This window comes from Hydrogenimonas thermophila (assembly GCF_900115615.1).
GTDB classification, from domain to species: domain Bacteria; phylum Campylobacterota; class Campylobacteria; order Campylobacterales; family Hydrogenimonadaceae; genus Hydrogenimonas; species Hydrogenimonas thermophila.
This window is the reverse complement of the sequence record NZ_FOXB01000002.1, coordinates 1-57,671: the sequence shown is the minus strand read 5'-3', so window position 1 is coordinate 57,671 and position 57,671 is coordinate 1. Positions and strand designations below refer to the sequence as shown.

The 57,671-nt window shown below is 32.1% G+C and carries 52 protein-coding genes and 1 rRNA gene (1 of these 53 running past the window's edge); 29 read left to right on the top strand and 24 right to left on the bottom strand.

Annotated features, from left to right (window positions below):
* Positions 1 to 411: the 3' portion of an AMIN domain-containing protein gene (locus tag BM227_RS00930; protein ID WP_092910089.1), read on the top strand. 213 nt of this gene lie to the left of the window's left edge; only the last 411 of its 624 coding nucleotides appear in the window; its start codon lies beyond the left edge, outside the window; the stop codon is at positions 409 to 411.
* Entirely contained in the window at positions 401 to 904 is a 504-nt protein-coding gene (locus tag BM227_RS00925; RefSeq protein WP_092910086.1) for a shikimate kinase, read from the top strand. The genes BM227_RS00930 and BM227_RS00925 overlap by 11 nt, the downstream gene beginning before the upstream one ends.
* A gap of 5 nt (positions 905 to 909) precedes the next feature.
* Here BM227_RS00925 and BM227_RS00920 read toward each other — a convergent pair whose 3' ends face one another.
* The 15 genes from BM227_RS00920 to napA all read right to left on the bottom strand — a co-directional run bounded on the left by BM227_RS00920 (position 910) and on the right by napA (position 16,684).
* On the bottom strand, positions 910 to 2,085 hold the full coding sequence (locus BM227_RS00920) for a cation:proton antiporter (protein ID WP_092910084.1): 1,176 nt from the start codon (positions 2,083 to 2,085) through the stop codon (positions 910 to 912).
* Complete coding sequence (locus tag BM227_RS00915; protein WP_092910081.1) at positions 2,078 to 2,926, bottom strand: biotin synthase; 849 nt, start codon at positions 2,924 to 2,926, stop codon at positions 2,078 to 2,080. Before BM227_RS00915 ends, BM227_RS00920 begins: the two co-directional genes overlap by 8 nt.
* On the bottom strand, positions 2,919 to 3,449 hold the full coding sequence (locus BM227_RS00910; RefSeq protein WP_092910080.1) for a metallophosphoesterase family protein: 531 nt from the start codon (positions 3,447 to 3,449) through the stop codon (positions 2,919 to 2,921). The genes BM227_RS00915 and BM227_RS00910 overlap by 8 nt, the downstream gene beginning before the upstream one ends.
* A gap of 24 nt (positions 3,450 to 3,473) precedes the next feature.
* Positions 3,474 to 5,669, bottom strand: a complete 2,196-nt coding sequence (gene topA, locus BM227_RS00905) for a type I DNA topoisomerase (protein WP_092910077.1) — start codon at positions 5,667 to 5,669, stop codon at positions 3,474 to 3,476.
* Positions 5,670 to 5,762: 93 nt separating this feature from the next.
* Positions 5,763 to 6,425: a Crp/Fnr family transcriptional regulator gene (locus BM227_RS00900; RefSeq protein WP_218147896.1), complete on the bottom strand. Its 663-nt coding sequence runs from the start codon at positions 6,423 to 6,425 to the stop codon at positions 5,763 to 5,765.
* Positions 6,426 to 6,450: 25 nt separating this feature from the next.
* Positions 6,451 to 7,332: a foldase protein PrsA gene (locus tag BM227_RS00895; RefSeq protein ID WP_177201934.1), complete on the bottom strand. Its 882-nt coding sequence runs from the start codon at positions 7,330 to 7,332 to the stop codon at positions 6,451 to 6,453.
* Positions 7,333 to 7,464: 132 nt separating this feature from the next.
* The gene (locus BM227_RS00890) at positions 7,465 to 8,841 is read right to left on the bottom strand and encodes a multiheme c-type cytochrome (RefSeq protein WP_092910303.1); all 1,377 of its coding nucleotides are present in this window, start codon (positions 8,839 to 8,841) and stop codon (positions 7,465 to 7,467) included.
* A gap of 26 nt (positions 8,842 to 8,867) precedes the next feature.
* Positions 8,868 to 9,395, bottom strand: coding sequence for a cytochrome c3 family protein (locus tag BM227_RS00885; RefSeq protein ID WP_245756992.1), 528 nt, complete (start codon positions 9,393 to 9,395; stop codon positions 8,868 to 8,870).
* Between the two features lie 308 nt (positions 9,396 to 9,703).
* Positions 9,704 to 10,057 carry a chaperone NapD gene (locus BM227_RS00880; protein ID WP_092910069.1) on the bottom strand — a complete coding sequence of 118 codons (354 nt, stop codon included), beginning with the start codon at positions 10,055 to 10,057 and terminating at the stop codon, positions 9,704 to 9,706.
* Entirely contained in the window at positions 10,054 to 11,016 is a 963-nt protein-coding gene (locus tag BM227_RS00875; protein WP_092910066.1) for a WD40 repeat domain-containing protein, read from the bottom strand. The genes BM227_RS00880 and BM227_RS00875 overlap by 4 nt, the downstream gene beginning before the upstream one ends.
* Before the next feature lie 13 nt (positions 11,017 to 11,029).
* Entirely contained in the window at positions 11,030 to 11,533 is a 504-nt protein-coding gene (locus BM227_RS00870) for a ferredoxin-type protein NapF (RefSeq protein ID WP_245756991.1), read from the bottom strand.
* 1 nt (position 11,534) lies between these two features.
* Positions 11,535 to 12,143, bottom strand: a complete 609-nt coding sequence (locus BM227_RS00865) for a nitrate reductase cytochrome c-type subunit (protein ID WP_092910063.1) — start codon at positions 12,141 to 12,143, stop codon at positions 11,535 to 11,537.
* Positions 12,140 to 12,943, bottom strand: coding sequence for a quinol dehydrogenase ferredoxin subunit NapH (napH, locus tag BM227_RS00860; protein ID WP_425431704.1), 804 nt, complete (start codon positions 12,941 to 12,943; stop codon positions 12,140 to 12,142). The genes BM227_RS00865 and napH overlap by 4 nt, the downstream gene beginning before the upstream one ends.
* Positions 12,944 to 12,953: 10 nt before the next feature.
* Positions 12,954 to 13,790 carry a ferredoxin-type protein NapG gene (napG, locus tag BM227_RS00855; protein WP_092910057.1) on the bottom strand — a complete coding sequence of 279 codons (837 nt, stop codon included), beginning with the start codon at positions 13,788 to 13,790 and terminating at the stop codon, positions 12,954 to 12,956.
* A gap of 89 nt (positions 13,791 to 13,879) precedes the next feature.
* On the bottom strand, positions 13,880 to 16,684 hold the full coding sequence (gene napA / locus BM227_RS00850; protein ID WP_092910054.1) for a nitrate reductase catalytic subunit NapA: 2,805 nt from the start codon (positions 16,682 to 16,684) through the stop codon (positions 13,880 to 13,882).
* 382 nt (positions 16,685 to 17,066) lie between these two features.
* On the opposite strand from napA, the gene BM227_RS00845 reads away from it, so the two are divergent.
* The 24 genes from BM227_RS00845 (at position 17,067) to BM227_RS00730 (ending at position 44,636) form a co-directional block, all read left to right on the top strand.
* Complete coding sequence (locus BM227_RS00845) at positions 17,067 to 18,179, top strand: response regulator (protein WP_092910051.1); 1,113 nt, start codon at positions 17,067 to 17,069, stop codon at positions 18,177 to 18,179.
* The gene (locus tag BM227_RS00840) at positions 18,176 to 18,553 is read left to right on the top strand and encodes a response regulator (protein WP_092910048.1); all 378 of its coding nucleotides are present in this window, start codon (positions 18,176 to 18,178) and stop codon (positions 18,551 to 18,553) included. Before BM227_RS00845 ends, BM227_RS00840 begins: the two co-directional genes overlap by 4 nt.
* Positions 18,546 to 19,631, top strand: a complete 1,086-nt coding sequence (locus BM227_RS00835) for an FIST signal transduction protein (protein WP_092910045.1) — start codon at positions 18,546 to 18,548, stop codon at positions 19,629 to 19,631. Before BM227_RS00840 ends, BM227_RS00835 begins: the two co-directional genes overlap by 8 nt.
* A complete protein-coding gene (locus tag BM227_RS00830; protein WP_092910042.1) occupies positions 19,621 to 21,927 on the top strand; it encodes an ATP-binding response regulator in 2,307 nt (768 codons plus the stop codon). Before BM227_RS00835 ends, BM227_RS00830 begins: the two co-directional genes overlap by 11 nt.
* 8 nt (positions 21,928 to 21,935) lie before the next feature.
* Complete coding sequence (locus BM227_RS00825) at positions 21,936 to 22,694, top strand: HDOD domain-containing protein (RefSeq protein ID WP_092910039.1); 759 nt, start codon at positions 21,936 to 21,938, stop codon at positions 22,692 to 22,694.
* Complete coding sequence (locus BM227_RS00820; protein ID WP_092910036.1) at positions 22,691 to 23,773, top strand: PAS domain-containing sensor histidine kinase; 1,083 nt, start codon at positions 22,691 to 22,693, stop codon at positions 23,771 to 23,773. Before BM227_RS00825 ends, BM227_RS00820 begins: the two co-directional genes overlap by 4 nt.
* Positions 23,774 to 23,814: 41 nt before the next feature.
* Positions 23,815 to 25,176, top strand: coding sequence for a flagellar filament capping protein FliD (gene fliD, locus BM227_RS00815; protein ID WP_092910034.1), 1,362 nt, complete (start codon positions 23,815 to 23,817; stop codon positions 25,174 to 25,176).
* Between the two features lie 173 nt (positions 25,177 to 25,349).
* Entirely contained in the window at positions 25,350 to 26,831 is a 1,482-nt protein-coding gene (locus BM227_RS00810) for a flagellin A (protein WP_092910031.1), read from the top strand.
* Between the two features lie 161 nt (positions 26,832 to 26,992).
* Positions 26,993 to 28,885 carry a motility associated factor glycosyltransferase family protein gene (locus tag BM227_RS00805; RefSeq protein WP_092910028.1) on the top strand — a complete coding sequence of 631 codons (1,893 nt, stop codon included), beginning with the start codon at positions 26,993 to 26,995 and terminating at the stop codon, positions 28,883 to 28,885.
* Between the two features lie 21 nt (positions 28,886 to 28,906).
* The gene (locus tag BM227_RS00800; RefSeq protein WP_092910025.1) at positions 28,907 to 30,775 is read left to right on the top strand and encodes a hypothetical protein; all 1,869 of its coding nucleotides are present in this window, start codon (positions 28,907 to 28,909) and stop codon (positions 30,773 to 30,775) included.
* 9 nt (positions 30,776 to 30,784) lie between these two features.
* Complete coding sequence (locus BM227_RS00795; RefSeq protein WP_425431703.1) at positions 30,785 to 31,021, top strand: glycosyltransferase family protein; 237 nt, start codon at positions 30,785 to 30,787, stop codon at positions 31,019 to 31,021.
* Between the two features lie 17 nt (positions 31,022 to 31,038).
* Positions 31,039 to 32,136 (top strand): CDP-glucose 4,6-dehydratase, encoded by a 1,098-nt coding sequence (gene rfbG / locus BM227_RS00790; protein WP_092910298.1) that lies wholly within the window; start codon positions 31,039 to 31,041, stop codon positions 32,134 to 32,136.
* The gene (locus BM227_RS00785) at positions 32,133 to 32,687 is read left to right on the top strand and encodes a dTDP-4-dehydrorhamnose 3,5-epimerase family protein (protein ID WP_092910022.1); all 555 of its coding nucleotides are present in this window, start codon (positions 32,133 to 32,135) and stop codon (positions 32,685 to 32,687) included. The genes rfbG and BM227_RS00785 overlap by 4 nt, the downstream gene beginning before the upstream one ends.
* On the top strand, positions 32,684 to 33,571 hold the full coding sequence (locus tag BM227_RS00780) for an NAD-dependent epimerase/dehydratase family protein (RefSeq protein WP_092910020.1): 888 nt from the start codon (positions 32,684 to 32,686) through the stop codon (positions 33,569 to 33,571). Before BM227_RS00785 ends, BM227_RS00780 begins: the two co-directional genes overlap by 4 nt.
* A complete protein-coding gene (rfbH, locus tag BM227_RS00775; RefSeq protein ID WP_092910017.1) occupies positions 33,571 to 34,905 on the top strand; it encodes a lipopolysaccharide biosynthesis protein RfbH in 1,335 nt (444 codons plus the stop codon). Before BM227_RS00780 ends, rfbH begins: the two co-directional genes overlap by 1 nt.
* Positions 34,892 to 35,923, top strand: a complete 1,032-nt coding sequence (locus BM227_RS00770) for a glycosyltransferase family 2 protein (protein ID WP_092910014.1) — start codon at positions 34,892 to 34,894, stop codon at positions 35,921 to 35,923. The genes rfbH and BM227_RS00770 overlap by 14 nt, the downstream gene beginning before the upstream one ends.
* Complete coding sequence (locus BM227_RS00765) at positions 35,907 to 36,662, top strand: class I SAM-dependent methyltransferase (RefSeq protein ID WP_092910011.1); 756 nt, start codon at positions 35,907 to 35,909, stop codon at positions 36,660 to 36,662. Before BM227_RS00770 ends, BM227_RS00765 begins: the two co-directional genes overlap by 17 nt.
* Positions 36,659 to 37,651, top strand: coding sequence for a radical SAM protein (locus BM227_RS00760; RefSeq protein WP_092910008.1), 993 nt, complete (start codon positions 36,659 to 36,661; stop codon positions 37,649 to 37,651). The genes BM227_RS00765 and BM227_RS00760 overlap by 4 nt, the downstream gene beginning before the upstream one ends.
* Positions 37,652 to 37,660: 9 nt before the next feature.
* On the top strand, positions 37,661 to 38,641 hold the full coding sequence (locus BM227_RS00755; protein WP_092910005.1) for a radical SAM protein: 981 nt from the start codon (positions 37,661 to 37,663) through the stop codon (positions 38,639 to 38,641).
* A gap of 6 nt (positions 38,642 to 38,647) precedes the next feature.
* Positions 38,648 to 39,781 (top strand): glycosyltransferase, encoded by a 1,134-nt coding sequence (locus BM227_RS00750; RefSeq protein WP_092910002.1) that lies wholly within the window; start codon positions 38,648 to 38,650, stop codon positions 39,779 to 39,781.
* Positions 39,775 to 40,860 (top strand): methyltransferase domain-containing protein, encoded by a 1,086-nt coding sequence (locus BM227_RS00745; protein ID WP_092909999.1) that lies wholly within the window; start codon positions 39,775 to 39,777, stop codon positions 40,858 to 40,860. Before BM227_RS00750 ends, BM227_RS00745 begins: the two co-directional genes overlap by 7 nt.
* Positions 40,853 to 41,827 carry a radical SAM/SPASM domain-containing protein gene (locus BM227_RS00740; protein ID WP_092909997.1) on the top strand — a complete coding sequence of 325 codons (975 nt, stop codon included), beginning with the start codon at positions 40,853 to 40,855 and terminating at the stop codon, positions 41,825 to 41,827. Before BM227_RS00745 ends, BM227_RS00740 begins: the two co-directional genes overlap by 8 nt.
* A complete protein-coding gene (gene asnB, locus BM227_RS00735) occupies positions 41,827 to 43,572 on the top strand; it encodes an asparagine synthase (glutamine-hydrolyzing) (protein ID WP_092909995.1) in 1,746 nt (581 codons plus the stop codon). Before BM227_RS00740 ends, asnB begins: the two co-directional genes overlap by 1 nt.
* Positions 43,569 to 44,636 (top strand): DUF354 domain-containing protein, encoded by a 1,068-nt coding sequence (locus BM227_RS00730; protein WP_092909992.1) that lies wholly within the window; start codon positions 43,569 to 43,571, stop codon positions 44,634 to 44,636. Before asnB ends, BM227_RS00730 begins: the two co-directional genes overlap by 4 nt.
* An 11-nt stretch (positions 44,637 to 44,647) precedes the next feature.
* On the opposite strand, the gene BM227_RS00725 is transcribed toward BM227_RS00730, so the two are convergent.
* From BM227_RS00725 to BM227_RS00695, 7 genes are all read right to left on the bottom strand, one after another.
* On the bottom strand, positions 44,648 to 45,727 hold the full coding sequence (locus tag BM227_RS00725) for a 4Fe-4S binding protein (RefSeq protein ID WP_092909990.1): 1,080 nt from the start codon (positions 45,725 to 45,727) through the stop codon (positions 44,648 to 44,650).
* Positions 45,720 to 46,295: a TorD/DmsD family molecular chaperone gene (locus BM227_RS00720; RefSeq protein WP_092909985.1), complete on the bottom strand. Its 576-nt coding sequence runs from the start codon at positions 46,293 to 46,295 to the stop codon at positions 45,720 to 45,722. Before BM227_RS00720 ends, BM227_RS00725 begins: the two co-directional genes overlap by 8 nt.
* A 120-nt stretch (positions 46,296 to 46,415) precedes the next feature.
* Complete coding sequence (locus tag BM227_RS00715; RefSeq protein ID WP_092909983.1) at positions 46,416 to 46,823, bottom strand: hypothetical protein; 408 nt, start codon at positions 46,821 to 46,823, stop codon at positions 46,416 to 46,418.
* Positions 46,823 to 48,019 (bottom strand): ethylbenzene dehydrogenase-related protein, encoded by a 1,197-nt coding sequence (locus BM227_RS00710; protein WP_092909980.1) that lies wholly within the window; start codon positions 48,017 to 48,019, stop codon positions 46,823 to 46,825. Before BM227_RS00710 ends, BM227_RS00715 begins: the two co-directional genes overlap by 1 nt.
* A complete protein-coding gene (locus BM227_RS00705) occupies positions 48,012 to 49,112 on the bottom strand; it encodes a 4Fe-4S dicluster domain-containing protein (RefSeq protein WP_092909978.1) in 1,101 nt (366 codons plus the stop codon). Before BM227_RS00705 ends, BM227_RS00710 begins: the two co-directional genes overlap by 8 nt.
* 14 nt (positions 49,113 to 49,126) lie before the next feature.
* Positions 49,127 to 52,030 (bottom strand): molybdopterin-dependent oxidoreductase, encoded by a 2,904-nt coding sequence (locus BM227_RS00700; protein WP_245756989.1) that lies wholly within the window; start codon positions 52,028 to 52,030, stop codon positions 49,127 to 49,129.
* A gap of 13 nt (positions 52,031 to 52,043) precedes the next feature.
* Positions 52,044 to 53,123 (bottom strand): sulfurtransferase, encoded by a 1,080-nt coding sequence (locus tag BM227_RS00695; RefSeq protein WP_092909976.1) that lies wholly within the window; start codon positions 53,121 to 53,123, stop codon positions 52,044 to 52,046.
* A 333-nt stretch (positions 53,124 to 53,456) separates the two neighbouring features.
* On the opposite strand from BM227_RS00695, the gene BM227_RS00690 reads away from it, so the two are divergent.
* The 3 genes from BM227_RS00690 to BM227_RS00680 are packed head-to-tail and all read left to right on the top strand — an operon-like array spanning position 53,457 to position 55,421.
* Positions 53,457 to 54,029 (top strand): hypothetical protein, encoded by a 573-nt coding sequence (locus BM227_RS00690; RefSeq protein ID WP_092909973.1) that lies wholly within the window; start codon positions 53,457 to 53,459, stop codon positions 54,027 to 54,029.
* Positions 54,026 to 54,403, top strand: coding sequence for a hypothetical protein (locus BM227_RS00685; protein WP_092909970.1), 378 nt, complete (start codon positions 54,026 to 54,028; stop codon positions 54,401 to 54,403). Before BM227_RS00690 ends, BM227_RS00685 begins: the two co-directional genes overlap by 4 nt.
* On the top strand, positions 54,396 to 55,421 hold the full coding sequence (locus BM227_RS00680; RefSeq protein WP_092909967.1) for an Mrp/NBP35 family ATP-binding protein: 1,026 nt from the start codon (positions 54,396 to 54,398) through the stop codon (positions 55,419 to 55,421). Before BM227_RS00685 ends, BM227_RS00680 begins: the two co-directional genes overlap by 8 nt.
* A 53-nt stretch (positions 55,422 to 55,474) precedes the next feature.
* Here BM227_RS00680 and BM227_RS00675 read toward each other — a convergent pair whose 3' ends face one another.
* Positions 55,475 to 57,049 (bottom strand): DUF3373 family protein, encoded by a 1,575-nt coding sequence (locus BM227_RS00675; protein ID WP_092909965.1) that lies wholly within the window; start codon positions 57,047 to 57,049, stop codon positions 55,475 to 55,477.
* A 485-nt stretch (positions 57,050 to 57,534) separates the two neighbouring features.
* A 5S ribosomal RNA gene (gene rrf, locus BM227_RS00670) occupies positions 57,535 to 57,650 on the bottom strand.
* Between the last annotated feature and the right edge of the window lie 21 nt (positions 57,651 to 57,671).

Genomic DNA, 57,671 nt, shown 5'->3' with positions numbered 1-57,671 from the left:
AAAAAAGAGAGTTTAAAAGTCGATAAATCAATCGATTGGCATAAGCCCATTATTGTAACGCAAGGCAAATTAAAACCAACATATAAAAGCTCAAAAAAGAGAATTTCTAAGTCAATATACAAACCATTGCCTTTTATATCATTTCAGCTTATTCAGAAAAATAGAATAAAAATTATTACAAAAGATAAAAAAATACGCTCATTTCATCTAGCTGCACCATTTAAAGTTGTATTTGACTTCAAAAGAGATGCAAGTTTTTTGACTAAAAAAGTACCTTTGAACAAACCACCTTTTTTACGTTTAGATATAGGTAATCACGACGGTTATTATAGAGTAGTTATAACATTAGATTCATCTTACAAATATAAAATTTTAAGAGTAGATGACGGTTATATTGTAGATGTGCTCTGAAAATATTGTTCTTATAGGTTTTATGGGTTCTGGAAAGAGCAGTGTAGGACGACTGCTTTCTAAAAAGAGTGGACGGTACTTTCTTGATGCTGACACATTAATAGAGTCTGCCCAAGGAAAAGCGATCTCTTCTATTTTTGAAAAATATGGAGAAGAGTATTTTAGAGAGTTAGAAAAAGAGTCTGCACGCTGGATGGCTGAGTGTGTTAAAGGAAGTATCATCTCTACTGGTGGAGGAATGCCACTGGTAGTTGAAAGATTGCACGACATAGGCAAAGTAGTATATTTGAAGCTACCATTTGAAAAGATACTAGAGAGAATCTCTCCAGAAGAAAGAGCTAAAAGACCACTTTTTCAAGATATAGAAAAGGCAAAAAATCTTTTTAATTTACGTGAAAAGATTTATGAAGAGCAAGCACAAATTACTGTAAATGCCAACCACCCGCTTGAAACTGTTGTAGATGAGATACTTTTAAAATGCGATGATATTTAATTTTATCACTTTTGATATTTAGACTTTTGAAAAGATGACTCTTTTGCTAACAGTTTTATGCTTACCATTGCAATGATAACTTCCATTAAACTTGCCAAAATAAATGCTTCATAATTGAACCTATCTATACTTTTTGCATGATAGGCAAGTGTTGCTACTGCAATGAGCAGAGTTAATGGCATAGCATGAGAAAGACCTACAAGAGCAGAATTTTTGACTCCAAAATAATTAATAAAAGCAAATGATGCCATTAGACGAACAAAAAGCATAATACCGGCTATAATAAATGCCAAAAGAACAAGTCCCTCTTTTTCAAATGCCTCTATTGGCAAAGAGCTTCCTACATGTATAAAAAATATAGGAACAAGAAATCCAAAACCGAAACTTGAAAGTTTTGTTTCCAAATCCTCTTTATGCGCAAAGAAAGTGGCAATAAATACACCTGCTATAAAAGCTCCAAATGCCGTTTCTAACCCAAGAAAGATCATAATAGCCAGCATTATAAAAAGAGTTGCCATACTAAGTCTGATATCCTGCTCTTTTGTATCAAAGTACGGCATCATAACATTTCTAATTTCAGGGTACCACCAAAAAATAAGATGTAAAAGATAGTATAAAAGTGCCAATGAGCCAATGAAAATTGCCAATGTAGTAATTTTTGTGAAAAACTCTATGCCTATACCATATTGGATTCCTGCACTAGCAAGTGTTAATACAATAATACTAATTAGTTCACCAAGTATGCCTATTGTCAGTGAGATTTTGATCCAAGGAGTCTCTTTTCCATACTCTTTTGAGAGTGCGGCAATAAGACCTACTGAGATTAGTGGGAAGATTACCATAAAGACAAAACTCATTCCAAGTTGGTATGCAACAAGAATAGATAGAGCATAAAGAATAGTTAAATAGGCAAATCCAGCTCTTAGAATTTTGGTATCAGTTTTAAGAAGCTTTTTTACATTTACTTCAAGTCCAGCCACAAACATTAGATATAAAAAACCAAACTCTGCTACCAAATCAAACAGTTCATTGTCGCCATGACCTAAAAAACCAAAAGCTGAGGCAACTGAACCTAAGATGATCTCAACCGGTGTTGTTGGAAGTTTTACTATTTTTGCAATAAAAGGAGCTACCCAGATGAGTAGCGAAAGAGTAACTATGATTAAAACATCATTAGTCATTGCAGTTTTTTGCTATTTCATAGCCGTAAGTTTCTAACATTTTGTGATCTCGTAAAGGATCATTACCATGTGTAGTAAGGTAGTTTCCAATTACAATAGCATTTGCTCCAGCTTCAAAGATTTTATAGTCTTCATCTCCAAAGGTGATCTCTCTTCCTCCTGCTATCATAATACGTCTACTATTTCCAAGTATCTCTCTTGCAATGCGTATCATCTCTAAAGCCTCTTCTTTTGGTAATATCTTTCCTTCAAGAGGAAGTGCATCATTAGGATGAAAGAAGTTGATAGGTACAGATTCAGGCTCTAAGCTTTTTACAGACTCCAGCATACTGATACGATCATCCATTGTTTCACCAAGTCCAAATATTCCGCCTGTACAAAGCTTTAGACCTGCTTTTTTTACATTTTCGCAAGTTTCATAACGCTCTTTCCACTCATGTGTAGTACAAATAGTGGGATAGAAATCTTTGGAGGTTTCCAAGTTATGGTTATAACTACTAACACCGTGATCTTTTAAAATACGAAGCTGTTCTTCACTTGCTGTACCGTTACAAGCAATAATATTAAGCTCTTCAACCTCTTTTTTTACAGCTTCTGCTGCTTCACAGACAAACCGCAGTGTTTTATCATTAATCCCTTTACCTGCAGTAACAAGACAAAAACCTACTGCTTGTCGTTCTCTTGCCTGTTTTGCCTCTTTTACAATCTCTTCAATAGGTTTATGATAAAAACGTTCTATTTTTGCACCATACTTGACACTCTGTGTACAAAACTTACAATCTTCCAAGCAGTGACCGCTTGATATATTGCTTATAGCACACAAAAATACTTTTTTAGACATGTTCCAAAACTCTTTTGCAGATTTTTTTGTTATATTGCCATTTATTCTCTTTAATGCGCCTTTGGCAATGAGTTATCTCAAAGCTTTCATCATTTATATCAAGAATTACAGCTTCACTTATTGGCTTATTTCTGGCACATACTTCACCAGGGTTTAAGTAAAGCTCACCAGATAGCCGACATTCAAGAGAAAATTTATGCGTATGCCCAAATATTATGAGATCTGCATCTGGACTTAAAAACCATGGATGATGCATAAGTTTTATGCGTATATCATTTACACTAAAGTAATGTGGCTCTTTAAAGAGGTTGTATTTTTCTATAAGGGGTACCAGTTTGCGATCATTGTTGCCAAGTACAGCTACATACGGAACTGAAACCTCTTCAAGATACTCTAAAATCTCCTCTTTACAAATATCACCTGCATGAATCAAAAACTCTGCACCATTCTCTAAAAGCATATTTATAGCTTTTTTGGCACGCCCTACTTTTTTATGTGTATCTGAAAGAATACCTATCTTCATCCACTATCCGTAAATCATCAATCTTTATGCATCTATCCTATGTTTGCATTTAATACACTCATAGACCTCTTTGCCTCTAAATGTTCGTTTTGCCATTGCATAATCACACTCTGGACATTTTTTTTCAGTAGGCTCAAATTTTGAAACAAATTTACATTTTGGATAGTTGCTACAACCAAAAAATTTACCTCGTCTTGAATTTCGCTCAAGCAGTTCACCTCCACATTCAGGGCATTTAACTTCAAGACTTTTTGGTTTCTCAAGAGGTTTGGTGTTTTTACATTTAGGGTAAGCGCTACAAGCTAAGAAAGAGCCTCTTCGACCACTCTTTATAACCATTGGTGCACCACATTTGTCACATACTTCATCAGTAGTTTGTGGTGTCGGTGCTTCTTCACCATCTTTCTCTATAGCTTCTGTATATTTACATTTAGGGTAGTTACTGCAGGCAATAAATTCACCAAAACGACCACTTCTAAGAAGCAGTTCACTTCCGCATTCAGGGCATTCACGTCCAATTGGTTCAGCCTTTTTAAGACTCTTAATCTCTTTTTTGCCTTTTTCAACTTTTTCTATAAACGGGGTGTAAAAGTCAAGAAGCAACTTTTGCCAATCTACCTTTTTCTCTGCTACTTCATCTAGTTTCTCTTCCATCTCTGCTGTAAAGTTAGAGTCTACAATTTCAGGAAAATGCTTTTCTAGAATTTCTATAACTGTAAATGCTATTGGTGTTGGAATAAGTTGACGCTTCTCTATTTTCAGATATTCTCTTGATACAAGCAGAGATATTGTAGGTGCATATGTACTTGGACGACCTATTCCAAGGCTTTCAAGTTTTTTAATAAGACTTGCCTCTGTATAGCGTGGAGGTGGTTCTGTAAAGTGTTGATTGGCTGTCAGTTTTTCCAAAGGAATCTCTTCACCCTCTTTTAGCTCAGGAAGAAGTTTATCTTTATCATCATATCCCATAACACGATAAAAACCATCAAACAGAAGTTTTCGACCACTGGCTTTGAATATACCATTTTCAGAAGCAAACAGAATTGTTTGTGACTCTAAAATAGCATCTGTCATCTGACTTGCAAGGAAACGGTTATATATAAGTTTATAGAGCTTCAATTCATCAGCTGAGAGATACTTACTAGCTATTTCTGGTGTAAAGTCAAGTCTTGTGGGTCGTATAGCTTCGTGAGCCTCTTGTGCCCCCTTGCTTTTAGAAGTATATATTTTAGGTTTTTCTGGAAGATAGTCTTCTCCATATGTTTTTAAAATAGTCTCTCTTGCTGCATCTTGTGCCTCTTTTGCTATGTTAAGGCTGTCTGTACGCATATAGGTGATGACACCCATCTGTCCTTTGTCAGTCTTAACTCCCTCATATAGTTTTTGAGCAATCATCATAGTCTTTTTTGGTGAAAAGCTAAGACGACCAGAAGCACTTTGTTGCAGTGTAGAAGTCATAAAAGGAGGAGGTGTTGAGCTCTTTCGCTGTTTCTTTTCTATGCTTTTTACATGATAAACCTCGTCTTTTAAAACAGTCTCTATTTCACGGGCATCTTTTTCATTGCCAATTGTCATCTTTTCAATTTTTTTACCCTTGTATTCAACAAGGTTTGCATCTATCTTAGGCTTAAACAGAGCATCAATACTCCAATATTCAACTGGTTTAAATGCCTGAATTTCACGTTCACGATCTACTGTGATTTTAAGAGCGGAAGATTGTACCCGACCGGCACTAAGTCCTTTTTGGATCTTTGATGCAAGCAGTGGTGAAAGTTTATATCCAACAATACGGTCCAAAAGACGGCGTGCCTGCTGGGCATTAACTTGATCCATATTGATTTTGCGAGGATTTTCAAGAGCATTTTGAATAGCACTTTTGGTTATTTCGTGAAAAACTATACGAGGTAGAGTTTGAGGATCTTTTCCAATCGCTTTGGCAATATGATAGCCTATAGCCTCCCCCTCACGGTCCTCATCGGTTGCGATATAGATTTGGTCACTCTTTTTTGCCAAATCTTTTATCTGTTTAACAATATCACTGTGATCTTTATCTACTCTGTACTGAGGTTGAAACTGATTATCTTCTATTTTTATTCCAAAGCTATGTTTTGGAAGATCTCTAATATGACCTTTTGATGCAATAACTTCGTAATCTTTTCCAAGAAAATTTTTAATTGTTCGTGCTTTGGCCGGTGACTCTACTATGATTAGATTTTTCAATACTGCTTCCTGCTATTTAATGAAAGTAAAAAAATTGTTGGCTGCAATTCTAACATATTGCCAGCTGAAGTGTATCTTAATTAAAACTTTTAACTATAAGTAGAATGTTGTAAGACCTTCTTTATCAAGAATTATAATTTCATCTTTCTCTCTTTCTATCAATTTAAGAGTTGAAAGTTTTTTTAAAATTCTAGAAAGAGTTTCAGGAGCCATATTAAGATCAGCTGCTATCATACTTTTTTTTAATTTTGATATTTCATGACCATGCTCACAAATAAATTTTGCTACTCGAGCTGTAGAGTTCATTACTAAATTTGTAGCAATAACATTTTCAAGATATTTAATCTTTTTTGAGAGAGATTTTATAAATGCAAAAGATACTTCAGGATCTTTGAGAAACTTTTTCTCAAACTCTTTATAGTTTATTAAAATAGCTTTTCCATCTGTTTCAAACTCTCCAGATGCAGGGTAATTCATATGCTCAATATTTACCAACTCTGCAATTAAGTCTACAGGGTAAAATCTGTGAAGAATTACTTTATTACCTTTTAAATCAGTTTTATAAACTTTTAAAATACCATCAATAAGAATAATAAGGGATTTTGGCTCTTCTCCCTCAAAAAATAGAATACTCTCTTTTTTATATTCTACAAGACTAGATATTGATACTAAAGAGTTAAGTTTTTCCTCATCTAAATGTGTGAAAAGGAAAAAATCTTTCAATATACCTTTTATTAATGGTATGTTTGAGCTCAACTTTTTCCTTTTCGTAATTTTTTAATTAATCTATTTTTAGCTCTATTTTAGCAGAATTTTTTAACTTATGAATAGTATCAAATGCCCATTTTTTAACTTCTTTGCGAATATACTCATCTTTGACACGCTCTTTTACCATATCAAAAGTTGTATTAACAGCTGGAATTTGATTGATTACATAATAGATCTGATATCCAAAAACTGTTTTAATAGGCTTAGTATGTTCTCCTCGGTCAAGAGGCAAAATATATTTACTTATCTCTTCATTTAAATCACTTATAGGTATTTTACCCATATATCCACCATCAATGGCATCAGGAGCTTTTGAATACTTTTTTGCTAATGAACTAAAGAGTTTATAATCTCCTTTTGAACCTTTTAACTCTTTCATTATTTTTTCTGCTTCTTCTTTGCTATCTACAACAATTGTAGCAAGTTCAACCATTGCTGGAGTATCATACTTAAATTTATTCTTTTCGTAATACTCTCTTAAAACTTTTTCATCAGGCTTCATAGAGTTTGCTTTTTTTTCCAAAATAAAATCAAAAGCTAAAAGACCTTTTTTACTGAAAAGCTGCTCCTCAGTATAACCTGTACTTTTTTTTACAGCTGAAGCCAAAGTTTCACTTTTTTTAGGTTTTGAAGACAGATTTAAGATATGCTTCAAAACCTTTTTATATTCTGGATCATTGACAATATCTGTATTAAGTGCATAATTTGCTGCTAAATATTTTTCTATAAGTCTGTTTACTATTTTATGTTTCTCCGAACTATTTAAGTCATTGAAATTTCTAGGTGCAACATCTGTTGTAATTTTATAGCCATTGACAATTGCCAAAACGTCTGAAGCCTGAACAGAGAAACTTAGTATTAATAGTGCAATAATTGAAAAAAATAGCTTTTTCAACTTTATATCCTTTTTTAAAGTAATTTTGCAAGAGTTAAAAGAGTGGTATAACATCATTTTTTAAATGGTGTTATATCAATCTTTTATTATATCATTTGATGAGAGGAAAATTAATTCCTCTCATCACTTTAATTAGTGCTCTATTTTTCCGCTTTTAATTCTTTGGTTGTAGATTGCTCTCAACTCACGAATATCTTGCTGAAGTTCGAATACACCATGCCAGTGAGCATAGTCAGGAGCTCCCATAAGTGCACCTTGTCTCATACGTCGTCCTTGATGGTGCCATAGATGATACCATACTTTAAATGCAGGATCAGACCACTTATCTTTCATCATTAGACCTTTTTTGGTCAACTCATCGATCATACCTTTAGCTTCTTTAGCATATACATTGTAAAGTTCTACATGTTGATCAGCCATTTTGAAGAAGTTTTTAGTATGAAGTGTTGTATGGCAAGACTTACATACTTTTTCCATCTCTGCACGACCAGCTTTATGTCCATCTGGGTGTCCAGCTAAAGGATTACCTTTAGTAATTTTTCCAGTTTTCTCATAAGTACTTACAGCTGTGTCATATCCACCATCTCTAAGTTTAGAAATTGGAGCCCAGATATTCCACTTAAGTCGTCGACTAACATTGTGAGTAGTTCTAAGATCACCAATACCACTCATATGACAAGTAGCACAAGTTGGCGCACGATAATCACCTGGTTCCCAAGCATCTGGAGCAGAGTCATATTTCCAAGTATTACCCTCTGTATTATAGATATGTCCATGCATAGAGTTGTTGTAAATCTCAATATCTGGATGGTCAGGTCCTAAGTGACAACTTGCACAAGCAGCTGGTTTACGAGCCTCTTCAATAGAGAACTTGTGTCCACTGTGGCAAGATTTACAGTTACCTACACCACCATCAGGGTATACATTACCAATACCATAGTTTGGCCAAGTTTCAGCAGTTGGTTGTTTGTTTGCATCAAGCTCAATGATTGAACCATGGCACTGCATACATCCAGTAGCTTCAGGTGAGTTTTTGAATTTTGGGTGATCACGACCTTCAATTTTCTTCATTAAAGCTTGCATACCAGCTTTTGAACGAACTTGAAGTGCACCACGAGCATGACCACTATGTTGAAACTCTTCAACCTCATTAGGGTGACATTTTTCACAAGTTTTTGGACTTACAAGTACAGAAACGTATGTTTTTGTTCCTTTTACTCCTGGACAGTTTTGAGCTGCCATTGGGTTATCTTTTTTGACACCGTGACAGTCAATACAAGATACTCCAACATGTCCGTGTCGACTCTGTTTCCAATCATTTACATGACCAGGTGTTTTTTCAGCGTGACACTCAACACAGCGTTTTGCTTCTGCTGTCATTCCACGAGTAACTTTCAAGTTTTTAGGGCTGATATCCCCAACATGTTCAGTCGCTTTTGCTGATGCATTAGCAGATATGCTAAATGCAGATGCCAGCAAAGTAGCGATCATCAATGACTTAAACCGCATTAATCCCTCCTTTTTTGGTGTTGGATTCACTTTTTCTCCTTAGTTTGGATTTGAGAAATGTAATCACCTAAACTATGGTGACCTACATTTTCATGACACTCGACACACTTTTTCTTTTTATCAAGGAAATAAGCCTTATGAGCTATAAATCCTTTAGGTGTGCCCATTGTTGCATCTTTAAGATTAGTATGACAATGTAGACATCCACTATCAAATACAAAATGTTTGGCATGCTTGCGCTTCTCTTGCCAATCAATTTTGCTTTTGTCATATGTAAATTCAGCCCAAACATCATGTATGCCTGTTTTAGCCTTCTCTACCAAATACCCCATAAGAGAATCATGAGGTAAGTGACAATCAACACATTTTGCTGTCAGACCCTCTTTATTTTTGCCCCCATGTATATCAGCCAGATAGGAGTCAGCCATGGGCTGCATAGTATGACACTGGGTACAGAACTCTTTCCCGCTGGTTTTCTCTACCATAACTGCTGTTGTAAATGAGCCAACTGCGCCCACAACTATTCCTATCAAGATGATTGTGAATAGAGCCATTTTTGATAAGCTCTTCTTCTCCTGCTTCATTGGCAACCCCTGACTTTAGTTTTAACCAAACTTAAAATTTGGTTTTTGCTTCTTCACTAAAGAATTGAAGCAAAGGAACTTAATTGTTCCTAAATAAACGAAAGTATATCTAGAAATATATTAAATTGAGCTTACTAGTTTAATAAATTAAACTTAATAACAAAACTTCATAAGTCCAATTTTCATAATAAAGGATTCTTTAAAGTAATTTTTGGATTTATTTAAGGTTATTAGAAGGTATTTTTTAGTAAAAGGGATCAGGGGTTGATCCCAAATATTTATATTATTTTTTTCTTAAGATCGCCGTTATAAACAATATCTTCGGCGCGAATTGTGTCATCATTAAGCATTTCAGGTACATTTGGACCTGTTTCTAATTTTGATCTTTCAGCTTCAAGCTCATCTTCACTATAAGCCATCATCATATCAGCAGCTATGACATGTGGTACAGCTTGAATCTTTTTTACTTTTTCTATCTCTTCACTAATATTTTCACCTTCAACTGTTACAATTATTTTACCTATAGATTTATCATGAAAGTGATAATCACAAAAATCAGACTCTTTAAGAGTATTTACAACTTCATCAATATATTCACTACGAACTTGTACAACTATGCTAGAAATATTCATGGAATCCTCCAAATTAAGATATGATTGTCATCGCTTGAACTGATTAAAGTTTTATCATCAATAAAAACAATGGTATTTAGTGTTGACTGTTGTCCAACAAGCTTATATTTAATAGATTTTAAAATATTGTCATATATGCCAATATCATTTTGTTCATTTATTCCAAAAGCGCTAAGAGTAGCATCTTTGTTTAATGCCCCTGCATATACTAAAAACTGTGTTGGATAGATTGTTAAACTATCTCTCTTTACCCCGTAAAGGACAGCCTTTCTATCTTGACCACAAGCAAGCACATATGAGTTTTTGTAATCAACTTTAAAAACATTGTCTTTATTGCCACCTTCAAGAGTTTTAAGTACTTTACCGGTTTTTGTGTCAACAACATAAACAATGCCTGATTCACAGGTACTTGCAACTTTACTATTATCTTCATTTAGTTGAAAATCTGAAAATGTTGAAAGGCTCAATTTATTTTTATATAAAATTTTGCTAGTTGAAATTTGAAAAAGTATTAGTTCATTACTCATTGATGCAATAAGAATATGATCATTATCTACAAAACGCGCTTCACGCATCTGAATATGTGCACTTTTATCTAAAAGTTTTGTAAGTTTTTTATCTTTATATTTATAAAGAATCCTCTCACCACCTTCATCTTGAACCATAATTATTAAGGTGTCTCCATTACTATTTACATCTACCCCAAAAACTTTAGGAGCAATCGGATCACCCATAAAATCGTGAATAGTATTAAATTTTATTTTCTCAAGAAGTCTATTTTTTTTCCAATCGTAAATTTCAAGTTTACCTGCATCTGTTGCCACATAAAGAGTGCTGTTTTTGCGAACAAACTCTACTACATTTCCATCAACATCTATAGAGTATGATGGCTTTACAGTAATAGGAGATGCTATTGAAAACACTGATATAAGACAAAATACAAACAACATTCTTATCATCTTTTATCCTTTTTTATATGTTAGGTATAACTTCTATTGCATCAGCAGGGCAAACTGATAAACACCATCCGCAAGATGTACATTTTCCATTATCTATTTCTGGTCTAAAAAGTCCTAAAAAAGTGATAGCATCTTCTAAACAAGGCTCTTTGCAACTACTACACATAACTTGGTGCCAAGCTATACACTTTAATACATTTATTTCAACTGTTGCTTTAATTGAGTTCAATGATTTATCATTAAGAACATCATTTTTACAAGCATCAACACAAGCATCACAAAAAGTACAGCCTCTCTCTGCAAAATTTAGAGTAGGCACTCCATTTTCATCAATAAATATTATCTCTTCTTCACACGCTTTGGCACAAGGTTTATCTATACATTCTGGACATAGCTTGAGAAAAAGAGACTCATCAGAGCAATAAGGAGGGTAAACTCTACTTTTTTCTTCCCTCTTTTGATTACTTATTAAAGATGAGACAGAGGCAAAAAGCCTCCGTCTTTCAATATCAGGCATATTAGCGAACACCCTCATTTAGAGTATCAATTAGATTTGATTTCTGTTTTTCATTAGGGTTTCTGTAATCTGGCTGGAATTTATTTTCAACCAAAGGTTTTACATTTGCTTGAGGTACGTGGCACTGAGAGCAGTTGTATCTTTGTGGAGCAATATCACTCTCATCAGCATGAACTTTAGAACCCTTATATTTTTTCAAATTCTCTTTTGTTTCAGCAAAAAAGTCTTTGAAATGGGTTGGTGAAATTGGTGTTGCATTCACACTTTTTGCAACTGCCGGCATATGACATCCGGTACATGCATTATTTTTAATAGTAATAGGCAACATACCATCTACACTGTGAGGAATAAGTGGAGGAGCATTTTCATAAGAGCGATCAATTTTTTTAGACATACCAGGTGCCGGTTTTGTAAAATCTGCTGTTACTGGTGCTATTCCTTGTTCCGTATAAAGGTTCTCTTTTCTAAGACCAAGCTCCTCTTCTGTTATTACAGTTTTGGCATTGGCAGCTTCACTATTTCCTACATTACTTGCCCCTTCATTGTTAGCACAAGCATTAAGACCCAGTATCAATGCTGCGCAGAGGGCTGATTGAATAATTTTTTTCATTTTGACTCCTTCCTTTTTGCAAAATCTCTTATACTAAACCTAAGTGCATCATCATCACATACTTCGATACAACGTGCACAGTTGGAGCATTCACCCATATTTACTGTTGTACTATCTTTGCCTATCATAAAAAGAACTTGGTTTTCAGGACAAACCTCTTTACATTTCATACATAGTGTACAATTTTGCTGATTATGTTTAACCCGAATTAGACTGAATCGTCCAATTAAAGAGTAAATACCTCCAAGAGGACAAATATGTCCACACCAACCATTTTTAACTCCAAATAGGTCAAAGAGAAAAATAGCTACTAGAACAGCACCTGTCATTCCCATTCCAAATATAATACCGCGATTAAAAATTGTTATAGGGCTGACAAGCTCAAACGCAGCAAGACCTGTAATAGCTGAAACAATAAGAGAGAGCCCAATTACCCAATAACGAGTATTTCTGCTGATCCATACTTTTCGTTCTGCTTTGTCAAGCAAAAGTTTTCGTCTTAGCCAGTTAGCCAAATCTGTAATCATATTAACAGGGCATACCCAACTACAAAATGCACGTCCTCCAATTATCCCATAAAAAAGAATAATAATAACGGCACCAACAAAAACATTAATACCCATCAATGCTCCAGCAGAAAGCATCTGCAATACAGCAAAAGGATCACTAAGTGGAATAGTATCAAAAAGTTTTGATGAACTTAATGTTCCACTTAAAATTTTCCAACCATATGCATTTGCAGCAAAATATAGAAAGAGGAGTCCGACTTGAGTAATACGTCTGAGGATCAGATATCTCATTTTCAATATTCTAGTCATCGAACAACCCCTCATCCATATTTAAATAGTCTTGCGGTTTCTTTTCGCTACGCTCAGTTTTGGTTTCAAGTTTGGTCAGATCACGCTGTTTAATGCGTTCCTGATCTTTTTTGCTCCAACCTTTGACATAGTAGTCACCAGGTTTTCCCATAGCGATATCTCTAGGTAAGACAAAGATAGCAGCTTTTTCAGTTACACAAGCACGTTCACATAAACCACATCCAGTACAATGATCTGCATGAACAACAGGTACAAGTTTTGCATGCTTACCTGTTCTCTCATTTCGGATAAACTCAATTGTAATAGCTTTTCCAAGAACAGGACAGGCACGATAGCAAGCATCACATTGTATACCCCAGAATGCTACACACGATTCATGATCAACTACAGCAAGCCCCATCTGTGCTTTGTTGATATCAAGTACTTTTTTACCATCTACGACACTGGAAACTGCATCTTCATCCAACGCACCTGTAGGACATACAGGTACACAAGGAATATCTGTACACATATAACAAGGAATATCTCTTGGAATGAAGTATGGTGTTCCCATTGGTAAACCATCTCCTGGTTTTGCCATTAGCAGAGTATCGTAAGGGCAAGCTTCAGCACACTGTCCACACTTTATACAGGTTCTCAAGAACTTTGGTTCAGGAAGTGCAGCAGGTGGGCGTAAAAGCAGAGGTGAAGCTTTTGCCTCTTCTACATACCCTGTCCATATAATTCCACCAAGAGCTGAAAGACCGATACTCTGAGCCATAATACTCAGAAACCGTCTTCTCTCACTTATACTGGTTTTTGTATCTTTTTTTGGGTTTTGAGTGTTCAAAGACTCAATCCACCTTTTCAATGATATTTAGGTTTGTATTAAACCTTATGTATAGTCGCCGAGGATATCCTCAGGCGACAACTCTATTTTTATGCTTTATAGATTTTAACTGCACACTTTTTATAGTCTGTCTGTTTTGACATTGGGCAAGTGTGATCAAGACAAACTTTGTTAATGAATACACGCTCATCAAACCAAGGCACGAAAACCAAACCACGAGGAGGTCTGTTACGACCACGAGTTTTAACGTGTGCTTTAACTTTACCACGGCGGCTTTCGATCCATACCATATCGCCCTCTTTAAGACCTTTTGCTTTTGCATCTTTAGGGTTCATATAGCAGAATGCTTCAGGCATTGCACGGAAAAGTTCAGGAACGCGCATTGTCATAGTACCACTGTGCCAGTGTTCAATTACACGACCTGTACATAGCCAAGTATCATACTCTTTATCTGGCTGTTCTGTTGGATCCATGTAAGGCCTGAAGAAGATTTTAGCTTTGTTTGCAAGGTTAATTTTACCTTTTGCTGGATCAATCTTTTTAAGATCACCACGCTTAATTGTTTTAAGAGCTGGTCCATAGAATGCAAACTCTTCACCTGGTTTAGCATGCTTACGAGCATATGGATCATATTTAACATTAAATCGCCATGGAGTATCTTTACCATCAACAACAGGCCAGCGAAGTCCGCGTACTCTATGGTAAGTATCAAAATCTGCTAAGTCATGACCGTGACCAGCACCAAACTTGCGATACTCTTCCCAAAGAGCTTTTTGAATAAAGAATCCATACCCTTTCCAAGGCTTTCCATCACTACCGATAACATTTCGGCTGTCACCAAATACTTCAGTATTGTCAAAGTCTTCCATAATCGGATCATCAGCTTTAAAGCTTCTGTAGTAATCATTAGCGAAAAGGATTTCGAACATTGTAGTATCTTCTTTATATCCCATCGCTTTAGCTTTTTCAATGACATTTGGAAGTTTTTTACCACCTTTGATAGTCCATTCACCCCAAAGGTCTTTAACTGTAAAGCGTTTAGAAAGTTCTATCCACTGCCAAGTATCACTCATTGCATCACCAACAGGAAGAACTTGCTGTCTCCAGTGCTGTGTACGTCGCTCTGCATTACCGTATGATCCCCATTTTTCATAAATCATTGCAGATGGAAGAACAAGGTCAGAAACTTTTGCAGAGATTCCAGGGTATCCGTCAGATGTTACGATAAAGCAATCTTTTTCACGAGCTGCTTTAATCCAGTGGTTTGCATTTGCAGTGTCATGGTAAGGGTTACATACGTTTACCCATGCAAATTTAATTTTACCATCTTCTATTTGTCGATGGATATTCATAATATGCTGGTACCCAACAGGGTTGATTGTACCTTCTGGAAGTTTCCAGATTTTTTCAGCAATTTTTCTATGTTTAGGAATTTTAACAAGCATGTCTGCTGGCAAGCGGTGAGTAAATGTACCAACTTCACGAGCAGTACCACAAGCTGAAGGCTGTCCAGTTAGAGAGAATGCACCCATACCTGGTTTTGCTTGTTTTCCAAGAAGGAAGTGAACCATGTAAGATTGCTCATTAACCCAAGAACCTCGATAGTGCTGGTTCATACCCATGGTCCAGAAGCTAACCATTTTGCGGCTCTTATCGATGTAAAGATCACGAAGTGCTACAAGTTTTTTCTTAAAGCTTTCAATGCTTTCTTCAGGATCACCTTTTGCAACTTTTGCTACATAATCTAATGTATAAGGCTCTAAACCTTTTTTAAACTCTTCAAAAGTGATTTCCCAGTGACCAAGAGCATGACCTCTATGTTTCATCTCCATTTTATCACCAGCTTTGTATCCAAGTGGTGCTAAACCAGGAGCTTCTCTTTCAGTTACAGTATGGCTTGCTTCTTCTTTAATTGTTTCAAGTTCTTTATCGCTATAACCAAGTTTTTTGGCTTCATCTGGCATTCTCATACCGTAACCTGTTTCAACAAACCCTGTAGCAAAAATTGTATGCTTCTTAACAAAATCCCAATCAATTACTTCAGGGTAGTTGTAAACAATTTCATGTGCAAGATAGTTCCACATTGCTAGATCTGAACCTGGGCGGAAAATAATTTCCATATCTGCTAGGTCAGAACATCGGTGTCTATATGTAGAGATGTTAACAACTTTAACTCTATCAGGGTCAGAGAGTTTTCGGTCTGTTACACGAGCCCAAAGAATTGGGTGCATCTCTGCCATATTGGCACCCCAGGTTACAATAGTATCGGTAATTTCAATGTCATCATAACATCCAGACGGCTCATCGATACCGAATGTTTGGAAGAATCCAACAACAGCAGATGCCATACAGTGGCGAGCATTTGGATCAATAGCGTTAGATCTAAAACCTGCTTTCATCATTTTTGCAGCAGCATAACCCTCTTGAATAGTGTACTGTCCAGAACCAAATACTGCAACAGCTTCAGGACCACCCTCTTTTAGTGCTTTACGAATAGCACGCTCCATCTCATCGAAAGCTCTTTTCCAACTAACTGGACGGAACTTTCCTTTTTTATCGAAGTTACCTTTTTCATCCATTCTTAGAAGTGGAGTGGTAAGGCGGTCAGCACCATACATAATTTTTGCGTTAAAATAACCTTTAATACAGTTAAGACCTCTATTTACTGGTGCTGCTGGGTCACCTTTTACTGCAACAATTTTTCCATCTTTTGTTGCAACCATAATACCACATCCAGTACCACAGAAACGGCATACGGCTTTATCCCATCGCCATCCGCTCTCAGCTTTACTGGCTTTTGCTTCTACTTCAGTAGGAACTGACATCCCAACAGCACTTGCAGCAGTAGCAGCCGCAGCACTCTTCAGGAAGTCACGTCGTGACATAGATGACATTTTTACCTCCTAATAAATTTGCACAATTTTCTGGAATTATAAGTGCCCAGATTCAAAAAAAGCTCAATATTAAATTTTTCTTGAATCTAGGCACTATAATTCCAACGCAAACTAATTTTACAAGAGTTCAGCTGAATTCTACTTGATTTTTATCAATCCCCTTTATAAAAGATAGAAAAAAAACTGAATATTCTATCAATAGCAAAAACTGTTAATTAGCAATTTTTGTTTTAGCAAAATGTAAAGTTTATGTTATATAATCCATTTCATTGTAATTTTAACAATACTTTAAATAGATCATATAAACTACCACTATAGTTAATAACTATGATTTTTAGTTGTCTGTAGCAGGCAAAAAATCTCACACTGAAAGGCATAAACTATGTATAAAATCTTAGCTGTTGATGATGAACCATTTAATCTTGATCTGATAGAGCTTGCTTTTTCAGAGATAGAAGATATAATAGTAGAAACTGCAATTGATGGTAAAGATGCTCTAGATAAAATCTATTCAAAATCTCCAAAGTATTACAATACTGTCCTTCTTGACCTCTCAATGCCAATTAAAAATGGGTTTGATGTTTTAAAAGAGCTTAAAAACAATGATACATATAAGTTTTTACCAGTAATTGTTGTTACTGCAAATAATGAAGAGAAACATAATGCTTTAAGGCTTGGCGCCAATGATTTTCTTTCTAAGCCTGTAGATATAGAAGAGTTAAAAAGCAGAACACTTAACTACTGTAAATTATCACAATTTCAATATCAATTAGATGATATAAACCAGGTTTTGGAAGATAAAGTAAAAGAGAGAACTTTAAAACTTCAAAAAGCCCTTGAAGTAGCAAAAGAGACTGAATATGAAATATCTGAAAGACTTGGCAAAGCATCGGAGTTTAGAGATTTAGAAACAGGTATGCATATTAAAAGAATGAGTCATTATTCAGCAAAATTGGCTGAACTCGCAGGACTTCCAAAAGATGAAGTAGAAATTATTTTACATGCATCTCCTTTGCATGATATAGGCAAAGTTGGAATTCCTGATAATATTCTATTAAAGCCTGGACGCTTTGAGCAAAAAGAGTTTGAAATAATGAAAATGCACACAACAATTGGAGGGAAAATATTAGAAGGTGCAGAGAAGTACCCGGTTATAAATGCTGGTAAAATCATAGCTCTTCAACATCATGAAAAGATAGATGGAACAGGGTATCCTAATGGATTAAAAGGAGATGAAATTCATATTTATGCTAAGATAGTCGCAATAGCTGATGTATTTGATGCATTGACATCAAAACGTGTATATAAACCTGCATTAGATCTTGATGTTGCTATAGGAATAATGAAAGATGGTGCTGGCACACACTTTGATAGTACTCTATTAGAGCTATTTTTTAATAATATAAATGAATTTCTAAAAATAAGAGATATATTTAAAGATGAAAGTAGTGAAACACCATCTATTTTAAACTTAATTGAAGAAGGAAGAATATGAAAAAAATCCTTGTGGCAGAGGATGATGAATTAAACCGTATGGTAATTAAAGAGATGCTTGCTCTCATTGTACCAAATGTAAATATTGAAATTGTAGATAATGGCTTGGAAGCATACTTAAAATTAAAAGAGAATAGTTACGATTTGATTTTAACAGATATAGATATGCCAAAATTAGATGGAAGAGAACTGCTTAAAAAAGTAAAAGGAGAACTACACTTAAACATACCTATAATCTGTGTAACCGCATTTGCTGTTACTGGCGACAAAGAGAGACTTCTATTAGAAGGATTTGATGATTACCTGTCAAAACCAATAGATATGAATAAGCTGGGAGAAGTCATAAGAAAATTTTTGGGAGAAAATATTGATTGAGATAAAAAATTATAATAGTGTAGAAGAGATAAAAATAGAAATTGAAAAAGAAGCTAATTATATCATTTTCATAACTGAAGATTATATTTTAAACTTAGAAGATATAAGAAAAAAATTTAAAAATAGAAATTTTTATGGAGTCATTGTTCCTCATATTATAATAAATAAGAGTATATTTTATTCATCTATTGCTGTAGTAAAATTAAAAAAAGAAAAGAGTCTATTTAAACTATTGAATATGAAAGAGATCTCTGATGATGATAAAAAGTTTTTAGAAAATATAAATAGTAAATCAATCCTTCTATTTGTAGATGGGCTATCTAGATATTTTGAAAAATTAGTAAACAATTTAAATAACTCACTAAATAAAAGAGTAAAAGTCATAGGCGCAGGACTTGGCTATAAAGATTTTTCCCATAAATTTACAATATTTGATAAAGATGGCACTTATAAAGATCACTCTTTAATTATAGGAATAGATCAAAATATACGAATGGGTTTTTCACATGGGTGGAAACCAATATATGGTCCATTAGTAGTAACAAAATCAAAAGAGAATATTTTATATGAATTAAATGGAGAACCAGCCTTTGAGATATATAAGAAAGTTTTATATGAGATTGACGAGCAGATTATAACAAAAGAGAATTTTTTTGAAATAGCAAAAAATTATCCTTTTGCTATGCTCTCTTTTTCTAATGAAGATTTAATAGTCAGAGATCCTGTTAAAGCAAATGATGATGGTTCTATTCAAATTGTAAGTTCTATTAATGAGATGGAAAGTTTATATATTATGAAAGGAAAGAGAGAAGAACTTATTGAAAGCTCTTGTATTTTTGCTAAGGAGTTATTTTCTAATAAGATAGAGGGGATTGGATTGATCTTTGATTGCATATCAAGACTTATATTTTTAGGTAATGAATTTAAAAAAGAGATAGAAACCATTTATGAATGTGGAGAAAAAGAAGATTTAAAACTATTTGGAATTTCCAGTATTGGTGAAATAACAAACTCAAAATTTAATGATATAAAGATTTTTAATAAAACAACTTTAATGGGGATAATAGATGACAACTAGCGAAACTATAGAAATCTATTATAACTTTACAATTGAAGAGTTAAAAAAGAGATCTGAAATTGAAAAGTTTATAACATCATTGGGAAACATGATATCTGAAACTCTTTTTGAAAAATATGTTTCACATATAGATAGTTTAAATGAACTGTTCAAAAAAAATAGTTTTAGTATTAAAGCAGAGCTTTCTGACTATATTATTGAGATATTTACCTGCGATATAAAAATAGAGTTTATTGAAGTAAATCAAAACTTTGCAAATAAATTGATAAGATATGGCTTTTCTCCAAATGAATATATAGCAATAATGAATTTTGTAAAAGAGATAATAGTTGATCTTACTTTTGTTAATGAAAATATAAAAAAATATTTAGTTTTAATATTGAAAAATATAAATTTTGCAGAGCATCTTGCCTGCCAATATATGGTTAGTACAATTTCAAAAAAGCAAGAAGAGTCTAAGATAATAAAAACTTTTGATAAGTTATATCTATCACTTAATTATCATAAAAAAAGTTTCTTTACTATAAAAAAATTATTGAATAGTAGAGACTTGAATTTAATACAAGATATTGAACTTAATCCCCAAAATTGTATTGTCGGGGAAATAATAAAAGAGCTTCAAAATGACAATGATATTATTGAAAGATTAAAAATAGATAGTTTAAAAGCTGATAAACTCCATACTTTATGGCATAAAAAAGCTAAAGAATTTATTGATGCTGTTCAAAAAAATGATAAAAAAAGAATGGAAAATATTTTTGAAGATATTGAGAAAATATCTTTAGAAATTGATGATATATTTAACAAACCATTAAATTCACTCTCTACAACATCTTTTCTTGCAGTCTCATCAGGCATAAAGTTTCTACACAATGTTTTGGAATTTTTGCAAAAGATCAGGTTTGATATAAAGCTAACACAAAAAGAAAACTTTTACAGAGAGATAAAAGATTTACTAATTAAATCTATGAATTGGTCTATTGAAAATATAGAAGTTTCTACCACTTCATTGGATGAAAAATCTTTTTCTATTGTTAAAATGTATAGAGTAGACAATAAAGAGATCTACTTTGGAGTAAATTTAAAAAATATTCCAAATAAACTTTATATTATGGAAACTATCAAGTTTCTTCTTGATGCCATTGAAGTTCATATAAAAATGATTGAGAGAGAAAAAGCTCTCATCTTGATGGCAGAAAAAGCAGATCGTGCAAACAAAGCAAAAGATATGTTTTTGGCAAACATGAGCCATGAACTTAGAACTCCACTAAATGCAATTATAGGTTTTTCACAAATACTTGTTTCAAATCCAAATATACCAGATAACCTTAAAGCATATATAGAAAAAATTTCAATAGCTGGAAATAATTTGCTAAGTTTAGTCAATACAATATTGGATTTTGCAAAAATAGAAGCAGGCAAATTTAATTTTATGCCTGAATTTGTAAATGTTGAAGAGCTTTTAAGAGAAGTTATAACAATTATAGAACCATTATGTAAAAATAAATCTATACAATTTAAATATCCAAAACATATATCACTATCCTTATATTTAGACAAGCAGTTAATTAGTCAAGTATTAATAAATCTTTTAAGCAATGCAGTTAAATTTACACCTGATAATGGCAAAATTACATTAAATATTAAATATGATAAAAAGTCGCAAGAATATCTTTTTAGTGTTTGCGATACTGGTATAGGGATAAAAAAAGAGGATCAAGAAAAAATATTTGAACCATTTGTTCAGTCAGAAAATGTTTTTCAAAAGAGTGTTAAAGGTACAGGATTAGGACTGGCTCTTTCTAAAAAAATTATTGAAGAGTTGCATGAAGGAAGAATATGGCTAGAGAGTGAAGAAGGGAACGGAAGTTGCTTTTATTTTACTATTCCAATAAAAATTTCTCAAAATAAAAAAGAGTTTATAAAAAATAGCTCAAATATAAAAAATGCTTTAAAGCTTTTAATAGTTGAGGATTCAGATGAATATAAAAATATTTTAGTAGATAAACTAAAAAAGAGATATGACATAACTGTTGCAAACTCAGTTAATTTGGCAAAAAATCTACTATTAGCAAATAAGTATGACTTTGTCATATTAGATTTTTTCCTAGTTGACGGTATTGGAACTGAAGTATTAGATTTTATGGAAGAAGAGAAAATAGAGGTGCCTACTGTGATTATTTCTGCTGAAGAAGATAGGTTTATAATTGACTCTATAGAGAATAAAATTAGGAATATTGAGGCCATTTTTAATAAAAACGATATAGAAACAATTTTATCATTTATAGGAGAATAACTTTTACTATGCCAAATAAAATTTTAAATTATGTACAATCTTTTCCTCCAATACCAGATACAATTCTAAGTTTAGAAAAAGCTATAAATGAAGAGAAACCAAATAGATATATTGCCGATATAATAAAAAAAGATCCTATGCTGCAAGCAAATATATTAAAAACTGTAAATGCACCATATTTTGGTTTAAGATCAAAGATTAACTCAGTAGAACAAGCTATTGCGATTTTAGGATTAACTATTATAAAGGGAATTGTTTTAACAGCTATTATAAAAAAGTTTTTTACAGAAGATATTTACCCCTACCCTTTTTCAATCTCTAAAATTTCAGAAATATCTTTAAAAAGAATAAAGTTAGCAGAAAAAGTTTTTGATGAAAAAGTTTTTAATAATATTAAACAATCAATTTGTTTTTTAGAGTTGGGAAAGATCGTGTTTTCTCCCTATATAAAAAAATATATGAAAAATAAATTTTTGTTAGAGATAGAAAATAGAAATATTGAAGATATTGAAAAAGATTTGACAGGATATACAAGTTATGAATTAGTAGCAGAATTATTTAAAAAATGGAATTTTCCTGATGAAATTTATGAGCCTATAAAATTTTGTTACTTTCCAGAACAGTGTAAAAATTATGCGCAAGAAAGTAAATATTTAAATATTTTAATAACCATAATACCAATACATAACCAACAAAACACTGATCAAATTTTAAAAATTGAAAATGAACTTGGTATTAAGATAAAAGATATAGGGCATTTAATATGAATGAACAAAATATACATTTATTAGAGCAATACAGGAAAGCTTTAGATGAGACTGCAATAGTTTCAAAAACAGATAAACATGGAATAATAACTTTTGTAAATGATAAGTTTTGTAAAATAAGTGGTTATAGCGAAGAAGAGTTAATAGGAAAACCACACAATATTGTAAGACATCCAGATACTCCAAAATCTCTTTTTAAAGAGTTATGGAAAACAATACTTGCAAAAAAAACGTTCAAAGGTATAATTAAAAATAGAAAGAAGGATGGTTCTTACTATTATGTTGACTCTACAATAATTCCTATAATGAATGAAAACGGTGAAATTATAGAGTTTATAGCTGTTAGATATGATGTTACTGAACTTATTGACAAAAGACAGGAGGCAATAGCAGCAAATAGAGCAAAAGAGGTATTTCTATCACGGATAAGCCATGAACTTAGAACGCCTCTAAATGCAATTATAGGGTTTTCTCAAATATTGGAAAATAAAGATGATATTCCTGAATATGCAAAAAGTTTTCTAAATAAAATTAAAACTTCAGGAAAACATCTATTAGCTTTAATAAATGAAATGATCGATTTTTCAAAAATATCATCTGGAAATATAAAATATACTCCGCATCACTTTAAAGTAAATGGTTTTCTAAATGATATAAAAGAAAAAATATATCCTATTGCAAAAGAAAAAAGTATAGATCTTATAATACCTAATATTGAAGAAGATACAATCATTGGAGATCACAATTTACTAAAAGTAGCAATAACATCTTTGCTTATAAATGCAATTAAATTATCACCAAATAATCATAATATATATTTATCTTTTATTAAAGAACATAATAAAGGTGTTTTCACTATAGATTATTTTGGTAACAAAATAGATGAAGATGAAGCTAAAATATTATCTAAACAGGTAGATGATATATATTATAATAATACGCAAAATCCAATGGCATTGAATTTGGAATTAAGTATAGCTAAAAAAGTAATTGACCTTCATAATGGAAAACTTTCTATAATTAGTAAAGATAAAAAAAATAGTTTTATTATTTCTATACCACTTAAAGATAAGTTATAAAAAGTCGATATTAATTTAGAAGCCAATAAAAAGGATTGACAATGGCAGATTTGGGAGCATTAAGTTCATTGGGTATTGGGAGTGGAACATTAACGTACGATATTATTGATAAATTAAAAAATGCTGATATTGAAACGCAGATTACTCCAATAGACAATAAGATAAGTGAAATCAAAGAGAAAGAGAGTAATCTTACTACTATTACAACTCTAACTTCTACTCTAAAAACAGCAGTTGTTGATTTGGCAGATAGTTCATTTTTTGAAAAAAGAAAAGTTTCAGTCAGTGGTAAAGATGTTACAGTCAAAGCAAATGATGGTGTTGCTGTACAAGATATAAATTTAAAAGTTACTCAATTAGCTCAAACAGAAATAGAACAATCCAAAGGCTTTGCTACAGAAACATCATCTGTTGTTGACAAAGATACCACTATGACAATATCAATAGATGGAACTGCATATGATATAAATGTTAAAGCAGGTACAACACTAGAAGAGTTAAGAGATCAAATAAATGAATCAACTGATGGTAATGTTGTCGCCTCTATATTAAATACAGGTGGGGACAACCCTTACTCTCTAATTTTAAAATCAAGTAATACTGGAGCCGATCAAGCAATTGATATATCTTATGATGATGGAGATCCTGCTACTACTAATGATGATTTTTTAAGTTTTACAACTGTTCAAAATGCACAAGATGCACTATTTGAATTTAATGGTGTAAATGTTACAAGAGCAACAAATACAGTTGATGATCTTGTGATAGGTGTAACATTTGAACTAACAGGTACAAGTGGAGAAGATAACAGAATCTCAATAGAAAGAGATGTTGAAGGAATAGCAGATATGGTATCTGAATTTGTATCTGCTTATAACAGTTGGAATTCAAACTTAACAGAAGCAACGAAGTTTGATCCAGATGGTGGAACTTCAGGTATTTTTCAAGGAGATTCAACTATTAGAAGGTTGCTAAGTGATGTAAAATATGCTCTTTTCAATTCAGAAATTGATGGTAAAGGAGCAGGAACATATGGCATAACGGTAAATGAAGATGGAATCTTATCTTTTGATAGAACAGTGTTTATTGATGAGCTTAATAGCGATCCAGAAAAAGCTGTAGAGGTTTTTACCAGCGATATAGGTGGTGTTTTTAGCAGTCTTAATGATACTTTAAAAAATGCTACAGATATGTCAACTGGATATTTAGGAATTTATGAAGAACAGTTAAAAAGAGAAGAGGATCATCTCTCAGAGGAGAGAGAAAGAAGTTTAGAGATGCTAAATAAAAGATATGACATTATGGCAATGCAATTTGCAGCATATGATGAAATGATAAGCAATATGAACACCTCTTACCAGTCTTTACAAATGGCTATAGATGCACAATTATCATCTAAATAATCTAAATAAACTTTTTAAAATAGGGAGCATATTGCTTCCTACTCTCTTCTATTTTCTATTTTTTCTTTAAAACTCACATTATGTAATCTTTAAACTGTAAACATTTTTTTTATTGGGTCGATTTACTTAACAGAGCAAGGATGCTCTTTCAATGATAAATTAAGGAGGAAATCATGGGTTTTCGAATCAATACAAACGTAGCGGCTCTCAATGCTCACGCAAATGGAGTAGCAAATAACCGCGCACTCAATACATCGTTAGAACGATTGAGTTCTGGTCTTCGCATCAACAAAGCTGCAGACGATGCATCAGGAATGGCTATTGCTGACTCATTAAGATCTCAAGCAAATGCTTTGGGACAGGCTATTAAAAATGCAAATGATGGTATTGCCATTATCCAAACAGCTGATAAAGCTATGGATGAACAGGTAAAAATTCTAGATACCATTAAAACCAAAGCTACTCAAGCAGCTCAGGATGGTCAAACTGAAGAGACCAGAAAAGCTCTACAACAAGATATTGTTAGATTGATGGAAGAGCTTGACAATATTGCAGGCACTACATCATTTAACGGTCAACAGTTGCTTTCTGGACAATATACAAACAAAGAGTTCCAAATAGGTGCTTACTCTAATACTACTGTTAAAGCATCAATTGGTGCTACAAGCTCTGATAAAATTGGTAATACCAGATTTGAAACAGGTTCATTAATTTCAGCAGATGCTGAAGTTACACTTACCTTTGTGGCTGTTGATGGTGGTCATGATGTTAAGATTGAAAGTGTTGTAATCAGTAATAGTGCTGGTACGGGTATGGGTGTTTTAGCTGAAGCTATTAATAAAAACTCAGATAAAACTGGTGTTAGAGCTTCTTGGTCAGTACAATCAACTGGTGTCTCTGCCGTTGCATCTGGTACTCTTAGTGATTTAACAATCAATGGTGTCTCAATTGGAACAATTGAGGTTGATGCAAATGATAAAAACGGTGCATTAGTGAATGCTATTAATTTATTAAAAGATAAAACTGGTGTTGAAGCATCAATTGATGAGCGTGGATACCTTAATCTAACCAGTGTTGATGGTCGTGGTATTGTTGTTTCTGCAGCATCAGGTCTATCTGCAGTAGGATTTGGAACTGACCAAACTGAAGTTAACTATGGACGATTAACTTTAGTACGACTTGATGCACGAGATATTGTTGTTAGTGGTGGAACTAATGTTGGATTTGATGGTACTGAGACCGAAGAGACAGTAAATTTACGTTCTATCAAAGGTGGTTTCACATCTTCACAAGCAGATGCAATGGGCTTTGTAGCTAATGATAATGTAGCTTATCAAGTTTCAGGTGGTGTTAATGCCGGTGTTACTACTCTAAAAGGTGCTATGGCTGTTATGAATATAGCTGAATCTGCTCAAAAACTTCTTGATAAAATCAGAAGTGATCTTGGTTCTGTTCAAAATCAGCTTGTTTCAACTGTTAACAATATATCTGTTACTCAAGTTAATGTTAAAGCTGCAGAGAGTCAAATTAGAGATGTTGACTTTGCAGAAGAGAGTGCAAACTTCAACAAACATAACCTTCTAGCACAATCTGGAAGTTATGCTATGAGCCAGGCTAATGCTGTTCAGCAAAATGTTATGAGATTGCTACAGTAAATCTTATTTATATTTATATGCAAATGGAGCTTTTATGCTTCATTTGCATAAATTAAAAAAGTATTTCTAAAAAGTTTATTTTTTATTTTAAATTATATAAATATAAAATTAATGATTTTTTAGATATGCTTTTTTAAAGCTATAAAAGGAAGATCCGCAAAATGATATTTAAAAAAAATATAGATGCTATAATGCAAGTCAATCCTGTTTTAGCTGCACAGTTAATGACAATTAGAACAAATGAAAGATTTGAAGTTTTTATAGATGAGAAAGATGCTGCAAATATAAATATTTACGATAAATCACTTGAAGTTCCTATATATAAAAATATCCCTCTTGATGAAATTAATAAATCTTTTAAAAAATTTGAAGAGCAATATATACGTTATCCTGTTATTTTTATATACGGAATTGGCAATGGAGTTTGGCTTAAAATGATACTTGGAATGCAAAATATTAAAAAGTGTTATATTTTTGAGCCAAATTTAGAATTAATTTATATTGCTTTAAATTTATTTGATTTTAGTACTGATATCTATGAAAAAAGGTTATCAATCTATTGGGAGCAACTTGTAGATCAAGCAGAATTATTTTCACTTTGTAGCAACTCTGAAGTTAAAGTATTTTTAAAAACTTATGAGATGCAAATTCCTGCTGATTACTACTCTACCTACTATGGAGATAGAATAAAAGAACTTAACAAACAAATAATAAAACAGATAAAACACGTTGTAACTGGCGAAGGAAATGATGCGAGAGATTCACTAATAGGAGTAGATCACCATTTGGCAAATATGCCTAAAATGGTAAGATCTTATACTCTTCAAAGCCTTGCTGAGCAAAAAAATAGTGATTTTGCTGTAATAGTTTCAACTGGACCAAGTTTAGCAAAACAACTCCCTCTTTTAAAAGAGTACAAAGATTTTATAACTATTTTATGTGTGGATGCAAGTCTACCAATATTACAAAAAGAGGGAATAGCTCCAGATATAGTATTTTCACTTGAAAGAGTGGAAGCAACTGCAAGATTTTATGAAAATCTTGATAAAGAACTCTTAAAAGATACTATTTTTGTTCCTACATCTATTGTCCATCCTAAATTATTGGAAAATCTTGAAGGTATGAAACAAGTTATTTCAATGCGTCCATTCGGATATACCAGAATGTACTATCTTTCTCAATGGGGATACATTGGTATTGGAATGAGTGCTGCAAATATGGCCTTTGATTTTGCCATTTTAACAGGTTATAAAAATATAGCATTTATAGGTCAAGACTTAGCTTTTGGAGAAGATGGCAAAACTCATTCAAAAGGTTCAATTTTTGGAGAGAAAGAAGAACAATATGAAGCTACTCATAAAATTAAAGGTTATTATGGTGGTGAAGTATATACAACAATGATATGGCAACAGTTTCTTCACTATTTTGTACGAAATATGCCGCATGCTTTAAACAAAAAAGGGCTAAATGTATACAATTGTACAGAAGGTGGTGCATATATTGATGGAGCTAAACATATACCATTTAAAGATTTTTTAAAGCAAGTAAACAAATCTGATAAAAAAGATCGGATAGAACTTAAAAAAGTATCTTCAAATAGAGCAGAACACTATATGAGAAGAATAAAAAAACTTCTTTGTATCTATCTTGAGAGACTAAAAACAATGAAAAAAAGAACTGAAGAGACTTTTTTAGAAGTTATGCATACAATAGAAGAACTTGAAAGTTTAAACCGTGATAAAGAGCTTGAAAAGATAGATTTTGATAAACTGTCAGATGTAATAGATAAGATAGATATAATAAAAGAGATGTTTGAAAGAGATAAAGCTATTCTAAAATTTGCTAATATCACCAATCCTATAATCGTTAATGCCGAATTAGAACTTGCAAAAATTATGGTAAGTCGTTCCGATAAAGATATTGAAAAAAAAGTTAAAATGATAGATTGGATATATGAACATAAATCATGGCTCTTCTTTCTTGCAGGAGCATTGGAAAATATAATCTTCATTTTAGATAAACACTACAATACTACATATAGTGAAGTAAAATAATTAAACTTGCAGGATATATAGATGAAGATAGAATCAAAACAAGAGCTGGATTTATTAGTTTCTGCACTTATTCAAAATCAAAATATTGAAGATAAAGAGCAAATTTTTAATCTTTTAAGAGAAAAAGTATTAGAAATTTTAATTTCAAAAGGTGACATTATTCCACCCTTTTATCTTAACCTTTATTTTATTTTTAAAGACTTGAAAGTAAATACTCATCCCAAATATTCTGAACATATAAAATTTTTTAAAAATTATTACCCTAATGCCTCACTTGAAGAGAAATTCATAATAAATAATTTTTTATTTGGATTAGAGATTCTGAATGGAAACTTTAGTGCCGTAAAAGAATATATAAAAAGAAGCTTTCTTTTTAATACACACAAATTAACAGTTGATAAAGAAGGAAATTCTATTAGAGACTTTCTTAAAAATGAGATAGATGAAAAAATAGCAATTGAAACTTTCAAAGAGATGATAGAACCAGACTATTTTTTTGCACTACAAAGCGATGAGAGAAGATCAATATTTACAAACAGTTTAGCAATACTTTGGAATAATCCAACAATGTATAATAACAAAATATGGCTGGATACTTTTGATAGTTTGGTAGACCTATTAAATAAAACAATTGAAAAAAATTTAATAGAAGAACAAATGTATATACATTTTTTTACTTATCATATCTATGGAAATAATATTCAAACATTAGATGACTGGAGAATATTTAATGAAACAGTAGAGCAACCGGCAAGCTTATTCTATAAAAAATTTTATGAAAATAATAATCTTAAAAAAGCTAAAACAACTATTTCTAAAAATAAAAAAAGAATTGGTTTTTTAATAGATCGAATAATTTTAACATCACCATTTATGGTTTTATACTCGTTATTCAAAGCACTTATGAAAAATGATAGTTTTAAAAATGAATATGAAATTTATTTATACTCAATGAATTATCTTGATAAGCAATCTGATAATAAAAAATTAATTAATAGATTTTTAGAATTAGATGTAAAGTTTTTTTCTCCTCAAAATATTTTTGCAGCTTATGGTTTTTACTATTCACACCTTGAAAAGGCAATTATTCTTAGAGAAAAAATAATAGAAGATAAAATAGACTATCTAATAGGTGGCGGTGGATATGATATTTCTATTTTTCTTTTTGCAACAAGAACTGCTCCAAAACAGTTCTTTTGGTCACATGGAAATTGTGTCAGTGAATTTGAAGGTGTTGATGAAAGAATTTCTCATTTTGATCAAGAGTGCAAAAAGTGGAATTGGAAAATATTTGGTGTACCTATTGCTGAAGAATTTTTAGTAGGAACAAATGATGAAAAGGAAGAAGGATTAAAAATAAAAAATAGATATTTAGAATTATTTGGAAAAGATACTATTATTCTTGGAACCATAGGAAGACTTGTAAAAATTGATAGTGAAGAATATTTAAAAACTATTGCACAAATTATGAATCAAAATCAAAATATAATCTATTTAGCTTGTGGAAGTGGAAATATAGAGAATATTAAAAATAAGATAAAAAAATATGGTATAGATAAAGATAGATTTATATTTACAGGTATGGTAAACCCACATATTTATGGATGGGTTATTGATATATGGCCAGATACTTTTCCGTTAGGACAAGGAATAAGTAAAGAAGAGTTTTTAGCAAAAGGGAAACCTATTGTGTACCATAGAAAAAGAGAAGATTTTAAAAATGTTCACATACAGCCTTTTTTAGCTGAAACAGATGATGAATATATTCAAATAATAAACAAACTAATAGAAGATCAAAAATTTAAAGAAGAAATCATATCTATTGAAAAATATTTATGGTTCGAAAAAGATAAAAAAATAAAAGATAATTTTGTAAGTATTTTAAATTAATACAATGTTATGAAAGTACTACTATTAGCTGAAGGCTTTGGTGCAAGACTAAGTGAAGAGATAGATATACGCCCAAAGCCAATGGTAGAGATATATTCTCACTATGGCTTTAATGAGTTTGTAATTCTTCTTGGCTATAAAGGGTATTATATAAAAGAGTATTTTGCAAACTATTTTCTTCATAAGAGTGATGTAACTATAAATATTGCCACTGATAAAAGGGAAGTTTTAAACAACTCAAATTAACTTTAGAAAGTATGGTAATGCAAGAACTATTTGGCGGAATTTATAAAAATAGAACAGTAGTAGTAACAGGACATACAGGATTTAAAGGTTCTTGGTTAGTTTACTGGTTAAAACAGATGGGTGCTAATGTTATAGGTTATTCATTAGAAGCACCAACAAACCCAAACCATTTTGATCTACTAAATTTAGATATTGTCTCAATTATAGGTGATATTCGAGATCAAGAAAAACTAGATAAAGTTTTTAATGAGTATAAGCCTGAAATAGTTTTTCATTTAGCTGCTCAACCTTTGGTCAGACTCTCTTATGAAGATCCCATTGAGACATATGAAACAAATGTCATAGGTACACTGAAAGTTTTTGAAGCTTGCAGAAAAGCAAATGTAAAAGCTATTGTAAATATTACAAGCGATAAGTGCTATGAAAATAGAGAGTGGGTATGGGGTTATAGAGAGAATGATCCAATGGGTGGTTACGATCCATACAGTTCATCAAAAGGTTGTGCAGAACTTTTAACTTCAAGTTACAGAAACTCTTACTTTAACCTAAATGATTATGGCAAAAAACATCACACCTTACTTGCAAGTTGTAGAGCAGGTAATGTAATAGGTGGTGGTGACTGGGCAAAAGATAGATTAATTACTGACATAATGGTAGCAGTCAGTAAAAATGAAAAGGTCAAAATTAGAAATCCACAAGCAACTAGACCATGGCAACATGTTCTTGAGCCATTAAGTGGTTACTTACAAATTGGACAAAAACTCTTAGAAGGTAAAAAAGAGTTTGCTGAAGGTTGGAACTTCGGACCATCAGATGAAGGGGCAATTACTGTTGAAGAGGTTGTCAAGCATATAAAGCAATACTGGGAAAAGATCGATTACGAACTAAATAGCAATGAAGATCATCCACACGAAGCAAATCTTCTAAAATTAGACTGCTCAAAAGCACATATTAAGCTAAAGTGGAAAGATGTTTGGGATAGTCAAAAAACATTTGAGATTACAACTAACTGGTATAAAGCATTTTATGAACAAAAAAGACTATTAACAAAAGAGAATTTAGATAACTATATTAAAGATGCAAAAGCAAAAAAGTTAGAGTGGACTAAAATATGAATATTGTAAATACACCAATAGATGGATTAAGAATTTTAGAGCCTAAAATTTTTAAAGATCTACGAGGTAGATTTGTCAAAACATTTAATAATGATTTTTTTAAAGAACATAAAATAGAGATCGAAATTAAAGAGAGTTACTACTCTATCTCCCATAAAGATGTAATAAGAGGTATGCATTTTCAAATACCTCCATATGATCATATAAAACTGGTTTATGTTCCATTTGGAAAAATTGTTGATGTTGTTTTAGATATAAGAAAAGGTTCACCAACTTATAAGAAGTTTTTTAAGATTGAACTCTCTGCTGATAATGGTAAAGTTTTAATTATTCCAAAAGGCTTGGCTCACGGATTTAAATCTTTGCAAAATAATACAAACGTAACATATATGCAAACAACTTGTTACTCTCCAGAAGCAGACAAGGGTATAAGATTTGATTCATTTGGATTTGATTGGGAGTGTGATAATCCAAAAGTCTCTGATAGAGATCTTTCTTTTAAAACATTAGATGAGTTTGACTCCCCTTTTGTTTTTGGAGATAATCAATGAAAATTTTAGTTACAGGTGCTACTGGATTTATAGGACAAAATCTTGTAAAAAGTCTAGTAGAAAATCAAGATGTTTATGCAATTGTAAGAGAAAATAGTGAACTTTCTAAAATAGATAGTAGAGTAAATATCTTCAGATATAATGGAAATATTAATACTCTTATAGAGTTTTTTCAAAAAGAGAAGTTTGATGGCATTATTCATTTAGCATCCCTTTTTTTAGCTTCACATAAACCACAAGATATTCCATCTCTTATTGACTCAAACGTCAAGTTTGGTACAGAACTTTTGGAGTGTGCTAAACTGTCTAATGTCAAGTGGTTTATCAATACAGGGACTTTTTGGCAAAACTATCAAGATGAAGATTATAACCCTGTCAATCTTTACGCTGCAACCAAAGAGGCTTTTGAAAAAATAGCAAAGTACTATACTGAGACTTCAAATATAATCTTCACAACAATAAAACTTAACGATACATTTGGTCCTAATGATACAAGAAATAAAATTTTTAACCTTTGGCAAAAGATTTCAAAGTCTGGTGAAACGCTTGATATGTCAAAAGGTGAACAGATTATTGATATTAGCTACATTGAAGATGTAGTTAGTGCTTATGAGATATTAATTAATCATTTAAACTCAAGCTCTGCAAATGAGTTTAAAAATAAAACCTTTGCAGTTAGATCAAATGAACGAGTAAATCTAAAGCAATTAGCAACAATTTTTGAAGAGGCTACAGGATATAAATTAAATATAAACTGGGGTGCAAGAGAGTATCGTGAACGAGAAGTAATGCACCCTTGGAGTAATGGAGTTTTAATTCCAGGATGGAAACCTAAATACTCTCTAAAAGAGGCTATAAAAAATACAATTTTTGGAGATAAATAGTGACAAAACAAGAACAACTGAAACAAGAGATTTTACAAAAGACTAAAGAGTATTATGAACTTGTACATAAACCACAGCAATCACAAGAGTTTCAAGAAGGAAAAAGCCGAGTAAACTATGCAGGTAGAGTATTTGATGAAAATGAGATGATGAATCTTGTTGACTCTTCTTTAGATTTTTGGCTTACCTATGGAAAATACTCTAAAGAGTTTGAAAAAAGATTAGCTCAATTTCTAGGTGTTAGATGGGCATTTTTAGTCAATTCAGGAAGTAGTGCAAACCTTTTAGCCTTTTATGCTTTAACTTCACCTTTACTTGGAAGCAGACGTGTAAAAAGAGGTGATGAAGTTATAACCGTAGCGGCAGGCTTTCCTACCACAGTAGCTCCAATTGTTCAGTATGGTGCAGTACCTGTCTTTGTAGATATGGAGCTAAAACATTTTAATATTGATACCACTCAGTTAGAAAAAGCTGTAAGCTCAAAAACAAAAGCTGTAATGATAGCTCATACTTTGGGGAATCCTTTTAACATAAAAGCTGTAAAAGAGTTTTGTGACAAACATAACCTTTGGCTTATAGAAGATAATTGTGATGCTCTTGGGTCAACCTATGAAGGAAAACTTACAGGAACTTGGGGAGATATAGGAACAAGTAGCTTTTATCCGCCACACCATATGACAATGGGAGAAGGTGGTGCCGTTTATACTGATAATCCTCTTCTTAAAAAGATACTTCTTTCAATGAGAGATTGGGGAAGAGATTGTTGGTGTGAAAGTGGTGTAGATAATACTTGCGGACACCGTTTTACACAACAGTTTGGCTCTCTTCCTAAAGGGTATGATCATAAATATGTCTATAGCCACTTCGGTTTTAATCTTAAGCCCACTGATATGCAAGCAGCTGTCGGCGTAGCTCAACTTGAGAAATTTCCACAATTTGTTCAAAAGAGAAAAGAGAACTTTCAAAAGCTTTATGATGGATTAAAAGATATTGAAGAGTTTATTCTATTAGAACCACAACCAAACAGTGATCCTAGTTGGTTTGGATTTATGATTACTCTGAAAGATGGAGTTAAGTTTAGTAGAAATGAACTTGCTGAATATCTTGAAAACAATAATATTCAAACAAGAAATCTCTTTGCTGGAAATATGCTAAGACATCCAATGTTTGAGAGTCTAGAAAAAGATAAAGATTATAGAGTTATAGGTAACTTACCAAATACAGATAAAATTATGAATGACAGCTTTTGGGTTGGGGTTTATCCTGGTATGAGTAGTGAGGCGATTGATTATATGGTCACAAAAATTAGAGAGTTTATTAATGAAAAGCATTGATATTTTAATTCCTACATATAATAGAGGATATTTGCTAAATAGTGTAGTTGAAAATATCTTACAACAAAACTATAATAATATGAAAATTATTATCTCAGATAATTGTTCTACCGACAATACTCAAAAGATTGGGTCAATATTGAGTTCAAAATATAATAATGTATATTATTTTAGAAATACTCAAAATTTAGGTATTTATGGAAATTATAATTATGCATTAGAACACTACTGTAAGTCTGAATATGTATTAATATTATCTGATGATGATTTTTTTATAGATTTTAATTATATTAAAAAATCAATGGAGTATATTGAAAAAGAAAATTTAGTTTGGATTGGTGCTGGATATAATATAGTAAATACTTTTACAAATAAAATAAAGTCTTTTTATAGAGATTCAAATTTTTTGGGTACTGGTAAAGAATTTTTAAAAATACATAAATTTGGACTAGATAACTTTAGCTGGTTTACAATAATTTTTAATAGAACTGAGGCTTTAAAAGTAAAGTTTGATACAAAATTACGTAATGCTGACTATTTGACTATATTTAATATAGCTTTTAACAAAAAAATTATGATATTAAATGATATTGTTGGAGTGTATACTTTAAATAATTTTCAATCAAATCATAATGTTAATGAAAAACATGTTTTTGATGGTTATAAGCTCTATATAGAGCTTAAAAATAACTATAAAGAGAAATATTGCGATGAAATATTCATAAAAAATGTAAAAAGTTATATTTGTTCATGTTTTAAATTTTTAATGGATAAAGATGCAGTATTTAATTTAATTAATTTTAATGATGAATATTGGATAGATCATTTTAAAAACTTAAATAATGGACTGTTTTATCCTTTTTTTGATAACGAAACAGATAAAAGATACTCTATATACAAAACAAATAAAACTTTATTTAAAAAAAGTAGGCTAAAAGAAATGGAAAAAAATTGGAATGAAATAAGAAATGAATATATTAAAGAATATATAAAGGTATTTGATGAAACAAATAATTGAGTTTATCTCTTATAAAATTATTCCTATTATAACTTTAGATATTTATGCTCCAAATGTTTCTTTATGGAATATGAATTTTTTAAATTGGTACTATTTAAAAAAATATATGAAAAAAGCTTCTAAAAAATATATAAATGGAATATGTTTAGATATTGGTAGCGGTAATTCCCCTTATAAAAGATATATAAAAGTAGATAAATATATAAGTGTTGATAAAAAAGAGACTCAGGCAGTAGCATATAAACAAAATGAACATCAAATAGAAGCTGATATAAAAAAGTTACCATTTGACAATAATTATGCCGATACAGTTTTGTTAAATCAAGTTTTAGAACATATTGATGATTATGAACAAGCATTAAGTGAAGTCCATAGAGTTTTAAAAAAAGATGGAACTTTTGTTATTTCAGTGCCTTTTATATATCATATACATTCAGAACCAAATGATTACTTTAGATTTTCTGAATATGGTTTAAAGTACATTTTAGAAAAACACAATTTTAGAATTATGGAATTTCACTATCTAGGATATATTGGTACTACTCTTGTATCTATATGGAATAGCTTTTTATGGCAAATATGGAATAAAAACATACAACTAAAATTCTTAAGAAATACTGTTTTTTTAATTCCACTATTATTATTATTTTTTTTAAATAATATTTTAGGTTTAATCTTAGATCTATTTCAACACAAAAAGTTTTGTCCAAATTATTTAGTCATAGCGAGAAAAATATGAATAATTATGATGAAGTTCAACAAAATTATAAAAAATGGCACAATATAGAAAATAAAGAAAACTATGAAAAAATAAAAAAAAGTTTTTTACAAAACCATTTACAGCAAGGTATTACAAGAGTTCAAATAGAGCCTACTAATAGATGTAACTTCAACTGCATTATGTGTCCTATTGATGAAATAGAACCTACAAAAAGAAAAGATTTAACTTTTGATGAATTTAGACTTATTTTATCAAAACTACCTAAAAGTGTAAAAAATATTTGTTTATCAGGATTAGGAGAACCTTTTTTAAATAAAAACTATATTGAAATGGTAAAATTTGCAAAAGAACAAGGGTTTTATGTAGAAGTTTATAATAATAGTTCTCTTTTTAATAAGGATATTTTAAAATATGCTGATGAAGTCAATTTTTCTGTAGATGCTATAGATCAAAAGACATTAACAGAGATACGAAAAGGGGTTAAACCAGATAAACTATTTGATACTATCATTGAAGCTATAAACAATAAGCTAAAATGCAAAATAAATATTAATTTTACTGTAAATTACAAAAATTATAAAGATATTAAAAATATCTATCAGTTCTGTCAAATATCTGGAGTAGATCATTTGAGTATTCAGGCAACAAGCAATAACTATTTTCCAAAAACAGAAAAATATATAGAATTTAAAAAATTTATTGAAAAAAACAAACTAATTGACTGGGAATTTATAGTAAAAAATTATGATAAAAAGTATAATTTTAGCTTGACTATTTGGTATCCAAGAAAATTAAAAGGATTTTGTGCTTGGGGATTTTCAAACATATATATTACTTCAAATTTAGATATAATCCAATGTTGTCATCAAGTTACAAATCCAATAATTTTTGGAAACTTAAAAAAAGAAGAATTTAATAATATATATAATTCAGAAAAAATGAAAAGTTTCAGGAGTAAGCATATATATGATGAAGATATATTTTTATGTAATAACTGTCCATATTAGAGATATTTGATGTATAAGATTGATGATTTAGTATATCCAATAAGCAGATTTTGTCCTGGAAAATGCTTAAACTGTAACATCTATCAAGAAGATCCACATATAGAAAATGAAACAAGTATAGAGTTATTTGAAAAAATTTTACAAAGCAAAGTATTAAAAGATACATTTTATTTTTCATTAACAGGTGGAGAATCACAGCTTAGTAATAAATTTATTCCTGTATTAGAGTTAATTGCTAAATATAAACCAAAATCATATATACATTCAAATACAAGTGGTTGGCATACAAAAAGAACTATTGAAGTTGCACAAAAAGGACTAGAACTTTTTGATAAAGATAGATTTAGAATTGATATATCAGTAGATGGAATAAAAGAAGATTATGAAAGAGTAAGACTTACAAAAGATGGTTGGGAAAAAGCTATGAACACAACTAAAGAGCTTTTAAAACTGGGATTAAAACCAACATTTGTAATGATAGTATATAAACAAAACTATAAATCTATAAAAAAGTTTGTTGAAATGTGCCATGAAAAAGGGGTTGGATGGTATATTGGTTTTTTTGTAGAAAGTGATAATTTTAATAATAAAGGGAAAGTAAAATATTATACAAATCAAGAAATAGATGAGATAGAAACTAGTTTATATGAGATTGGATTTATGGACTCAAAACATTATGTAAACTGGTTATGGGCAAAATCAGTTTATCTAGGCAATATTCCAGAATTTAAATGTATGATGGGTAGTAGATCTTTATTAATTGATCCATATGGTAATGTTTATCCTTGTGGTGGAGGACAAGAAAAAAGACTTAACAAAATGCTTTATATGGGTAATATTAAAGATTATAATGGTAATTTAGATAGACTTTTAAATGACAAAAAAGCATTAAAAGTTCTTGATAATATCAAACAAAAAAAATGTCAACCGTGTGATCTTCTTTGTGCCCATAAAATAGAATTTCCTTGGGGTAAAGGGACAGGGTTATAAGTTAAAATGAAAATAGGTATTTTATTTCACTCTTTAGATAGATTTGCAGGAGGTGTAGATAACCGTTTAAGTGATTTAGAAATATCTTTTCCAGAAAATTTACAAAGAGAATTTTTACTATTTAAAAAAAGTGTTTCTCTACCTCATAAAGGTGATATTACATTTGTTCAATCTTTAAAAATTCCTTCTTGGATTTTAAAAAATAAGTTAACATTAAAACCATTTGCTATTTTTTTTGGTTTTTTAAACCTTTTTATAAGAATTTACTCAACAAGAAGATTAATAGAACAAAAGAAATTTGACAAAATTTTAGCAATAGATGATTATTTTGTATTAATTGCAATTTTGGCCACTTTTAGAAAAAATATTTGCATAATTGCATCTGTAAGGAATAATTGGGATGATATGTATAATGGTACTTTAATACATTTACTTCCTGACTTTATGTACAAAAGAGTTCTTCCTTTTTTAATGAGAAAATATGTAAAACATGTCCATACAGTATCTAAATGTTTATCCAATGAGTTAAAAAAAAACTATAACATTAAACAATGTATTTATATTTACAATCTTTTTGATATTAAAAAGATCCAACTGAAGGCAAAAGATCAAATAGAAATAAAAGAACCTTTTCTAATAAATATAGGACATTTTAATAGACAAAAAAATCAAAAAGATCTTTTAAAAACTTACTATATCTTAAAAAAAGAATTTGAAATTAAACATAAATTATTACTTATAGGAGATGGTAGTTTAAAAAAAGATATTATTAAAGAAGTTGAATTTTATAATTTAACCGATGAAGTAATTTTTTTAAATCAAAAAGATAATCCATATAAATATTTGAAAAGGGCCTCTCTTTATCTTTCTACATCATTATTTGAAGGGCTACCTGCTGTTTTTATTGAATCAATTATATTGGAAGTTCCAATAGTTACATATAATTTTAAATGTGGTGCAAATGAACTTGCTATTCATTTAACAGATAAAAATCCAAAATCGTTAGCAATAAAAGCAAATGAAGTTTTACAAGATATTTCTCTTCAAAAATCTTCAATTTTATTTGGGAAAAAGATTATAGAACAAGAGTTACAAAAAGAGAAGATTATAAATAAGTGGATGGAGTTATTTAAGTGCTAGAGTGTCCTTTATGCAAAGCTGTAAATCTTAAAAAGGTATATATTAATAAAAATATGCCTTTTGGGATATTTTTAAAAAATGAAGTTATTGATTTAGAGATTTCATTTTGTAATAATTGTGGATTTGTATTTCAAAATTCAGCTTATACAGATGAGTATGACAAAAAGGTAGAAAAGCTGTATAGCTCATATGATATAAATAGACAATACAATTTTCCAAAAAGAGACTTTTACTCACAAAAAGCTTTAGAGTTTATAGAAGAGTTTATTAAAGATGAAATTGATTACAATGTTTTGGAAATAGGATCTAATAGAGGAGATTTATTATATTTATTAAAAGAGAAGTTTCAAAAAATTAATGTTTTAGGTTGTGAGCCAACTAAATTTCAAGATTTAAAAGTTTTAACTATACAAAACTTCTTCTCTGCCGATCTTTTTTGTGTAAAGTTTGACTTAATTATTTTAAGACATACATTAGAACATATAAAATATCCAAAAAACTTTTTAGAAGATGTAAAAAAAGTATTAAAAGATGATGGAAAAATATATATAGAAGTTCCAAACCTTTTAAACTCTCTTAACAATAAAATAGAAGATTTTACACCTGATCATGTTAACTATTTTTATTTAAATACATTAACCTCTTCAGTTTCAAATTTAAGATTGGAAAAGTTTTGTGATAATCCATTTTTGTATACAATATTTTCTAAACAAGGAAATTTAAATTATAAAAAAAATAATAAAGAGGATATTATTAATCAGTTTAAAGAGTTTCAAAAAAGCATAGATAATATTACTATGGAATTAAATAAGTATAAAAGAGTAATCTTTTATGGTGTAGGTAACTACTATTTATGGATATACAATCGCTTTAAAAATTTACTAGAAAAAAAAGAACTATATTTTATGGATGATTTTGTTAAAAAAGATACTATTTTAAATCTTCCAAAAATTAAAGAGTATAATAGTAATGACTTAATCATACTTTGTAGTTCAAATAGAAAAATTCAAGAAAAAATGGCAAAAAATCTTTCTAATGTTAATATTTTAAAACCTTACAGTGGGATTTTTCATGTATAAAATAGAAGATATTAACTATATGGTAAGCTTATATTGTCCAGGAAAATGTGTAAACTGTAATATATGGCAATATGATAAAAAAGAGATCATAAAAGATGAACTAGATATAAATATTTTTGAAAAAATATTTTCTGCAAAAGCTATCCAACATACTAACTATTTTGATTTAACTGCAGGAGAGTCTCAACTCAGCCCAAAATATATTGATGTTGTTAAAATTATTGCAAAAAATAAACCAAATGCTTTTATTCATACAAATATTAGTGGATGGTATCCCCAAAAACATTATGAAGTTACTAAAGAATGTTTAAAATATATAAAAAAAGAGAATTTTAGAATTGATATTTCTCTTGATGGAAAAAAAGAGAATTATGAAAAAATCAGACTAGTTAAGAATGGATATGAAAAAGTTCTAGAAACAATTGAATTGCTAAAACCATTTGGAATAAATTTAAGAGTTACTATGATTGTTTATAAACAAAATTATAATGATATTCTTTGGTTTATAGATTTTGCTAAAAAAAATCAAATAGAATATTTTATAGGTTATGCAAGAAATGCAAACTTATTAAATAATTTAAATAAACAAATAACTTATTCTAAAGAAGAGTTACAATTTATTGAGGAACTTTTATATAAAGCTAATTGGCTAAATGATAGGAGAAAACCTAATTGGTTATGGGCAAAATCTATTTATGAAAATAGCGTTCCCTATTTTAATTGTTATATGGGGAAAAAAGCCATTGTAATTGATCCATATGGAAATGTATATCCTTGTAATGATTGTTTAGATTTTTTAAATATGGGAAATTTAAATGACTTTGATGGTAATTTAGATAATTTGTTGACATCAAAAAAAGCTTTAAATGTTATAAAAACAGTTGAAAATAAAAAGTGTCAACCTTGTGGAATGCTATGTGCCCATAAGATTGAATTTCCTTGGGGAAAACAAGCAGGACTACAGTAATGTGTGGTATAGTTGGGACAAATTTTTTTTTAAAATACTTTAATAAAGCTGTAAATAAATTATTTTCTAGAGGTCCAGATAATCAAGATATTTTAATCTATAAGAATAATTGTTTTGGACATACTAGACTTTCAATCATTGACCTAGATGCAGAAGCAAACCAACCTATGGAGTTTGATGAAATCATAATTGTATTCAATGGTGAAATCTATAACTACAAAGAGCTTATAAAAGAGCATAATTTAAAGGTAGTTACAAAAAGTGATACTGAAGTTTTAATTAGACTTTATCAGAAATATGATGTAGATTTTTTAAAACTTATTAATGGAATGTTTAGTTTTTGTATTTATGACAAGAAAAAACGAAGATTTTTTTGTGCCAGAGACAGATTTGGCAAAAAGCCATTCTATTACTACTACAAAAATGGCAAATTTATATTTGGTAGTGAGATAAAAGCTATTTTAAGTTGTTTAGACAAAACACCAAGTATGAATAATGAAGCATTTTATGAGTATCTCTCTTTTATGACACCAATACATCAAAATACATTTTATAAAGATATAAAAAAACTTCAAGCTGGACACTATCTTATTTTAGATAATAATTTAAAAATAAAAAAGTATTACGATATAGATAAAATAGAAACAAAATATTTTGATAAAAACAAAAGTTTATCTGATATTGAAGATCTTCTCATCTCATCTTTAAAATATAGGCTAGTCTCTGATGTAAAAGTGGCATCTCTTCTTTCTGGAGGGGTTGACTCTTCATTTATATCAGCACTTTATGCAAAAATAGTAGGTAAAATAGACACCTTCAGCATTGGGTATGATGAATACCTGCATTACAGTGAATTAGATTATGCAAAAATAGTAGCAAAACATATAAACTCAAATCATAATGAGATAGTTATATCTAAAAGAGACTTTTTAGAAACTATCGACAAGATCTTAGAAGCAACAGATGAACCATTTGGCGACAGTGCTACTATTCCAACATATATTTTAAGTCAAGCTATCCATAAAAATGGCATAAAAGTTGCACTTAGTGGGGAGGGAGCAGATGAGAACTTTTTAGGGTATGATAACTACTTTAAAATGTTCTCTTATTATGCCTCAACACCAAAAGAGTCTGAATTTAACCTAACAAAAGATTGGGAATATAACTACAGAAGATTAAATAACCTTCCGATATATCAAACTTCAGGTGAAACATTTACAGAAAAACAGAAAAAACTTCTATTAAAAAACTATAGTGAAAAATTTTTTATAAAAGAGTTTTTGACTAACTATACTCCTGTTAAATGGGTAAGTTACATTGACTTTAAAATATGGATAGCTGAAGTTTTAATGACAAAAATAGATAGAGCCAGCATGGCAAATTCACTTGAGATTCGAGCACCTTTTTTAGACTTTAGATTAGTTGAATATATGTTTCAAATTGATGATGAGTTAAAAAAAGGAGATACAAATAAAAGTTTATTAAAACAGATAGCAATTAAATATCTTCCACAAAAGATAGTTTATAGACAAAAAAAGGGATTTAGTTCACCTTTCATTGAATGGCTTTATGATGAGTATGATAAAGAAATTTTAGATACAATTTTGATAGTTAATAAAGAGATAAATATTTTTAATGAAGAATTTGTTAAATTTTTATTTAATGAGGCAAAAGAGAAAAGGTTTAAGCAGCATATATGGCAACTATTTTTATTTGCAAAATGGTTTAATAAGGTCTATTTATGAAGAAAAATACCATATGGTTTGACTTGGTAACCCCTAAATCTGTTCTATTCTTCTCTCCTATAATAAAAGAGATCCAAAAAAAATGTAATGTATTAATTACAACAAGAGGTGGAGAAGGTTACAAAGAAACTACTGAACTTCTTGACCTTTATAGATTTAAATATCATAGCATAGGTAGTTTTGGTGGAGGCGAGTTAAAAGATAAACTTCATGCCTCAATATCAAGACAATTTCAATTCTTAGATTATATTTCACATCAAAACATCTCAAAGCTTGTATGTCTATCTTCTGTTGATGCTGTAAGAGTTGCTTTTGGGCTTGGAATTCCAGTGTATAATTTTTATGATATTCCATTAAGTGACCATAAGACAAACTTTAAAAAAGCTCTTCCACAAGCAAGACTTACCATTCCACTTGCAACTAAAATGTTTAAGCCTTTTGTAGTTCCTGATGAGGTAATTTTAAGATTTGGACTAGATAAAGAGCAGATCGTTGAATATAGTTTTATAGATCCTCTTATTTGGCTTGATAATTTTGAGTTTAATAACGAGTATGTAAATAAATTATATAAAAAATATGGAATTGATAGAAATAAATTTACTATTTTAGTAAGAGAAGAGGAGTATAAAGCCTGTTATGTTAATAAAAAATACCCTTTTCTTTATGAAGCACTGCCTAAAATATATAAAAAATTTGATGCAAATATAATTCTAATTCCAAGATACGAAAGTGAATACTTAAAAAAAGAGTTCCCTTTTGCCTACGTAATAGAAGAAAAAATATTTTTACAACATCTTTTGAAAGATGTTGATCTCTTTATTGGTGGTGGTGGCACTATAAATACAGAGAGCTGTTTTCTTGGTACGCCTACCATCTCAACCAGGAGTTTCATAAGCCACTATGATAAATGGCAAATAGATAATAACCTTATGGTTTGGACAAATGATGAAAATGAATTAATGAATTATGTAGAATTAGCTTTTCATAAAAAGTTAATTCCTAATTGCAATATTTTAAAAGAAACAAGTGTTAATATAGACAATATCATAAAAAATATATTATAAAATTAAATGAGCTACTCCAAATCTTTAGCCAAGGTAAATAGGTCTGCATGATTTGTGCGGAAATCTTTACAACGTGCACACACTTTTTCTCCTCCATGATAAGGAAATGCTACCTTACACTCTTCACAAATCTCTAAATTATGTTTAACAAGCAGTTGCATTCTGTCAAATGAAAACTCTACTAGGTCAAATCTACTATCGCTTTTTATGGAGCCTGGTTGACATATATCATCACAAATAGAGCAAGATATGCATTTGCCCATCTGAAAAATTATTCCTGTATTGTCCTGAAGAAGTGAAAGAGCTTCTGTTGGGCAGAACATTGCACACTCTTGACAATTGGTACAAGTTTCAGCATCAATCTTCTTGGCTTTAACAAAAGAGAAGTTAACATCTAACTCTGAATTTTCAGGAAATTTCTCAGCCTGCAATTTAAGAGCATTCTTTAGAAGTATTCGTTTTAACGGCTGTTTCTCTTCACTGCTGTTCATTAATTCAGTCATAGAGACTTCTTCATTTACCTCTTTTGCTACACCAATTAACTTCTTAAAAAGCCCTCTTCTACCAACTTCCAGACTCTCTTCAAGCTCTTCTGTTTGTACCTTGATCTCTTTTTCACTTCCACAAATTTGTAAAAACTTCTGGGCTTCATCTATCATAGAGTTAATTATCTCTATAATTTTATTATCTTTATTCACACTGCATTCTAAACAGTGTGAAAGATCACAAACAACTTCACCTTCTTTACGCAAAGCTATAGATATAAGGTGTTCTACAGATAGTGATGCAATACAAGGTACATTCTCTTTACAAGATATAAGCGATTCAGACTGCTTTGAAAAGTTTAATGAAAAATGGTTAGGATCAAATGTTTCACTCATCAAAGCTTCAGTAGGACAACTGCCAATACAAGCAGAACATGCTGTACACGCATTTGCATCAAGAGTCAATTTACCACGATCAAATACCATAGCCCCTTCAGGACATAAATCTATACAAATACTACACTCATTTTTTGCAAACTCAGATCTCAAACATTTGAAATAGTCAAACTTAAACAGATCACCTTGTGTCAAACTTTCACTACGCATGAATCACTCCTACCTCATCAATAAGCGCAGAATAATCTGACATAAGAAATTCAATGATAAAGTCACATAAATCTCTATAAAAAGGTGTATCTGCCATTGGTTTTACAGCTACTAAAAAAGGTACAATCCAGTTCAATAGATGTTTTTGCAAAAACTCTGCTTGTGTAAACTTGTCATTTTGACTAATCATACTCTGCATAAAACCAAACTCTATTCCTGCATGATCAGGCACATAAAGCTTAGAATTTTCTAGATTAAGATCATACCCATGACTAAAATAAAACTGCATTACAGGATTTTGCAACCCTACTAAAATCTCATTTTTGCTATCCATAACAGCAGATTCAATAGGATGATTATTGATTCCAAATAGTGAGTTATAATCAATGTTAAGCTGCTCTTTTAAATATTCCAAATCATTGGTTTTAAACCATTTAAGCGTCTCTTCCCCAATTGTTTCAAGCAAAGCTTCATTTTCATACAAATCATTTAGTGCCTTGTCATCCAACTCTTCTGTAAAAACACGTGACAAAAAGGCATAAATATAGAGTCTTGTTTTATCATCCATTTAAAATTCCTCGAAATAATTAGTAGCAAATAATAGCAGAAAATGGACACTCAATAGTGAATTTAATCTAAAATCCATCATTCAACATCCATCATCGATTTTCGCCAAAAGGCGAAAATCTTATAGACAACCCTTAAAAAAAGATTTTTTCGGTGGAGGTGGGGCTTTAAACTCTTTTACGTGAATAACATTGTTTTTTGCATCATAAGATCCAATCAATGTTACTTCATTTCTATTCATAGCCTCATCAAGTTCACTTCGTTCTACATGTCCAAGATCAACTTTATAATATTTTCCGTCATCATGAACATAAAGAACCATCTCCTCTTTTATAGGATCACCAAATTCCCAGTTTTGATTACAACCTCCATAACCACAAACAACAGTTTCAAGACGGCAATCTTTAAACATATCATTTTCAACACACCATTTGGTTGTTAAAAATCCCTTCTTTTCAAACCCTTCACTACTAGCAGACGCAGCAACAGCCAACATCATACAAAGTGCTAATGCAGCAAACTTTTTCATTATTTCACCTCCGATTTGAGGGTTTTTAAATATGCAACCATATCATCAAGACTTTTATCATCAAGCGGATATGGAGGCATTGTAGATTGACGTTTACCATCTACTTCATTATACCAAGGTGTATTTGGATGTGCATTGCGATTGTACCCAGGTACTACTACAGCATTTGGATCAACTATAGATTCACGCAAATAAGCTGCTGTAGCATAACCACCTATATTTGCAAGTCCTGGAGCCATATATCCAGGAGCACTCATACCTGGAATGTAATGACATCCCATACATCCATTTTGCATAACAAGATTTTTACCATTTTGGGCATCACCTTTTACAGGTGCAGTTAATTCTGAAACAAGTTTGTCTCCACCGCTTTGTCCTACAAGCTTCACAGGAATCCAACTTGAAAGAAGTTTCAATCCGTCACGGTTAAGTTTTGAACCATCCCATGCTGCAAATGCAACAGGAAAGCTCCCTTTTAAATTAAGATATGAATCTTTTAAAGGGCGAATTACTGTACCTTTCCAGGTATTATTTCCATAACTCATATCAGCACTGAACTTTTCACTTCCATCTTTAATTTCTGTCATAGATCGGAAACCCTCTGAAATGAAAGAGCGCTGATAATCTTTCACAGCAAGTTTAGAAACTTTTTCGTTATAAGCTTCAATATCTTTACCAAACTTGTTTTTACTCAAAATATTTTGCTGATCGCCAACATTTCCATTGCCATTTGGCTCATAAATTGGCTGAACAGCTTTTTGAAGATGAATGACAACCGGTCTTCCTTCACTACCCATACCTATGTATGGCAATTTTTTTGGATCTTTGTAGTTAACAGGAAGCTGAACAGCAAACCCATCTCCATATACATCTGATCTATAACCCTGCTGAACACTTTTTGTTCCATCAGGCCACTCAAGTAAAAATGCAATATTTTTACCATCATAAATAGCTTTTACACGAGCCTCTTTAGCTTTTGCATTTTTATTGATCTCATTAGCTTTTTTATCATTCATCGTAACCGTTGTCTGAGGGTAAAGATGAATTGTAGTTCCTTTGACATACTCCCATGCACTTGATGTCGGTGTTAATTTTGTCACATCACCATCTGTTTTTTGAGCCAATACCGCACCTTCAGCAAGTGCCGCTGAAGCGACAAGCGAAGTAGCCAGTAGTGCTGTTGTAAGCTTATTCATATTCCACCACCTTAAACTTATATTTGTTCGAGGTCAATTTACCTTGCATATAGCGATTATCAATTGGTGCAAGAGAGAGACCTTGCTTCTTAGCAATACTTTGATAATAGTTTTGATCTAGTCTGAACATTTCTGAATGCTGATAAGCAATCAAAATATCCATCAACTCACTTTCACCTGTCTTTTTACGCTTCTCTTTCTCTTCTTTAATAGTTTTTATTGCTTGATGAACTTCTTTGCCAAAAAGCTTTTCAAGCTCTTCAATAGGAATACGGTTACTTCCCTCTATTACACGACCTTCAGCATCAAACTTCGGAGGTGCTTCTGTCGGTGGAACATAGTAGACATTTGGCTGAGTACCGTAATCACTGCGAAGTGGAAGAGCCACTTTATATTTGTGAACAAGTTTATGCACTTGTCCCTCTTCATCATCAAGGAATCCAACAAAACGTATACGTCCAACACACTGTTGTGCACATGCTGGTGGAAGTCCTTTCTCAATACGTGGGAAGCATAAAATACACTTCTCAGACTTACTGATTTTCGGGTTAAAGTAAATCTTTTTATATGGACACCCAGCAATACAGTATCGGTACCCCTGACATCGATCAAGGTCAACTAAAACAACACCATCTTGATCCCTTTTGAAAATCGCATCACGAGGACAAGCACTCAAACATCCAGGATTTGTACAGTGGTTACATATCCGTGGAATGTAGAAGAAATAGTTGTCACTTGGAAAGTTACCAGCACCTTCATCTTCATCCCAGTTTGGTCCCCAAGTCGGATCTACATTAGGCTTAAGCTGTTCACCAAATTGCAGTTCATCATGGTTATAATCCCAAGGCACACCATAATCTGCTTCAATATTTGGTACAACTCCAGCTTGAAGATCTCCGGCAGCGTCAAATCCACCGCCAAGCTCCATCCAATTTTTCGGATACCCAGTTCCAGGGTATGTTTCAACATTGTTCCAATACATGTACTCACGGCCATTTCGGTTGGTCCACTGAGTTTTACATGCAACAGTACAAGTTTGGCATCCGATACATTTGTTCAAATCCATTACCATTGCTAATTGTCTTTTAGACATACTACTCTCCTACCTTACACATTTGCTTTTTCAAAATCGATAGCACCATCATATGCATACTGGTTACCATCCCAAAGACCACCAAATTTCAAGTGACCCCAACCATCTGCCATTTCAAGTAGGTTCAATGCAGTTGGAACAACCTCATTGTGACCTTTTTTAAATTTATACATATAAGGTTCCCAACCATGCTCCATTACAAGACCATCTGGCGGACAAGAGCTTGAAACTTTTGCCATTGCATAAAACTCACCTAATGAGTTAAATATGCGAATCGTATCACCATCTTTAATACCCTTCTTCTCAGCAACCAGCCTGTTTACCTGTACATATGGCACACCGCGTTGCAAACGCTGAAGAATACGGCTTTGCTTGTAGTTACTATGAATTGACCATCTTGCGTGTGGTGTCATTAGAACGAATGGATATTTCTCACCTTGAGGACGGATTCCTTCCATTCCTGTGTTAGTTGCAGCACCAAGTTTAATGAACATTGGATGATCAACATAGAATGTCTGTCGTCCACTAACTGTTTCCATACGCTCAAACTTGTAAAGGTGGTTTTCAAACGTAAAGTAAGGTCTGTCAGCATAAAGTGGAGACATCTTACCTGCTTTTTCATTAAGCTGAAGGAATCCACCTGCTTTGTACATCTTCTCCATTGTCCACGGCTCATACTGTTCACACTTCTCAAGTGCTGCTTGAACAGCCAACTTGTCAGTACCAAGATATGGCTCTGCTGCTGCTTCAGACTCTTCATCTGTGTTAGTGTACTCTTTATAGAAGTTAGCAAGATCACGATACCCTTCACGAGCATACTTCTTGCTATCAGGCACTTTTGCTTTTGCCTTGTTTTCTGGTCTGTTTGCAACCTCTTCAAGCTTTTTAGCAATCAATGCAAACATACTCCACTCATCCATTGCTTCTCCAACCGGCTTCATATTTGCAATCGGTTGAGCAAGGTTTGTAAAGCGGTGGTACCCCGGACTTGTACGAAGGTCATAAACCTCATAATGCGATTTTGCAGGAAGCAGAATATCTGCATACACAGCCGCTTCAGACATACGGAAATCTACATAACAGAAGAATTTGGTCTTTTTCAAGAATGCTTCACGATACTGGCTACCTTTATTACGACGGAACTTAGAATCAGCCACAATAATAGCTGTATCAGGCTGCCACCAAGGCTTAACAACATTTCCGTGGTGTGACTCAAGATTTCCTTTATTGTTTTCACCCTCTTTAAGAAGCTTTTGGACAATCTCCATATAATCTTTTTTACTCATTCCATTTTGTGCACGGCGAACATCTTCATCACTGAAGTATTGATCAAATGTTTTCATTCCATCACCAAAGACAAATTCGCCGACAAACCCTGAACCAAATCTAGGTTTATATTTGCCGCTAAAGCCGCTTAGTGCGCCAAGACCGCTGAGACTAAACTCATTTTCTGTATTCAGACCACCGTATGGTCCCATACGTCCTGTTAAACCACAGATTGATGCGATATTCCAAATCGTCATCATTCCGTTGAAATATTTGTTAAGAGAGAATCCTGTCGTAATTGTTACAACTTTAGGTTTTGCAATATCATGAGCAAGTTCACGAACTATATCAGGATGAACACCGGTAATTTTTTGTGTCTTTTCAGGTGTAAACTCTGCTGAAGACTTTTTCAACATTTCAAAGACAGTTGTAACTTTTACATCACCATCTTTTGTTTTGACTGTCCAAACACCTTCAAGCTCTGGATCTATGCCAAACTCTTCAAGTCTAAGTGTTTTATGCTCGCTTCCTTCTGTACCAGGCATTAAAACTGGCTTTCCGGTTTTTGCATTCATTGCATAAAACTCTTCTTCAAACTTCTCCTCTTCTTCAGCATTCTTAGCATGCTCAACATCTGAACGTCTTAAAAGTTTTTGGTTATCAAGACGCACAAGGAATGGAAGGTCTGTAAAAATCTTCATAAAACCTGGTTTATAAAGCTTCTCATTTAAAATAACATTTATAACACTCATTGCTAAAATATTATCACTTCCTGGTTTAATAGGAATCCAAAGGTCAGCAGACTTTGCAGATGCATTAAACTCAGGTGTGATAATAATGACTTTAGCACCGTTATATTTACCTTCCCATACAAAGTGGGCATCAGGAATACGAGAAACTGATGGGTTACCGCCCCAGAAAATCGATGTATCAACATTGTACATAAAGTCATATGTTCCACCGACGTTACCCTCACCATAAGCAATCGCCGCACCAGAGAACATATCGCCAAGATAAGATGCAGGATAGATACGAACTGCACCAAGCTGTGTTGAAAATCTCAAAGGTGCACCACGTCTACCTTCAGTTAAAAGCCCTGTACCAGCGTGTACCATCAACTTATCAGGTCCACGATTAGGATCAGTCATTACATCAAAGATTTTTTCTGCAACTTCAGTAGCAGCTTCATCCCAGCTTATTCGTTTCCATTTACCCTCACCACGTTCACCAACACGCTTCATAGGGTAAAGAATGCGATCTTTTTCATACATTATTTGAGAGTGTTGAACACCTTTGTTACATCCGCGTGGGTTAAAGTCTGGAATCTTTGCATTTATTGAAGGGTATCGTGCTGATTGATTTTCACGAGTAACAATACCATTATGCGACCATACCTCCCAAGCACAGTTACCCTGACAGTTGACACAGTGGTAAGCAAATCCTGTATCTTCCTTTTTACCACGTGTAAAATCAAACTCATTACGATACATCTCTTCAGTGTAAGTCGTATTTGGATAATCCTCTTTGCCGTTTTCAACCTTAATAACACCGGTTTTTGCAAACAGACTACCCTGTGACGCTACAAGTGCTGCCGTCACACCTGAAAATTTAAGAAAATCTCGTCTTTTAATATTTTGTGCTTCTTGCATCATAGTTCACTCTCCCTTAGCGTCGAATCGGTAGATTCATGTTATTGCCCCAGGTATCCCACGCACCTGAATAGACTTTTACATTTTTATAACCAAGTAACTCGAGCGCCGTAATAATTTCAGAGCCACGCCCAGCACCTACTTGACAATAGGCATAAATTGTCTTGTCTGGAGTTACTCCATATTTTTCAAACATCTTTTTTAACTCCTCTTTTTTGCGGAAGCTCTTTTTGCGATCAAAGTCAGTAACCTTTTTCCACTCAATAAACTTTGAACCTGGAATATGCCCGCCACGTGCAACATTATCCATCTTACGCTCACCAATTATCTCTGTCATACCTCTTGTATCGATAATGACATATTTACTCTTATCACCATTTTTCAAAATATCCTGCATAGCTTTGTACACCTCTTCGGTAGTAGCAAGCATTTCAGGTTTCATTTTGTTACGATCAATTTTATAATGAGTATGCTTAAAGTGTTTCTCCTTACCTCTTTGAACAAGAAGTTTTTTCTCAACTTGTTTCATCTGAGCTTTTATCTCTTTCTGTTTTGCTTTTAGCTCAGCCATTTTAGCTTTGTCACCTGCTTTTTTAGCTTTCTTGTAAGCTTTTTTCAATTTTCTTTTTTCAGCTTTTAATTTATTGTAGATTTGCTGATTTGGATCAAGAGCTTTTATACCGTCTTGTCCTCCATCAAGTACATAAACTTTTTCATGCCCAAAAGATTTAAAGAAACTGTAAACACCAGTTGCGTTTGGTCCCCTCCAGTTATCATACGCAATAATTGTGTCGCTATTTTTGATTCCTTTACTACTTATGTAGTGCTCCGCATGTTCAGGACATTGATACAAAGGTTCGCAATGTAGATTTCCCATAATATCCGCATGATGCAGATGGTGGGCATACATGTTGCGTGAACCTTTAATGTGTCCACCTTCAAACGCCGTTTCACTGTCACCGCTTACAAAAACGTAACCGGGTTTGCCAATTAGCTTTATAGCTTCTTCGGGTTGAATAGTAATCTTATCTGCTGCCATTAATGCGGTAGCAGAAAAGAGACCCGCAAAGCAAAGTGTCTTAAGCCACTGCTTCATTACCACTCCTTATATTTAAGTTTTTAGTGCTTAATGCACCATTTTTTCGGGATTTCCGATACATCTACATTGTATGAGTGTCTTTCTTAGTCAAGCCTGAAATGAAGAATAATTTTCCTTTAATTACATTTCATTAACAAAAAATTTATCTATTTCTACACATTGTGCAGTTTTTATGATGAGTCTGAGAATTTTTTTTGAAGAGATAAAAAAATATTATTATTAATACCTTGAATCTATTCTATTAACTACCTAAAATATGCATATAATTGACTAGTACAGACCTTTTTGATACCATAAATTGAAATCAAATAAAGAAAAGAGTGTAGAGAGATGAATAAAGAACAGGCAATAGAAAAACTAGAAGACAAAACACTTCCTCTTGAAGAGGTCAAAACAATATTTGAAACATTTTGTAATGATATGCAAGTTGTAGGTCAGGTTGCTATGAACCTGAGTCTTAGAACATCAGTTTATGAAAGAGAGAAAGAGAAAAGTCCCATAATGGAAGAGCTTCTGATAAAACTATCAGAAGTTGAAGATATGGGTAGTCGCTGGGCAGTTGCAAAAAATCCGCATACACCTATACATATATTGGAAAAACTTGCAAAAGATGAAGTTAATCTTGTACGTGCTCTTGTAGCAACCAATCCAAATACACCATCACACATACTTCAAACACTTTTTAGTGATGAAAAAATTGTACGTGATGGTCTCTCAGGAAATCCAAACACACCGGCAAAAATTTTAAAAACTCTTGCTGATGATTCAGATAAAATGGTTCGTATGCGTGTTGCTGAAAATCCATCTGCACCATTAGATCTTCTAGAACGTCTAAAAAAAGATGTAGATGAAAATGTTGCTAAAGCAGCTGAAGCAAATTTAAATAAAAGGAGAGAAGCATGAGTCGTAAACATAATGAAAATGTTTTGCCACCGGCTTATGAAGGTGTAGAGCGACATTTGATGGCTCTCTTCTATTCGGGTGTATATGTTACCAATGCAGATATTGTAAAAGTTGGAAAATTACTTGGTCTTGAACTACCTTTAAAAGATAGAATGGCTCTTTTAAAACAGATTATGCACCATGCACATGAGAATAATATGAAATCTCAAATGATGCAAGGATTTATGCAGCTGTTACAAGAGAGAACAAAAATATATAATGATTTAGCACAAAACTTTCCAACTGCTGCTCCGCTTATTCAACAATGGATACAAAAAGCACGTTCGACAATTATGCTTTTACAAAGAGAGATGAGGAGTAATCCGTATGAGTAGAGAAGATATTTTAAATGAACTTCAAAAAGTTCAATACCCAGGACTTGATAAATCTATTATTGATCTAAAAATAGTTGAAGATGTAAAAGTTGAAGATGAAAAACCTGTTATTACGCTATCAATGCAAAATGATGAAGCCTATAACATACTGGAATCGCGCCTAAACGATCTGTTTAATGGAGAAGTAGAGGTTAAAAGAAAAGCATTAACACAAAAAAAATCTATGAACTATGGAAATACTGCCAATCCAAATAACCGTGCACCATATGCAAAACGTGTTATTGCCGTAACAAGCGGAAAAGGTGGAGTAGGTAAAAGTACAGTTTCAGTTAACCTGTCTGTTGCTTTAGCTCAAAAAGGATTTAAAGTTGGTCTTTTAGATGCAGATGTCTATGGTCCAAATGTACCAAGAATGACACAAGTTGCAGATGAAAAACTAAAATGGAACGATAACAATAAAATTGTTCCAAGTGAAAACTTTGGTATCAAAATAATGAGTGTAGGTTTAACAACTCCATCTTCAGATACACCGCTTGTATGGAGAAGTTCAGTAGCTGTAAGTGCATTGATCCAATTCCTTGAAGATGTTGACTGGGGAGAACTGGACTTTTTAGTTATAGATATGCCTCCAGGAACAGGTGACATTCAACTTACTATGGCTCAAGAACTGCCAATAACTGCCGGAGTTATAGTTACAACACCACAACCTGTAGCACTAGATGATGTAAGCCGGGCTATTATGATGTTTAAAGATATAAATGTACCAATCGGAGGGTTGGTAGAAAATATGAGCTTCTTCATAGCCCCAGATACTAAAAAACGATATGACATTTTTGGAAAAGGCGGTGGCGAAGAGACAGCAAAAAGATATGACATACCATTCCTTGGAAAAATCCCTTTAGATATGCAGATTAGAGAATTTTCAGATAACGGTACTCCACCTGTAGCAATGGGAGACAAACTACAAAAAGGTTACTACAAAAATATAGTAGACAATCTTCTAAAACAGATTTTATAGTAGAAAGTTGCGCCCCAAAAGGGCGCAGAAAGGGAGATCGAGAATATTTTTAATTAGTAGCGATAGCGCAGATAGAATCGAATATCTTGGGCTTTATCAACAGTTGTCATACCCATAGCTTCTGCTTGATCAATTGTAAGTGGTGTTCCACCATCAGCAAAAAATCCATTGCTACCCGTATATTTATAGTCAATATATGTATAACGAACTTGCGCTGTTAAAATTTTACCAATCAACTCTTTATTGAACCAAATCTCATATGCATCACCACGTGCAGCAAGCTTGCTTCCTGCTAATGTATCTTCAGCATATGTAAAACTTCTCCAGTATTGACTACCGTGATTGTACTCTACACCAACACGTGCATCATCTATTAGTTGACAAGGCCAATTTATACCTGTATACCAAGAAGTACCTGTTTTAGATTCTCCTGGAGCTGCACCAAGTACCATAGGGCCAGTAGGTGTCATCATAGTCATACCAAGCATTTGATTATTTCCATCTGGATCTGTTTTACTTGCAGCCAAACTGACAAAGAAGTTTGTATCATCAAGCATATCACTTATTCCATCACCTATTCCTTGTGCAAGAAAACTTATAGCTGCTCCATATAAATCACCTACTTGTTTAAAATCAGCTAAATATGCATCTGGAATACCATCTCCATTTGTATCAGCCATATCATTAATCTTCATACCAGGAAGATTGAGTGCTTTAAATGCTGTTGTATGAACAGAATATTGACCATCATCATAAGGAACAAAAATAAATCCAAATAAATCAGTAGATTCATATCCATCAACTTTAGTATATTCTGAACCTGTCATATTAGTAATCAAGAATTGTCCACTTCCACCAAATAATCCTGTAGACTGAGTAATATTAGGCTGAATACCAGCATAACGAATATTTGCATTTGTCATACCACGACCAAGACAAATTTTAAAATACATACCTGAAACATTTGTAACATTACTCAAGTCAAACTTAAAACTTGCACCATCAAATTCTGTATTTATGATATGTCCAATTGGAGATTTAGCATTTTGATCATCTCTAAAGTTAACAAGAAGACCATCTGTTGCTGGACGACGACCTATACTTGCTGTCCAAGGAATATCTACACCAAAGAAATCATCTCCAAAATATAACCAATAAGCCTCTTTTACTCTAAGTTCTCCACTTGGATTAGGTGTTTCATTTACAACCCAGTCAAAATAGTTAAAAGCATTCATAGCCTGTGAAGTAGATTGACCGTACTGCTTATAGTAACTCAATAAGCCCTTGAAGGTAATATTGCTTGTAGGTGCATAACCCATACCTAACCAAAGTCTATTTGTCATTATTTGATTCCAATCAGATGAACCATCAGAATATTTATATCCAATTACATCATATGCAGTTCTAAAATCAACATTCCACTTAATATTATCATTAAGTGCAGCAGACTTAAGTTCACTGATCTGCTTTTTAAGTTTTTTAGCTTTTAAGCCTTTTGTTTGCTTTTTAAGTGCGGCAACCTCTTTTTTAAGAGCCTCAAGCTCTGCTCTTAGATCATCTGTAGATGATGCAAAACTAACTGATGCAGCAACTGCTGCAGCTACAGATACTGAGATCAACTTTTTCATATTTACTCCTTGATATGTAATGGTTTTTACCATCCTACAGTCCTGACAGTCCTGCATTAGCACTAATTATAGATGGATTACGTTTAAAGGAGTCTTATTTTGCTGAAAGATAGTTCAATAGTTTTAACTTATATCTATATATTATAGATTATATTATATATTTATAAGAATACTATTTTTTATCAAAGTTATTTATTATATTGATAAATTTTATTATATTTAAGTATCAAACCAATAGAAACACCACTTAATTTTTGGAACTGAAGTCCCATCCCCGAATAAGGGGTCGAGACTTTCTCACAGAGAGTGCAAGCACAAGAGTCTCGCTATTAATTGGGATTACTTTTAAACAGGTACTTAGAAGTAAAATAAAATTCACGAAACTAAAGAATAGAACGGTATAAAATAATCAGGAAGAATAAAATTAATTAAAGAATCAAAAAGATTTATTAGGAGATAAAAACGTAAGAAGAAAGAAACCTCCAGCCCGGCACCGACCTACCTTCCCACTCCCGAAGGGAGCAGTATTATCAGCGCAGAGGGGCTTGACTTCCGGGTTCGGGATGGGACCGGGTATGACCCCCTCGCTATAGGCACCGAGACAAAGAGGGGTAAGACAACC

Bases quoted from the DNA above. Each gene is read 5' to 3' on its own strand.
- napA (WP_092910054.1), bottom strand. From the start codon at position 16,684: ATGTCATCTATGTCACGACGTGACTTCCTGAAGAGTGCTGCGGCTGCT.
- BM227_RS00680 (WP_092909967.1), top strand. From the start codon at position 54,396: ATGAGTAGAGAAGATATTTTAAATGAACTTCAAAAAGTTCAATACCCA.
- BM227_RS00770 (WP_092910014.1), top strand. From the start codon at position 34,892: ATGAAAAGCATTGATATTTTAATTCCTACATATAATAGAGGATATTTG.
- BM227_RS00820 (WP_092910036.1), top strand. From the start codon at position 22,691: ATGAATGAACAAAATATACATTTATTAGAGCAATACAGGAAAGCTTTA.
- BM227_RS00720 (WP_092909985.1), bottom strand. From the start codon at position 46,295: ATGGATGATAAAACAAGACTCTATATTTATGCCTTTTTGTCACGTGTT.
- BM227_RS00725 (WP_092909990.1), bottom strand. From the start codon at position 45,727: ATGCGTAGTGAAAGTTTGACACAAGGTGATCTGTTTAAGTTTGACTAT.
- BM227_RS00800 (WP_092910025.1), top strand. From the start codon at position 28,907: ATGAAGATAGAATCAAAACAAGAGCTGGATTTATTAGTTTCTGCACTT.
- BM227_RS00920 (WP_092910084.1), bottom strand. From the start codon at position 2,085: ATGACTAATGATGTTTTAATCATAGTTACTCTTTCGCTACTCATCTGG.
- BM227_RS00675 (WP_092909965.1), bottom strand. From the start codon at position 57,049: ATGAAAAAGTTGATCTCAGTATCTGTAGCTGCAGCAGTTGCTGCATCA.
- BM227_RS00750 (WP_092910002.1), top strand. From the start codon at position 38,648: ATGAAAATAGGTATTTTATTTCACTCTTTAGATAGATTTGCAGGAGGT.
- BM227_RS00870 (WP_245756991.1), bottom strand. From the start codon at position 11,533: ATGCCTGATATTGAAAGACGGAGGCTTTTTGCCTCTGTCTCATCTTTA.
- BM227_RS00845 (WP_092910051.1), top strand. From the start codon at position 17,067: ATGTATAAAATCTTAGCTGTTGATGATGAACCATTTAATCTTGATCTG.
- rfbG (WP_092910298.1), top strand. From the start codon at position 31,039: ATGCAAGAACTATTTGGCGGAATTTATAAAAATAGAACAGTAGTAGTA.
- BM227_RS00785 (WP_092910022.1), top strand. From the start codon at position 32,133: ATGAATATTGTAAATACACCAATAGATGGATTAAGAATTTTAGAGCCT.
- BM227_RS00700 (WP_245756989.1), bottom strand. From the start codon at position 52,030: ATGATGCAAGAAGCACAAAATATTAAAAGACGAGATTTTCTTAAATTT.
- BM227_RS00740 (WP_092909997.1), top strand. From the start codon at position 40,853: ATGTATAAAATAGAAGATATTAACTATATGGTAAGCTTATATTGTCCA.
- BM227_RS00910 (WP_092910080.1), bottom strand. From the start codon at position 3,449: ATGAAGATAGGTATTCTTTCAGATACACATAAAAAAGTAGGGCGTGCC.
- BM227_RS00730 (WP_092909992.1), top strand. From the start codon at position 43,569: ATGAAGAAAAATACCATATGGTTTGACTTGGTAACCCCTAAATCTGTT.
- BM227_RS00885 (WP_245756992.1), bottom strand. From the start codon at position 9,395: ATGGCTCTATTCACAATCATCTTGATAGGAATAGTTGTGGGCGCAGTT.
- BM227_RS00765 (WP_092910011.1), top strand. From the start codon at position 35,907: ATGAAACAAATAATTGAGTTTATCTCTTATAAAATTATTCCTATTATA.
- BM227_RS00685 (WP_092909970.1), top strand. From the start codon at position 54,026: ATGAGTCGTAAACATAATGAAAATGTTTTGCCACCGGCTTATGAAGGT.
- BM227_RS00710 (WP_092909980.1), bottom strand. From the start codon at position 48,019: ATGAATAAGCTTACAACAGCACTACTGGCTACTTCGCTTGTCGCTTCA.
- BM227_RS00760 (WP_092910008.1), top strand. From the start codon at position 36,659: ATGAATAATTATGATGAAGTTCAACAAAATTATAAAAAATGGCACAAT.
- BM227_RS00780 (WP_092910020.1), top strand. From the start codon at position 32,684: ATGAAAATTTTAGTTACAGGTGCTACTGGATTTATAGGACAAAATCTT.
- BM227_RS00810 (WP_092910031.1), top strand. From the start codon at position 25,350: ATGGGTTTTCGAATCAATACAAACGTAGCGGCTCTCAATGCTCACGCA.
- napH (WP_425431704.1), bottom strand. From the start codon at position 12,943: ATGAGATATCTGATCCTCAGACGTATTACTCAAGTCGGACTCCTCTTT.
- BM227_RS00795 (WP_425431703.1), top strand. From the start codon at position 30,785: ATGAAAGTACTACTATTAGCTGAAGGCTTTGGTGCAAGACTAAGTGAA.
- fliD (WP_092910034.1), top strand. From the start codon at position 23,815: ATGGCAGATTTGGGAGCATTAAGTTCATTGGGTATTGGGAGTGGAACA.
- BM227_RS00925 (WP_092910086.1), top strand. From the start codon at position 401: ATGTGCTCTGAAAATATTGTTCTTATAGGTTTTATGGGTTCTGGAAAG.
- BM227_RS00840 (WP_092910048.1), top strand. From the start codon at position 18,176: ATGAAAAAAATCCTTGTGGCAGAGGATGATGAATTAAACCGTATGGTA.
- BM227_RS00690 (WP_092909973.1), top strand. From the start codon at position 53,457: ATGAATAAAGAACAGGCAATAGAAAAACTAGAAGACAAAACACTTCCT.
- BM227_RS00830 (WP_092910042.1), top strand. From the start codon at position 19,621: ATGACAACTAGCGAAACTATAGAAATCTATTATAACTTTACAATTGAA.
- BM227_RS00715 (WP_092909983.1), bottom strand. From the start codon at position 46,823: ATGAAAAAGTTTGCTGCATTAGCACTTTGTATGATGTTGGCTGTTGCT.
- BM227_RS00695 (WP_092909976.1), bottom strand. From the start codon at position 53,123: ATGAAGCAGTGGCTTAAGACACTTTGCTTTGCGGGTCTCTTTTCTGCT.
- BM227_RS00880 (WP_092910069.1), bottom strand. From the start codon at position 10,057: ATGAATATTTCTAGCATAGTTGTACAAGTTCGTAGTGAATATATTGAT.
- BM227_RS00805 (WP_092910028.1), top strand. From the start codon at position 26,993: ATGATATTTAAAAAAAATATAGATGCTATAATGCAAGTCAATCCTGTT.
- BM227_RS00825 (WP_092910039.1), top strand. From the start codon at position 21,936: ATGCCAAATAAAATTTTAAATTATGTACAATCTTTTCCTCCAATACCA.
- BM227_RS00875 (WP_092910066.1), bottom strand. From the start codon at position 11,016: ATGATAAGAATGTTGTTTGTATTTTGTCTTATATCAGTGTTTTCAATA.
- BM227_RS00865 (WP_092910063.1), bottom strand. From the start codon at position 12,143: ATGAAAAAAATTATTCAATCAGCCCTCTGCGCAGCATTGATACTGGGT.
- BM227_RS00755 (WP_092910005.1), top strand. From the start codon at position 37,661: ATGTATAAGATTGATGATTTAGTATATCCAATAAGCAGATTTTGTCCT.
- BM227_RS00890 (WP_092910303.1), bottom strand. From the start codon at position 8,841: ATGCGGTTTAAGTCATTGATGATCGCTACTTTGCTGGCATCTGCATTT.
- asnB (WP_092909995.1), top strand. From the start codon at position 41,827: ATGTGTGGTATAGTTGGGACAAATTTTTTTTTAAAATACTTTAATAAA.
- BM227_RS00705 (WP_092909978.1), bottom strand. From the start codon at position 49,112: ATGTCTAAAAGACAATTAGCAATGGTAATGGATTTGAACAAATGTATC.
- BM227_RS00915 (WP_092910081.1), bottom strand. From the start codon at position 2,926: ATGTCTAAAAAAGTATTTTTGTGTGCTATAAGCAATATATCAAGCGGT.